This window comes from Desulfocicer niacini, assembly GCF_054657595.1.
Genome location: NZ_BAAHYK010000024.1, coordinates 57,672 through 98,141 on the forward strand (window position 1 = coordinate 57,672; position 40,470 = coordinate 98,141).

The 40,470-nt window shown below is 49.5% G+C and carries 28 protein-coding genes and 1 tRNA gene (1 of these 29 cut by a window edge); 11 read left to right on the forward strand and 18 right to left on the reverse strand.

Annotated features, from left to right (window positions below; all coding sequences use genetic code 11):
* On the forward strand, positions 1-840 hold the 3' portion of the coding sequence (locus ACYQ2M_RS14160) for a class I SAM-dependent methyltransferase (protein ID WP_459917010.1). The gene continues 366 nt to the left of window position 1, outside the view; only the last 840 of its 1,206 coding nucleotides appear in the window; its start codon lies off the left edge, out of view; it ends in the stop codon at positions 838-840.
* Positions 841-1,034: 194 nt separating this feature from the next.
* Here the strand turns inward: ACYQ2M_RS14160 and ACYQ2M_RS14165 are convergent, their stop codons facing one another.
* From ACYQ2M_RS14165 to ACYQ2M_RS14175, 3 genes are all read right to left on the reverse strand, one after another.
* The gene (locus tag ACYQ2M_RS14165; protein ID WP_459917011.1) at positions 1,035-3,212 is read right to left on the reverse strand and encodes an acetate--CoA ligase family protein; all 2,178 of its coding nucleotides are present in this window, start codon (positions 3,210-3,212) and stop codon (positions 1,035-1,037) included.
* Between the two features lie 310 nt (positions 3,213-3,522).
* Positions 3,523-4,500: a hypothetical protein gene (locus tag ACYQ2M_RS14170; RefSeq protein WP_459917012.1), complete on the reverse strand. Its 978-nt coding sequence runs from the start codon at positions 4,498-4,500 to the stop codon at positions 3,523-3,525.
* A gap of 111 nt (positions 4,501-4,611) precedes the next feature.
* Positions 4,612-6,108 carry a sensor domain-containing diguanylate cyclase gene (locus tag ACYQ2M_RS14175; RefSeq protein ID WP_459917013.1) on the reverse strand — a complete coding sequence of 499 codons (1,497 nt, stop codon included), beginning with the start codon at positions 6,106-6,108 and terminating at the stop codon, positions 4,612-4,614.
* 267 nt (positions 6,109-6,375) lie between these two features.
* Here ACYQ2M_RS14175 and ACYQ2M_RS14180 point away from each other — a divergent pair, with 267 nt between their 5' ends.
* The 5 genes from ACYQ2M_RS14180 to ACYQ2M_RS14200 all read left to right on the forward strand — a co-directional run bounded on the left by ACYQ2M_RS14180 (position 6,376) and on the right by ACYQ2M_RS14200 (position 13,542).
* Positions 6,376-7,812 carry an SDR family oxidoreductase gene (locus ACYQ2M_RS14180; RefSeq protein WP_459917014.1) on the forward strand — a complete coding sequence of 479 codons (1,437 nt, stop codon included), beginning with the start codon at positions 6,376-6,378 and terminating at the stop codon, positions 7,810-7,812.
* Between the two features lie 456 nt (positions 7,813-8,268).
* Positions 8,269-8,925, forward strand: coding sequence for a lysophospholipid acyltransferase family protein (locus tag ACYQ2M_RS14185; RefSeq protein ID WP_459917015.1), 657 nt, complete (start codon positions 8,269-8,271; stop codon positions 8,923-8,925).
* A gap of 148 nt (positions 8,926-9,073) precedes the next feature.
* On the forward strand, positions 9,074-11,464 hold the full coding sequence (locus ACYQ2M_RS14190) for an ATP-binding protein (protein ID WP_459917016.1): 2,391 nt from the start codon (positions 9,074-9,076) through the stop codon (positions 11,462-11,464).
* Positions 11,465-11,479: 15 nt separating this feature from the next.
* Positions 11,480-11,932, forward strand: coding sequence for a response regulator (locus ACYQ2M_RS14195; RefSeq protein ID WP_459917017.1), 453 nt, complete (start codon positions 11,480-11,482; stop codon positions 11,930-11,932).
* Positions 11,929-13,542 (forward strand): response regulator, encoded by a 1,614-nt coding sequence (locus ACYQ2M_RS14200; RefSeq protein WP_459917018.1) that lies wholly within the window; start codon positions 11,929-11,931, stop codon positions 13,540-13,542. Before ACYQ2M_RS14195 ends, ACYQ2M_RS14200 begins: the two co-directional genes overlap by 4 nt.
* A gap of 113 nt (positions 13,543-13,655) precedes the next feature.
* Here ACYQ2M_RS14200 and ACYQ2M_RS14205 read toward each other — a convergent pair whose 3' ends face one another.
* The 5 genes from ACYQ2M_RS14205 to prfB form a co-directional block, all read right to left on the reverse strand.
* Positions 13,656-14,957: a lipocalin-like domain-containing protein gene (locus ACYQ2M_RS14205; protein ID WP_459917019.1), complete on the reverse strand. Its 1,302-nt coding sequence runs from the start codon at positions 14,955-14,957 to the stop codon at positions 13,656-13,658.
* Positions 14,958-15,065: 108 nt separating this feature from the next.
* On the reverse strand, positions 15,066-17,615 hold the full coding sequence (locus ACYQ2M_RS14210) for an FtsX-like permease family protein (protein WP_459917020.1): 2,550 nt from the start codon (positions 17,613-17,615) through the stop codon (positions 15,066-15,068).
* On the reverse strand, positions 17,612-18,451 hold the full coding sequence (locus ACYQ2M_RS14215) for an ABC transporter ATP-binding protein (protein WP_459917021.1): 840 nt from the start codon (positions 18,449-18,451) through the stop codon (positions 17,612-17,614). The genes ACYQ2M_RS14210 and ACYQ2M_RS14215 overlap by 4 nt, the downstream gene beginning before the upstream one ends.
* Before the next feature lie 184 nt (positions 18,452-18,635).
* On the reverse strand, positions 18,636-19,184 hold the full coding sequence (locus ACYQ2M_RS14220) for an HD domain-containing protein (protein WP_459917022.1): 549 nt from the start codon (positions 19,182-19,184) through the stop codon (positions 18,636-18,638).
* Positions 19,181-20,279, reverse strand: a protein-coding gene (gene prfB / locus ACYQ2M_RS14225; RefSeq protein ID WP_459917023.1) for a peptide chain release factor 2 whose coding sequence is annotated in 2 segments (ribosomal slippage) — positions 19,181-20,209 and positions 20,211-20,279 — 1,098 coding nt in all. Because the reading frame shifts where the segments join, the coding sequence is not laid out codon by codon here. Before prfB ends, ACYQ2M_RS14220 begins: the two co-directional genes overlap by 4 nt.
* 354 nt (positions 20,280-20,633) lie before the next feature.
* Here prfB and ACYQ2M_RS14230 point away from each other — a divergent pair.
* Positions 20,634-21,368 carry a small multi-drug export protein gene (locus tag ACYQ2M_RS14230; RefSeq protein ID WP_459917024.1) on the forward strand — a complete coding sequence of 245 codons (735 nt, stop codon included), beginning with the start codon at positions 20,634-20,636 and terminating at the stop codon, positions 21,366-21,368.
* A gap of 17 nt (positions 21,369-21,385) precedes the next feature.
* Here the strand turns inward: ACYQ2M_RS14230 and lnt are convergent, their stop codons facing one another.
* The 7 genes from lnt to htpG form a co-directional block, all read right to left on the reverse strand.
* Positions 21,386-23,005: an apolipoprotein N-acyltransferase gene (gene lnt, locus ACYQ2M_RS14235; protein ID WP_459917025.1), complete on the reverse strand. Its 1,620-nt coding sequence runs from the start codon at positions 23,003-23,005 to the stop codon at positions 21,386-21,388.
* A 20-nt stretch (positions 23,006-23,025) separates the two neighbouring features.
* Positions 23,026-24,573 carry a sensor histidine kinase gene (locus tag ACYQ2M_RS14240; protein ID WP_459917026.1) on the reverse strand — a complete coding sequence of 516 codons (1,548 nt, stop codon included), beginning with the start codon at positions 24,571-24,573 and terminating at the stop codon, positions 23,026-23,028.
* Positions 24,574-24,801: 228 nt separating this feature from the next.
* A tRNA-Val gene (locus ACYQ2M_RS14245) sits at positions 24,802-24,877 on the reverse strand.
* Positions 24,878-25,027: 150 nt separating this feature from the next.
* Complete coding sequence (locus ACYQ2M_RS14250) at positions 25,028-26,269, reverse strand: hypothetical protein (RefSeq protein ID WP_459917027.1); 1,242 nt, start codon at positions 26,267-26,269, stop codon at positions 25,028-25,030.
* 22 nt (positions 26,270-26,291) lie between these two features.
* Positions 26,292-27,275 carry a polyprenyl synthetase family protein gene (locus tag ACYQ2M_RS14255; protein WP_459917028.1) on the reverse strand — a complete coding sequence of 328 codons (984 nt, stop codon included), beginning with the start codon at positions 27,273-27,275 and terminating at the stop codon, positions 26,292-26,294.
* A complete protein-coding gene (gene rimO, locus ACYQ2M_RS14260; RefSeq protein WP_459917029.1) occupies positions 27,272-28,609 on the reverse strand; it encodes a 30S ribosomal protein S12 methylthiotransferase RimO in 1,338 nt (445 codons plus the stop codon). Before rimO ends, ACYQ2M_RS14255 begins: the two co-directional genes overlap by 4 nt.
* Positions 28,606-30,531 carry a molecular chaperone HtpG gene (gene htpG, locus ACYQ2M_RS14265; protein WP_459917030.1) on the reverse strand — a complete coding sequence of 642 codons (1,926 nt, stop codon included), beginning with the start codon at positions 30,529-30,531 and terminating at the stop codon, positions 28,606-28,608. The genes rimO and htpG overlap by 4 nt, the downstream gene beginning before the upstream one ends.
* Positions 30,532-30,989: 458 nt before the next feature.
* Here htpG and ACYQ2M_RS14270 point away from each other — a divergent pair, with 458 nt between their 5' ends.
* The 4 genes from ACYQ2M_RS14270 to tkt all read left to right on the forward strand — a co-directional run bounded on the left by ACYQ2M_RS14270 (position 30,990) and on the right by tkt (position 36,900).
* A complete protein-coding gene (locus tag ACYQ2M_RS14270; RefSeq protein WP_459917031.1) occupies positions 30,990-31,247 on the forward strand; it encodes a DUF1638 domain-containing protein in 258 nt (85 codons plus the stop codon).
* A 75-nt stretch (positions 31,248-31,322) separates the two neighbouring features.
* Complete coding sequence (locus ACYQ2M_RS14275; RefSeq protein ID WP_459917032.1) at positions 31,323-33,839, forward strand: PAS domain-containing hybrid sensor histidine kinase/response regulator; 2,517 nt, start codon at positions 31,323-31,325, stop codon at positions 33,837-33,839.
* Positions 33,840-33,921: 82 nt separating this feature from the next.
* A complete protein-coding gene (locus ACYQ2M_RS14280) occupies positions 33,922-34,791 on the forward strand; it encodes a radical SAM protein (RefSeq protein ID WP_459917033.1) in 870 nt (289 codons plus the stop codon).
* Positions 34,792-34,887: 96 nt separating this feature from the next.
* Positions 34,888-36,900, forward strand: a complete 2,013-nt coding sequence (gene tkt / locus ACYQ2M_RS14285; protein ID WP_459917034.1) for a transketolase — start codon at positions 34,888-34,890, stop codon at positions 36,898-36,900.
* 654 nt (positions 36,901-37,554) lie between these two features.
* Here the strand turns inward: tkt and pyrE are convergent.
* The 3 genes from pyrE to ACYQ2M_RS14300 form a co-directional block, all read right to left on the reverse strand.
* On the reverse strand, positions 37,555-38,226 hold the full coding sequence (gene pyrE / locus ACYQ2M_RS14290) for an orotate phosphoribosyltransferase (RefSeq protein WP_459917035.1): 672 nt from the start codon (positions 38,224-38,226) through the stop codon (positions 37,555-37,557).
* Positions 38,227-38,324: 98 nt separating this feature from the next.
* Complete coding sequence (locus ACYQ2M_RS14295) at positions 38,325-39,164, reverse strand: dihydroorotate dehydrogenase electron transfer subunit (RefSeq protein ID WP_459917036.1); 840 nt, start codon at positions 39,162-39,164, stop codon at positions 38,325-38,327.
* Between the two features lie 51 nt (positions 39,165-39,215).
* Positions 39,216-40,115 (reverse strand): dihydroorotate dehydrogenase, encoded by a 900-nt coding sequence (locus ACYQ2M_RS14300; RefSeq protein WP_459917037.1) that lies wholly within the window; start codon positions 40,113-40,115, stop codon positions 39,216-39,218.
* Positions 40,116-40,470 lie beyond the last annotated feature (355 nt).

Genomic DNA, 40,470 nt, shown 5'->3' on the forward strand with positions numbered 1-40,470 from the left:
GACATAACAGATCATCACATCACCGCAGATTTGAACCACCCCATGGCTGGTATCCCCATGACTCTGTCCATGACCGTGCAGGGGAAGTCTCTGAAATCCGACGAAAGGGGGGGGGCCTGCACGGATTGGCTGGAGCTTGCACTGACAGGGCCGGGCATGCAGGCCCGGCAAAATGGCATTGCCACCGATTTCTTTTCTGGCAATGCCTTTGGACGTCGTAACGAGCATCCCGATGGGCAGTTTTATGCCATGGATCGGTTTGTGCATCACATTGACAGTAAGGCCCGGGAAAACCTGTCTCGGTTTTATGGTAGCGTTGTGAAACCGGGGGATGCGGTGCTGGATCTCATGGCCGGGTGGACCTCCCATTTTCCCCCGGGCCTTGAATTGTCAGCTCTTTACGGCCTTGGACTCAACGAAAATGAGCTGAAAGAAAATCCACTACTGTCCGATTACGGGGTTCAGGATTTGAACCTAGATCCGTCTCTGAAGTTCCAAGACAGTTCCTTTGATGTTGTGGTCTGCTCTTTGTCCGTGGAATATCTTACAGATCCCCTTGCCGTGTTTCAAGAGGTCGGGCGGGTTTTGAAACCGGGGGGAAAATTTGTGGTGACCTTTTCCAACCGCTGGTTTCCGGAAAAGGCCATTCATGTCTGGGAATATCTTCATGATTTTGAACGTATGGGCCTGGTCACCGAATATTTTCAGAAAACCAATGGCTTTAAATCCCTTTCAACCTTTTCCATGCGGGGCTATCCAAGGCCATTTGGCGATAAATATTTCCCTCAACTGCGTCTGTCAGACCCCATATATGTCGTCACGGGGAAAATTGTGAAATAATGTTGGTGGGCGTTTATCTCTCTTTGATGCCGTCGGGCGTTAACCCGGCGGCCATTGGTCAAAAGTTCCGTGCTCAGCACCATGGGCTGAGCGCTTGTACCGGCAATGGGGGGGCCCGGGCTGGCAGCACCCCATGGCTTTTCATACCCGGAACGAGCTGTTGATTCTTTCCCTCAACCAGGATCTGTGCTCACTTATTTCATGATCCGCGCATCCAGGGCTAAGAGTCCTTTTTGATAGACCCGTACCGGATTGAGGTCCAGTTCCTTGATGTCCGGATTTTCCATGACAAGACAAGACAGGTTCATGATGAGATCCACCACGGCATCCACATCACAGGGGGCCATTCCCCGGGCGCCTGTCAGCAGGGGATAACCCTTCAGTTCCATGAGCATCTCCCGGGCATGGATCGGGGTAAGGGGGGCCACCCGGAAGGCCGTGTCCTTCATGATTTCTGCAAAAATCCCCCCCATACCCACCATGAGGGTGGGACCGAACACCGGATCATCCATGGCTCCCACAATGAGCTCCACCCCCTCTTTTGCCTGGTGACAGACCAGCATGCCTTCAATGACGGCATGGGGATGGGCGGCTTTGATCCGGGATTTCATGGTCTCATATTCTGTTTTTAACGACGGGGCATTTTTAATGTTGACACTGACACCACCGCTGTCACTTTTGTGGATGACATCTTTTGAAACGACTTTAAGAACCACGGGATATCCCATGGCATCAGCAGCCGCTATCAGCGCGTCCACGTCGTTGCTGAAATGGTGGACAGGGTAGGGGATCTGGTATTTTTCAATGAGCTCCACAGCCTGGGGTTCCAGGAGAAAATCACTGCTTGTGCTATGGGGCTTGGGAGGGGTGCCTGGGATACCAGAGAGAGCATCCATTTGTGCATCCGGAAATGATTTACCGGCGGATTGGAGATCATCATCGCATGTTGCATGATCACCAGGAGATATCGCTGCAGCGGATTGGCAGATCTGTTTATCAGCTGCTTTTCTTTGGAACCTACCATATACCATGGCCGCAGAAATGGCTTTCACGGCTCGTTCCGGCGTTGAGAAAACCGGTACCCCGGCCCGGTTCATGCGGGGTCGATCCATGGCTTCATCTTGGGCACCGCCCATGTAAGAGACGGCAATGCTGGCCTTGATCTGTTTTTTGAGTTCAATGATCATATCCCCGCCCCCTTCAATGGGATCGCCGAAATTGATGAGAAACACGTCGGCCACATCATGCCTGTCTGCCACAAGGGCCACTTCTCGGAATTCATGGGCCCAGATGGCGGCAAGATCAATGGGGTTGGTGTAGGAACCAAGGGGCGACAGATTCAATGCCTTCACCTCATCCACAAAGGCCTGGGGAAGGGGGGGCACCTCAATTCCCAGGGTTTCTGCTTCATCCACGGCAATCACCCCGATGCCACCGGAGGAGGACAGAATCAGCAGGCGGTTGCCCTGGGGGATCTTCATGGTGGACAGCAGTTTGCCATAATCATAAAGATCCTGGAGAGTGTCAACGGGGATGGCACCATACTGACGGCAGGCTGCCTGGAATACCTTGTGGGCTCCGGCAAGGGAGGCGGTGTGGGAGGCCACAGATTTTTCGCCGGCACTGGATCTGCCTGATTTCAAGATGATAACAGGTTTTCTGGGGACCACCCGCTCCAGGGCCTTTAAAAAAACTCGGCCGTTTTTGACGCCTTCAAGGTAGAGGCCCATGGCTTTGACGTTATCATCGGTGGCCAGGAACTCCATGAAATCGGCTTCGCAGATATCCACTTGGTTGCCCAGATTGATGGCGGCGCTGATGCCAAGTTGTTCCCGGTCCGCCCACTCGGCAAGGCCGTTGGTCAGAGAGCCGCTCTGGGAGATGGTGGCAAAGGGGCCTTTATGTTTTACCACCGGGAAAAACTGTGCATTGAGACGGTTGGGCATGTAGATAAACCCCTCGATGTTGGGACCGATGATACGCACGTTGTTTTCCTTTGCAACTGCCATGAGGTCCTGCTGCAGGTCGTCCCGGCCCACCTCCCTGTACCCGGCCGTGGTCAGTACCACCCCGGGGACACCCTTTTGGCCGGCTTCTCGGATGACACCGGGCACGATCTTTACCGGCACCAGAATCACTGCCACGTCGGGCACTTCAGGAAGCTCCAGAAGGGAAGGGTAGGCGTTAAGTCCAAGAATCTTGCCGCCTTTGGGATTAATGGGGTAGATATTGCCCTCAAACCCGCCTTTTATGATACAGTCCAAAGTCATGAACCCATATTTTGAAGGGTCGGCAGAGGCCCCCACCACGGCAATGGATCGGGCTTCAAACATCTGTCGTATGGTCTTTATGGTGCTGCTGTCGTTTTTCATGGGTGCGCTTCCTGAATTGAAGGGTTTTATGTGAAATAAGGTTCTATCTTCTGCAATCATGGGATTTGCTTTAGCTTGTGGCTGTACTTAGTGTTATATCTGTGTTTTTATCTGAAAATGCGATATCAGAGCCCCCAACGATCACCCGGTCCGGATTGGGTACCGTTGGGGGCGGCATCATGCCATTTTCATGTTTCGTTGTGTCCGACAGGACATGTGGGTTATATGAAAATCTCGCAAATCTCACCGTTTTTCAACCTTTCTTGTGGGCGAACCGGAGACACGGAACACAGAAGCCCCGTGGCAATTTTTAAAAAAAAAGAATAACCCAGACAACTGTTATTACCCTTGCCGACATGCTGAACAAAGTTGTCAGGGCGCAGATGACTGTGCCGTTCTTAAGTCCGAAGATGGCCGTGTACCGGGGAAGGGTGCGTCGAACCCGGGTAAAGGGAATCATTAAAAGGCTTCCTGCCATCAACGATAAGATGGCCTGGTAATCGGTGACCACCTGCTGGTTCAACAAATTGGACATGTAGGTGATGCCCACCGTGGGACTGAACACATAGGCGCTCAGGGGACCCACCACGGCCGCCGGCAGATTTAAAAGGGAGGTCATGGGAACAATCAGGGTTTCAAGCCACGTTAGCATACCCGTGTTCATGAGAATTTGAATGATCATGGTCACGGATGCGAGCAGGGTAATCATGCGCATGAACATTTTTTTTCTGGCATTCCAGGTGTCTTTCAGGAGTTGTCCCAACCTTCTGGAAACACAGTCTGGGTCATCGGGGGCACAGGTCATGGATTTAAAGGCATCGTCGGTGCGGGTTTCTCCGGCCAGGGTGAACCTTCCCGCCAGTACAACAAACCCGAGTTTGAGAAATCCGGTGAGCCAAAAGGCGGCAATATAAATGAGACACAACCGCATGCCGAGCAGCGGCAGAATAATGGGCAGCTGAAAGGTGAGAACTTCCTTGAAATGAAAGGGAACGGTATTGAGAACCCCGGTGAGAATAAGCTCCCTGTCGGTGAGTTTTCCATCGGCGTGGAACTGGGCCGCCATGGAATGTGCCGCGATCATGGAACCAATGGCGGAAAGAAAACTCACCGCACTCTCCGAGGGCAGGTTGGCAAGCCTGGCAACAGGTTTGCCAATGGGTTTAAGGTAGGTCATCAGCCCCATCTGCATGAACAGTTCGATGCCAAAGAGGCTTATGAACATGATGGATCCCATGCGGGAAATCAGATCTGCGGTGGCATTTAAAGAGAGGATGAGAATGTCCATGAAATGGTTATAATTGACAAAGGGGAGCCCGTCAATGCAAACCTTCAACCGGGTCAGATTGCAGGCTAAACAAACCCACACGCTCTAAGTTGGGCATGGGCCTGAACCTCATTAAGTCAGTTCAGTGCAATTGCGGCCATTGTTCTTGGCCGCATACAATGCCATATCAACTCGCACTATGACATCGGATAAGTTTTCGTCTTCCCCCAGCTGTGTAACCCCGAAACTGGCGGTGACGCAGATGCTTTGCTCATTGTGAATCACATTTTTGTCTATTTCAATGTTTTTGCGGATTTTGTCCGCCACAATATAGGCCTGGTTAAGATTACAGTCGGTAAGCAGTATCAAAAATTCCTCACCTCCCCACCGACAGAGAATGTCACAGTCCCGGATATGGCGTTTTGCCGTCCGGGAGACGGCCTTGAGGATGAGGTCACCGGTGGTATGGCCATATGTGTCGTTCACAGCTTTGAAATGATCAATGTCAAACATGATGACAGACATGCTTACGCTCCGGCGTTTTGCCTGTTTGACGGCCTGGTTAAACAACATATCAAATACCTGGCGATTGGTGGCACCGGTGAGTTTGTCTGTGCTTGCCATCTCTTCCAGACGTCGCTGATACCCTCCGATGGTGAGGTGGGCCAGCAGCAGAACAATGGCTGTGACAACAAGGCTGACGGTAAGATTAATCATAAGGGTGTTTAAAATGCGTGATTCGGCGGGATCATTGTTCTGCATCACCAGGAGATACCATTCAAACTGGGGAACCAGGCGGCTGTTCACATATATGGTTTTTCCCCCTTCTGTATAGGTTAATGAATTGCTGGGTGAGGTTAGAATCCGGGTGGCATGTTTTGACAGCCCCGGTATCTTGCGGATATTATTAGGACCGTTGTAACTTAAGCCGTGGAGGGATACCTGGCCTTCCGCGTTAATGAAGTAGATGGTGCGCCCATATCTCATCTGGTAGCTGTCGATCAAGTCTCGCACGGCATTGACGGCAAGGCCCACCCCGGTGGTACCGATGTAGCGGCCAGCATAATCAAATACCCGGTAGTTGATGAAGATCACCATGGAATTTTTGTCGGCGGTGTCGGTGTCCACGTTGACCTCGTAGGGCTCCAGCATTTTTTGTACCCGGAAATACCAGGCATCCTGTGGATCGGTGTCACTGACTGTTTTCAGGATGCCGGATGTGTGATAATATTTTCTGGTTTTTTCCGACACAAAAAAACAGGTGACTGTGCCATACTGGAGCTGGATTTCTTTCAGATATCGAATGATGGCGCTGTCGTCCTTTTCTCCGGCCATGGTCCAGTCCCGCAGAAAAGTATCCTGGGCCATGAGTGAAGAGATGAACACAGGACGCAGCAGATCCCGTTGAATTTCTGAATAGATATTGTCGCTGGTCAGCGGCAGAGTGGTCTCGGCAAGTTGCTCGGATAGAGAATCATGGGCCACATAATAACTGATCAGACAGGTGGTCACAAATCCCGACAGCAGTAGAACTGTCAGTATAGCCACAAACCGTATTTTGCTGTTTTTCACAAAAACCTCTTTTAACTCAATGTAGTAAACATCTGGCTTGGTCACAGTATGGGGCACCCGCCACCTTTGCTTGACCCTGCCCCAACATCCCCCATGGGGCGTATTTTCTTTCCTGGAAGAGCCGTGCCCATTGTATTTGAATCATCCATAAACGCAAGGATGAAACGCAAAGGTAATGTTGTTTGGGCATGATCATAACATTGAATTAATGTCGTGGCCGCGGATCGGCGGGGTCAGGCGTGTGTTCTTGAAAGATGAAATTCGGCCCATTTTTTTCAACGTTGAATAGATACGTTCAACTTTAAAATAACAGGAGATACTCCCATGCCAACCCCCAAAATACTGATAACCGGTGCCACCGGATATGTGGGCCGTCGTTTAAAGGACGTACTGATTCAAGAAAACCCTGGAGATATCCGTCTTCTGGTGCGCAATAGAAAAAAAATTTCCCCGGCTGTGCGTGATATGGTGGAAATCGTAGAGGGAGACACCTTTAACCCGGCAGTCCTGGATACGGCTTTAAAGGGCATTGCGGTTGCTTATTACCTGATCCATTCCATGGGCAAGGGGGCTGATTTTGAAAGTCAGGATCGCACCCGTGCGGTAAATTTTCGCCAGGCCTGTATCCGCCAGGGGGTGCGGCGTATCATTTATCTTGGAGGGCTCGGGGCAAAAGCCACGGCCAGTCGCCATCTGTTAAGCCGCATGGAGACAGGCAAAATCCTCAGTGAAAAGGAAGATCAGGTGGAAACCGTCTGGTTCCGGGCCGGGATCATCATCGGTGCGGGCAGTGCCAGCTTTGAAATTATCCGTAACCTTATCCAGAAACTGCCGGTGATGATTACCCCCCGGTGGGTCAACACCTTGACCCAGCCCGTTGGCATTGATGATGTCATTGCCTACCTGGTGGCCGCGGTACACCTTGAACACACCGGTAACCTTATGGTTGATATCGGCACAGATGCCATGAATTTCAAGGAGATGATGATCCAGGCCGCCGCCGTCATGGGTTTGAAGCGCCATTTGATTCCGGTGCCGGTCCTGACCCCTTCCCTCTCCTCCTGGTGGCTTATTTTCTTCACCCCCATTCCCTTTGCCATGGCAGCAGCCCTGGTGGAAGGGTTGAAATCGGAAACCATTTTGTTGAACCGCAATGCAGAAAAATATTTCCCGGATATTGTGCCCATGACCTTTGAAAAATGCGTGGCCGGAGCCATAAACGAGATGGAGCATGATCATATCATCAGCCGCTGGTGTGACAGCAGCGGTGGCAACCAGTGTGACCTCAACGGGCAGGATCTTGTCCACGGTCCCATCCTGTGGGATCGGAGAACCTTTTCCACGGGCAATCTCTCCCGGGCTCAGCTTTTTGCCTCGGTGTGTTCCCTGGGTGGGGATGAGGGGTGGTTTGCCTATGATTTATTGTGGAAATTAAGGGGAGCCATGGACAAACTCATGGGGGGATACGGGCTGAACAGGGGCAGACGTCTTAAGGGCTCATTGCGGGTGGGGGATGCCGTTGATTTCTGGAAGGTGGCGGACATCAAGCCTGGAAAACGTCTGCTGCTGCTTGCCCAGATGAAGGTGCCGGGAAAAGCGTGGCTGGAATTTGATATCCGGGACGACAGTCTTGTACAAACCGCCCATTTTTACCCCAAGGGGCTTCTGGGGCGGGTTTACTGGTTTGTCATGTTTCCCTTTCACATGTTGATTTTTAAAGCCCTTGGGGAACAGATCCTGGAGCATGCTGCGGACTTTTAGCGTCAACGCCCCCTCTTGAATTACAAGATTCGGGCTTGCTCACAACATGGCCTGCTTTAGGGCTTGCCTTCTTTTTAAAAGCTGATATTGTAATTGAGCTTCAAGTTTTTTGTGCCGATTTTGCGAGAACGGTGTCAGCCTTGTGTTATTGGCGTTATCGACCAAAACCGGGGCGAACCCGAAACTTGACCGATAATGCCCAAAACGCAAGCTTGGCTCCTCCCATGACAATATAAAAACACTTGAACATAGAATTATACCTGATATTGTATTGGATATATTATTTTTCTATAAACTGATTCCGTTTTTTCACACTGAAGGCGGTCTCAGATCTGTATTCTGGGAATTCTTTGTGGCGTTCCAGGATTTCTGACACCCGGGGAGACGTCCATGGCATAAGCCTGAACCCGCCTGTCTTTACTGCAGAAAAAATGGATTGCCCTGTAAAAGGAAAATATGCTGAAAAAATTAAAGTGGATTATCTACACCTCTCCGTTCATCGCTTTTGTCTATTATTTTATACGCATATACAGCTTTACGTTCCGCTTTCATGTGGACAATGAAAAACAGTGGCAGCAGCTCCTGGACCAGGGAACCCCCATTCTTTTATGTGGATGGCACCAGCAGTTTTTTTCCGCCATTCGTTATTTTAAAACCTATTCAAAATTTAATCCCGGGCTGATGATCAGCCGCAGCAAAGACGGAGATCTCATTTCTGGAGTGGCCAACCGAACCGGCTGGCATACCCCCAGGGGATCATCTTCCCGGGGGGGGAAACAGGCCATGGATGCCATGATTGATCATCTCAACACCCACGGGTTCGGCGCCCATATCCTTGACGGCCCCCGGGGTCCCATGGGAATCGTCAAGCCCGGGGTTATCAAGATGGCCCATTACACAGGTGTAAAACTGGTGCCCTTCTATATTAAGGGGGATAACGCCTGGTATTTCAAATCCTGGGATCGTTTCATGCTTCCCCGGCCCTTTTCACGGGTTACGCTGACCTTTGGAAGCCCCCTTACGTTTTTACCAAAATCTGTTGATGCTGACTCGTTTGAATCGCAGCGCCAGAGCCTTGAAAAAACTATGCTGCCGGGGCTTGTGATTGTTTAATAGTTACACGTTTCCGGGAATCCGCTGCGGGGGGGGGGCATAGCCGCCACGGGTGGACGGTATTTTGTGATCTGGGTTTGCCCACAACAACGCTTAAAAAACCGTCAGATTTGCCGGTTTTTTCTCATAAATTGATCAAGGGAATTTGATGATACCTTTTACCGGAAGAAAAAGGCACACCGCAATTACTGGCATCTTTTTTGTTGCCCTTTTTTTTGTCCATTTAGTTTCACCACAGGGATGGGCGGTTGAGGAAGACCTTCTTCCCCGTCATGTGTTATTGCTGCACTCCTATAATTCGGACATGACCTGGGTCAAAAATATCGAAAAAGGTGTTTTTGAAGAACTTACCCCTGACCGCAACAACCTGATCGTGCACATTGAATACATGGATTCCAAGCGGCATCATGATTCTTTGCATTACCAACTTCTGGAACGTTCCCTGGCCCACAAGTCCCAGGATTTTCATTTATCCCTGATCCTGTGCAGCGATAACAACGCTTTTGATTTTCTCATGCAGCGACGGCAGACGCTTTTTCCCGGGGTGCCGATTGCCTTTTGTGGTGTCAATGATTACAAACCGGAGATGCTTCAGGGGCATGCCGATATCACCGGTGTGGCCGAAATTATATCTCCTGTGAGCACGGTGGAACTCATGGTACGCCTCCATCCCGGTTTAAAGCATGTTTACGTCATCAACGATTATCTCACCACCGGCCGTGCCTGGCGCAGGAACATTGAAGCCGCCTTCGATTCTCTTTTTCCAACCCTTACCATTGAATATAACGACAATCTTTCCATAGGCGAACTTCAGGAAAAAATCAGGGGTTTGGGTGGAGATACTGCCATTCTGCTGGGAGATTTTTTTGCCGATCGGCTGGGCAATTATCTGAGCTATGAAGGGGTGGGGGCAAAGTTGACGTCGATAAGTCCTGTCCCCGTGTACTGTCTGCTTGACTTTAACCTGCGGGACGGTGCGGTGGGAGGAAATGTCATCAGTGGTTACTCCCAGGGACAGGAGATGGCACGCCTGGGAAAACAGATATTGGCCGGGGTGCCGGTTTCAACCCTTCCCGTTATTCAGACCGGTGTAAATAAATGCCGGGTTGATTTTTTTCAACTTGAACGATTCAAGGTCTCCACGGATCTGCTTCCCCCTGATGCCGTGGTATTGAATCGTCCTTTCTCCTTTTATGAAAATTATAAAGCGCTTATATGGGGTACACTGGGGGCCTTTCTTTGTCTTCTCCTGATATCGGTTATGCTTTTCATTAATATCCATTTGCGTATACGTACAGAAAAGGAATTGAAAGCATCTGAAATTCGTTTCCGTAATATTTTTAACAATGCCACGGTGGGGATTTTTCAGATTACCCTTCAGGGAAAGATAATGGCCGCCAATCCTGCCCTGGTAAAAATGCTTGGGTTTGATGATCAGGCCTCGGTGATAGCTCATTACCATGATGTCGGTAAGCAGCTTTATGAAAATTCAGACGACAGAGCGCAGATCATTGAACGTCTTGCCCGGGAAGGATCCCTTCAAAATCTTGAGGTCCCTTTAAATCTCAGGGACGGGACTCGGATATGGGTGTCCCTTAACATCCATATGGTGACGGATGAAAATGGGCAGATCATCTACCATGAGGGTACCATCAACGATATTTCCCAGCGGAAACTGCAAGAGAAAAAGATGCTGGAGCAGGAGGACGAACTACGAGATCACCGTGACAGATTAAAGGAACTTGTTGAGGAAAGAACCGAGCAGCTTGCCCGGGTAAATGCCGATCTGGAAATGAAAAATGAAGAACTGGAGCAGATTGTATATGTGGCATCCCATGATCTGAGATCTCCCTTGGTGAACATAGATGGGTACAGCAGAGAACTTAACTATAGCATGACAGAACTGCGACAGGAGTTGGAAAAAATTCTGGGCCATGATCTTCCCCCGACGGTTATCTGCATTCTGGAAGATGATATTCAAGAAGCCCTGCGCTTTATTCGTACCAGTGCTGCCAAGATGGATAAACTGCTCATGGGGTTGCTTCATCTTTCCCGTTCGGGCAGGGGCGTGCTTTCCATGGACAATATTGATATGAATCTCATGATATCCCAGGTTGTGGATGCCATTGAATATCAGATTAAGGCGTCCCATGTGAAGGTGATCATAAACGATCTTCCCCCATGCCGGGGAGACGGAATGCAGATAAATCAAGTGTTTTCCAATATAATTGGTAATGCATTGAAGTACCTTGATCCCGGAAGGGATGGGGTGATTGAGATCAGCGGTAAAATTGAAGACAGCCAGGCCACCTATTGCGTAGCGGATAACGGTATTGGCATGGACCCGAGATTTGTGCATAAAATCTTTGAAATTTTTCATCGACTGGACCCGGCCCACAGCCAGGGGGATGGATTGGGCTTGGCCATTGTAAAACGGATTTTGGATCGTCTGGAGGGCAGTATCCGCGTGGAATCTAATTTGGGTGAATACTCTCGTTTTTATATCTCTTTTCCCCAGGCAACAAATGTACTTTCCTAAATTATGGAGAAATAAATGGAAAAAAATGTCGTGATTCTCCTGGCAGAAGATGATGAGGGCCATGCAGGGCTAATCAAAAAGAATTTGTCCCGGGCTGGCATTGTTAATGAAATATTTCATTTCAAGGACGGGCAGAAGGTTTTGAATTTTTTGTTCTGCCAGGGAAAAGAGCCCCATCGAAAGCCCAATACCCCCTATGTTTTGCTTCTTGACATCCGCATGCCCCGGGTGGACGGACTTGAAGTGCTTGCCCGGGTAAAACAGGACCCGGAGCTGCGTAAAATGCCCATCATAATGGTCACCACCACGGACGATCCCAGGGAGGTGGCCCTGTGCCACGAGTTGGGCTGCAGCAACTATGTTACAAAACCCATTGACTATGATAAATTCGTGAATGCTGTGCGCAGCTTGGGCCTTTTTCTTGCTGTGGTGAAGGTGCCTGAGATCAATGGAGTTATGGAAAAATGAAACAGCTTGTGGAAGATAAATCTCCCAGGTTTTTAATGGATTACGATCCGGAGATGCGGGTTCTGGTGGTGGAGGATGATGAGGGGTTGAACCGTCTTGCCCAGAAGGCTCTTAAACGGGTGGGCTTTGAAACAACGGGGGTTTACACCGGGGCTGCCGCCCTTGCATCCATTCTGAAAGATCCGGAAACCATACTCCTGGTGGATCAGTTTCTTCCCGACATGACAGGAACCCAGCTGATAAGATCCCTGCAGGAACACAATATCCGTGTGCCCTTTGTGGCCATGACCGGCCAGGGCAGTGAGAAAACAGCCGTGGAGATGATGAAGATGGGTGCCCGTGATTACCTGGTCAAAGGTTTTGATCTGTCCGAGGTGCTGCCCAATATTTTCTTAAGGGTGTTTCGGGAACTGGAAACCGAAAGACGCCTTGCCCTTGCCGAGATGGAGACCCAGCATCTCCAGGAGCAGTTTGCCCAGGCCCAGAAACTTGAATCCATAGGTCGCCTGGCCGGAGGGGTGGCCCATGATCTGAACAATCTGCTCTCCCCCATCCTGGGATATGGAGAGATGCTGCTGGAGGACACCCCTGAAGCTGATCCCCGCCGGGAATTTTTAAAGGAAATTGTGAGTGCCGGCAGTAGGGCAAGGGATATGGTGGGCCAGCTGCTGGCCTTCAGCCGCAAGCAGACCCTTGAATTTAAACCCGTTGATCTCAACGATCTTTTAAAGCGTTTTGAAAAACTGTTGCGTCGTACCATCAGGGAGGATGTGACCATAAAGTTCAACCTTGCCCCGGGCCTGCCCTTGATCAAGGGAGACGTGGGGCAGCTGGAACAGGTGGTGATGAATCTTGCCGTTAATGCCCAAGATGCCATGCCCCATGGGGGAAGCCTTGCCATGTCAATCGTTGAAATTGAGCTGGATGACACCGATGCTGAAGTTTTTGAGGGAGGAATTGCGGGGCCCCACGTCATGCTGACAGTGAAGGACACGGGCACGGGTATGACAGATACCACCCTGCAGCATCTGTATGAACCCTTTTACACCACCAAGGAGCCAGGTAAAGGTACAGGATTGGGGCTGGCAACGGTGTATGGTATTGTCAAGCAGCACGACGGCACCATTCAGGTGGAAAGTGCGCCCACAGGAACCGTTTTCAGGATTTATTTTCCGGTGGGTTCCGATGTCCGCAAAGGGGATCAACCTGAAGCAGTGTGTAATACCGGGGCTGGGGAACAACGGGGTGAGACGATTTTATTGGTGGAAGACAATGAGTCGGTCCGGGATCTCACTGTCATTATACTGAAACGTGAGGGTTATGATATTCTGGTGGCGGAGAACGGCAATGATGCCCTGGCCCGGCTGGAGGGTCACCATGGTAATGTGAGTCTGATGCTCACAGATGTGGTCATGCCTGAAATGAACGGTAAGGAGCTGTTTAACCAGGTGTCTGCGCTTTATCCTGAAATCAAGGTCATTTACATGTCCGGTTACACCGATGAGGTCATTGCCCATCATGGCATCATGGACGAGGGGGTTCATTTTATTCAAAAGCCATTCAGTGTGAACGATCTCAGCGCCAAGCTCCGGGAAGTGCTTGATCAGTGATGACTTACTTCAGGGATTCGGCTGTTTTTAATCTACCGTTTTCCCGGGGCGGCATCCATGGAGTGCAGCAACCTGGGCTTGATAAATGGTAAATCAATAAAATTCGACTGAGTTTATTCCTTCAAATACCCGGTTAACTCCACATAACCGTCACCGGAAATCTGTTTTCCGGAAACCGCCACCGCCCCTTCCCAGTAGATGAAATCTCCGGTGTGCTCCTGGGCTTTGATGCGGGGCGTAACCTTGAGCGCCAGGTTTAATGGTGATATGAAGATTTTCCAGCCCGACGGATAGATCCCCTGGGTGGCGGGGCTTTGCCAGGTGCCCGTTGACGTGAGGGTGAAATCTTCGGGACCAAGGATATCATAACGGCCGTCGGCATGGGAGATGCACCCGAAAGAGAAGCCGTTGGGCCGGTTATCGGCCCTTCGAATCTGGCAGACCATTATATCTTTGCCGTCATCGAGCTGCAGGGCAAACCAGTCCCAGCCTTTTTCGTTGCTGTCAAGGGCGCTGGTGCTCCATTCATGGTCAAACCAGGTTCGCCCGGAAACGGTGAACTCCCCCGCAGGGGTAAGGATGGTTCCCTGGGTGGGGCTTCGGGGTAAAGAGTAATAATAGGAGGCGTTTCCCGGCTGGGTGCTTTTTTGGCTCAAACCTGATTTTCCCTGCATCACCGGCGGTTTTCCGGGGCTGAGAATGAAATCCACAGAAAAATCGGCACCCCTGGCCGTGAGGTGGGTTTTATGATCTCCTGTCTTTTTGACAGACCAGTTTTCTATCCATACCCGGTGGGGGGTGGCACCGGCAATACCAATGCTTTCCCTGTCCATGCGGTGGTCTGAATGAAAGGTTGCAGCCTCGATGTCTGTGACGGCAAAATGGGCAAAATAGAGCTGCCGGGTACGCCATGGGGATGCACCTATCATAGGGGCGCAGGCAAGGGCTCTACGAAAAAAGGTCAGCTGATAGCCGAACCCTCTGCCCGAGGGGTCGGCAAGATTGCCGGTGTAGTACCACCATTCGGTCTGAAAATCATCGTGGGGACCATGATCAGCGGGAAACACCAGGGGCAGCTCCCGGTCTGCTCTTTTAAAACAGGGCAGGGCCATGGAAGAAGAGAGGGCCTGACCGATGTCAATGCTCTCTTTCCCGGCAGGGGTATCACATCCAGAAAACAGGATGGCGGCAATAAGCAAGTTGAAAAGAGCGAATACGCCAGCGATACGTCTTCCCTTTAACCGGAAATCGAATCGCCTGATTCTGTATATCGGCTGCTTTACACGGGTTAAAATCATATTCGTACAGGAGTGATTCTGAACGTGCAGTTCCGGGGTGTAACTCCCCGGGATTACCGGTGTGTTAATCACTTTAACTGGGATGATGCGGAGACGTGAGACGTTGGTTTTTTTCATCCGGTCTTCCTTTTCTCTGTGCCGGGCCTGATTTCAGGGCTTGCCAATAAGATTGGCAGCCTGATCCCAGCCCAAAGTGGTCGATGTTGAGATCAATCCTGTGTCTGTCTATTCCATGCGAAGGGCAGTGGGAATATCATTTTTCCCCGCCTTTATCGCTGGCAGAACACCGGCTGCCATGGCAGTGGCAAGGGACATGATCACCGCCTGAAAAAGCCCCCATGGCTGCAGGATCATTCCGTAGGTCCATCCAAAGGCGCGTTGGTTGATCACATCAATGAGCACCCAGGATAGGAAAAGACCAAAGGGCAGGGCAAAGATGCCTGCCATGATTCCTGAGTATCCGCACTCCATCATCAGCAATTTTTCCACCTGGGTCGATTCCGCCCCGCAGGCCCGGAGAATGGCCATCTCTCTGGTACGTTCCAGCAGAATGGCCATGACCGCATTGACGATGCCTGTAAGCGCCACAATGGCCGTCAGGAGCTGCAGGGCAATGGTGATGAGAAAGGTATTGTCAAACACTTCAAGGACGCTGTCTTTTATGATTTTACCCGAACGAACCTCCAGCGGACCATGGGATGGTGCCATGGTCTGGATTGCTTCAATCATCGGTCCGATCTTCTGGTCCGGATCTAAAAACAGCTGCATGGAGGTAATATCATCAAATCCCCAGCAGGCTTTCAGGGTTTCCGGATGAACGATGATGCGCCCTCCTCCCATGAAAAAATCCCGGAAAATACCGCCAACGGAAAATTTCTGTGCCCCTTGCAGGGTATTGAGGATCACCGTGGTTTTCTTACCCGGAACAACCCCGTGCCGGGCGGCAAAAATTTCTGATATCTGGATCTGTCCCTGCTTTAAAAGCGTGTCCATGGATTGTGCCGGGGCTGCCGTCCATACCCACTCCTTGTCTGAAAAATCGGTGTCGTAGGCAAACACATGGGTTTCGCCTTTCTCCCCGGATAAAATGGTGTGCATGGCATAGACGCTGACGTTTTTTATCCCGGGCAGGGCCTTTATCAGCTCTACCATTTCGGGTGGGATGGCAGGAGCTGTCTTATCCGCCGATCGCACATGGATATCACCGCCGATGTTTCCGTCAATCCAGCTGACTACAGACTGACGGAAGCTTGCCGTCATGGTGTCGATGCCGATGTACACCGATGTCACCACCATTAAACAGGCAATGAGCACACTGGTGCGGCTCAGGGAACGTACAATGTTTTTAAGAGCCATGCGGGAGAGGAGGCCGGATATCGGTGCCGGGGCGTGAAGGAGCAGGGCTGTGGCCATGCGGGTGAGTAGGGGTACCATGAATGCAGCACCGGTGAACATCATGAAGATGCCGGTGTAGTCCAGGGCAGGCCCCTTGTGGGGAAACAGAAAGAGAAACAGCGAAAGTCCAATGAGCACAAGGCCTGCCAGGCTGAAAAGGCCTGCATTTTTTTGAACTCTGGTTTCCGATGCCGAAGCAAGGGAGAGGCTTACAGGGGGGGTACGGCTTGCCGTAAGGGCGGGCAGGGCAGTTGCCGCAAGACACGATAGCATACCGGCAGAAAATCCTTTCAAAAGGGTTGGCCAGGCAATGTGGGTCTGGTTGACGGTGAGCACAAAGTACATGTCCGACACCGTGGCGCACACGGCGTGAACGGCCCCTTTTCCCAGAAGTATACCGGCAATGATACCTAAAAGAGAGCCTGCAATGCCGTAAATAAGAACCTCAAGACTCACCATCATGAAAATATCTCTTCTGGTGGCCCCCAGGGATCTCAGGGTGCCGTTGAGACGTCGGCGCTGGGTGACGGAAAAGGAGACGGTGTTGTAGACCAGAAACATGCCCATGAAAAGTGCCATCATGCTGAAGGCGGTGAGGCTGGTCTCAAAGGCGCTGGAGAGGTTGCGAAGGGCTTGGCTGCTCCGGGCGGTACTTAAAAGCATGACGCCCGGGGGGAGGATGCGTTTTATCTGCTGTATCGATTCTTCTGAGTCAAGTATCAGATCAATGTGGGATATCTGCTCTCCCATGGCCAGAATCTCTTGGGCTGTGGCAATGTCTGTCACTAGGATACCCGTTAGGGCCGCATTTTCCATGGGCGATGTACTGTTAAGAAGACCTGCAATGAAAAGTTTCTCTTTTTTTTCTCCCCACGAAAGGGTTAGAAAATTACCAATGGAAAGGCCGTGTTCACGGGCGAGGGATCTGGAGATAAGCACCCCGGTGCCGGACATGAGGGTTTCGGGCAGATTTTTCTGTCCGGCGCTTTCATGCGGTGACAAAGACAGTGTACGAAAGGCCTTTTCCGAAAAGGGATCAATCCCCAGAAGCTGCATCTGTTTTCCCTGGAGTTCTTCCACATGGGTGTATCTTGATATGACCGGTGCACAGTGCTTTATACCCAGGGAGACCTTCAGCTGTGTGAATAACGAGTGGTGAAGGGTCAGGTGGCTGCTCGCGATGCGATGGGTGCTTTTACCGGTGACAAGACCTGTGGAGAGCTCAAACGATCGGCCGACACTGGTTTTGGCAATGTCAATGGCCACCACCCCGGAAACCCCCACGGCAATGCCCAGTATCAGAAGCAGGGTTCGTGCCCTGTGGTGCAGACTGTGCTTCAGGGCGGTTTTGATGAGAATGCCGGGTATCAGGGCACTCATGTCGGTTCATCTCCGCTGGAGTGGACCGCTGAGTCGGTGACGGTTAAAAGGGGGGAAGTGGTGGCTGAAGAGGTGGAGAGATGACGGTTTTCAAAGGTGAATACCTGGTGGGCAAACCCCACGGCTTCGGGGCTGTGGGTGACCATGATTAGGGTTTTGTTCTGCTCTTTTACAAGTCTTACGATGAGTTCCAGCACTGTTCTGCCCGTGGCCATGTCCAGGTTCCCCGTGGGTTCATCGGCAAGGATTACCTCCGGGTCATTGACCAGGGCCCGGACAATGGCCACCCGTTGCTGTTCACCGCCGGACAACTGATCCGGAAAGGCGTGTCTTCGATGGTAAAGTCCGGTTTGCTCCAGCAGAAAAAGAGCGCGCTCCCTGAACACCCGGGGGGAGGCATTGTCGAGCTCTGCGATGAGGCAGGCATTTTCAAGCACGGTGAGAACGGGAATCAGATTGAAGAATTGAAAGATGATGCCGATTTTTTTTCTTCGAAGGAGGGTCCGTTCCCGGTCGGACATATCGGTGATCAGGGTTTGGTCAAGTTGAATGGTGCCGCTGTCCGGTGTATCTATGCCGCCTGCGAGATTGAGAAGGGAGCTTTTTCCCACTCCGCTTTTTCCCACAATGACCGAAATCGTTCCCGAGGGGAACAGAGCATCAAGATTTTCAAAAATAACATGCCGGGCACCACTTTCGCTGTAGGATTTGGTAACCTTTGAAAAACGAATATCCATCTGGACTCCCTGGGGGCTTTTTAAAATGAACATGCCGCAGCACAAGCCCGCAACGGCCACAGTTGGGGGCGGTATAATGCCATTTTTCTTATGGCCCATGTGTTCCAGGGTCTTATACGGGTGGTATCAGATTTGTATTATTATAACTTTTGTTTAAATTTGCCTTTAACACAGGTTCTTGACAAAATCACAATAACACAAACCTGACACCACGCGGATTAACCATCGAACCCGGAAAATGGCAATGCGCCTGACCTACAGGGCCATAAGAACGTCATGGAAATCAGAGCTGAAACTTGATGGCCCAGGCTGAAAAACGATTTCCATGGCCGGGGGCTATTTTTGACAGTGAGGCGACGATGGTTTCCACGGTTGCTTCATGGTTGGCCTTGTCTGGGTTTTTGGAGTAAAATTTGTCCGCCACGCAGATAATCTCCTCTTCCAAGGTAATAGGTACCATCTCCCGGTGGGGAAGGGGCAGACGGGCTCTGGTGATGTTGTTCAGGGTGATGCCGGCACCGGTGTGACGTTCCGACACCAGCCCATGACGGGGAAAGCCCATCTCGTCCAGAAGCAGCCGTCCCAGGAACCCATGGCAGACATAGGGATGGGAGCCCCGGCAGTGGATGGAAGGGGCATGGGTCATGAAAATTCCGATGTCATGGAGAAGGGCCGCCTCCTGAATAAAGGTGATGTCCGGTTGGAAATGCTGTACCTTCTCTGCTATTTCAAGGCTTTTTTCTGCAACCAGTTCCCCATGGCGCATGAAGAGATCATACAGCCGGGTACCGGGACGGTAATGGGTCTGTATGATCTTGTCCGTGTTTATCATACCTTGCCTGAAAGCAGAACGCCTTCAATGATCTCGTCCAGGTCTCCATCCATTACCCGGTCCACATCCCCCACCTCAAAGTTGGTTCGGTGGTCTTTGACCATGCGATAGGGATGCATGACATAGGAGCGGATCTGGCTGCCCCAGGCAATGTCATCCTTGCCGTCATGGAGATCCTGCATTTTGCGGCTCTGTTTTTCTTTTTCGATCTGGTATAATCTTGATTTCAGCACTTTCATGGCAATTTCCTTGTTTCGGTGCTGGGAAGATTCCTGTTGACACTGGGTAACCACCCCCGAGGGCAGATGGGTGATACGGACGGCGCTGCTGGTCTTGTTGACGTGCTGTCCGCCGGCACCACTTGCCCGGTAGACGTCAATGCGCAGATCACCTTCATCAATTTCAATGGTAATATCATCCTTTAATTCGGGGTAGACAAACACCGAGGCAAAGGAGGTGTGGCGCTTGCCGCTGGCGTTGAACGGCGAGATGCGCACCAGGCGGTGAACCCCGGACTCCACCTTCATGAACCCATAACAGTTGTTGCCGGATACACTTAAAGTAGCTCCCTTAAGGCCCGCCTCGTCACCGTCCTGATAGTCAATAATCTGGAGTTTGTAGCCTTTTTTGGCGATCCACCGGGTGTACATGCGAAATAATTTTTCGGCCCAGTCCTGGGAATCTGTGCCGCCGGCACCGGCATTTATGGAGACAATGGCATTTTTGGAATCATCCACATCATCGAGCATGATTTCTATGGAAAAGGATCGAATTCGTTTGTCCAGATTCTGGAGCTGAACGTCCACCTCCTGTTCTACGTCCTTGTCTCCCTCTTCCCTGGCAAGTTCCAGCAGGGTTTCGGCATCTTCGATTTCTGTATAAATCGATTGCCATGCGTCAATGAGATCGGATATCCTTGTCCGTTCCTTGAGCATCTCGGTGGCTTTGTCGTTGTCGTTCCAGAAATCTTCCCGGGCAATGAAACTTTCCAGTTCTCTTAATCTGTTCTCCTTTACAGGGAGGTCAAAGATACTCCTTGAGTTGTTCTGCTTTTTCATAGAAGGAAGAAAGGGTCTGTTTCGGTTCTAAGGCCATGGGATGCTCCTGTGGGATATTTTCCCTTTATTTGGTTTATAATTAAATTGACGTCAGGCCCTATTCTAAGGGATTCAGCCGTTTATCATCTGCGTGTATTTACCATAAAAAGGGGACTCATTGCAACAATACAGATACGCTTCCGGGTACATTGGAGCCTCGCCTGTTAGTGCGTATTTTTATCGGCCCCATCCCAAGTGGGCCGAAGTTGTGAACAGGCCCTGGAAAAATATATGGGATTTCATCTTTTCCGGTAATCCTGTTATCAACAGTTCTATTTTTTTGGGATATGGCTTTTGCTTGACTTTCCACCTGTTTTTGATTATTTCATCAGCATCGTTGGTGTACCATTTTGTGGTGTACGATGTTGCGATTCAAATTACAGTGCGGGTGAATGCTCGGAAAAGGCAGATAAATCCTTTGAAAACACCTCCCATAAAGCTTGCTCCCCCAAAAGGGAAAATATACAAAACCCCCGAGGGTAGAATTCTGTGGACGGGGGTAGTTCTTCTGGCAATGCTCATGGGGCTGATTGCCTGGATCAGTGTGACGGATTCCTCCAAGGCCGGAAATCTTTTGCTGGCGTTTCTGGCCCATATTTGCGGAGGCAGGGCCGCTGGTATAGGTATCTGTTTTATGGCAGGATTCAACCTTGCCTGGACATTGTGGTATAACTTTTACCTTGAAATACTCATCGTCTGTTTTGCCTATGCTGTCTTTATCCTTTCCATGACCAACCATATCAAATTTAAATGGGTGATGAATGTCTCCATTGCCCTGAAGGCCAAAGCTGAAAAGCATAAAGAAAAAATAGAAAAATATGGCTGGATCGGTCTGTTTATCTTCGTTATGGTACCTCTTCCGGTGACGGGACCGGTCACAGGCTCCATTGTAGGCTATCTGCTTAATGTCCATGTCGGACGCAATTTCAGTGCCGTTTTTCTTGGAACCTTTACTGCTATTTTATTCTGGGTTGTCTTTTTTGATTTTTTGGAGCAGCATGTGCATGTGATTCAATATGTCATCGTGGGCATTATTTTAATTGTTGCCATTTCCCATTTCAAGATCATCAAACGCTGGTTAAGTTGAGCCTGTCCTCTACCTGATTAATCGTCGAACCGGGAAAATGGGAATGCGCCCCTTGACCCTTTTCCCATCCAGGGGAAGAACAAGAGCAAGCTGGCAAGCAGGCACAGCCCGGCGAATACATCCCCGTGGCGGGTATAAAAACTCATTGATGTAAGACAGGCTACCTGGCGGGTCAGCGTAGTTGTTTCGAAAAGAGAGGTGGCCCCGGTAATGCTTCCTCCGGGATCAATGAATCCGCTGATGCCGGTGTTGGCGGCCCTTGCAACGCTCCTTCTGTTTTCCACGGCCCGGAACACCGCCATGGAAAAATGCTGCAGGGGTGCAGATGTGTGGCCGAACCAGGCGTCATTGGTCATGGTTACCAGCAGATCAGCCCCATTTTTCACCACAGCTGATGCCAGTTCCGGAAAAATAATTTCAAAACAGATGAGTATGCCTGCCTGATTTTCTTTAAATGCCAGGGGGGGGGCATTTTCCATGCCCGCTGAGAAATCTCCTGCCTGGGATGTCAATTTATCCAAAAAGGTTAAGTATTTTCCCAGGGGTACATATTCTCCAAAGGGTACCAGGTGAATTTTGTCATAGACAGAGCTGATCTCGGCATGGGGGGTCAGCATGTAAGCCCGGTTGAAAAATTGAAAGTCATCCTCCCCACGAAGTGAGAACGCTGGACTTCCGATGATACACCATGCCCTGGTCTGTCGGACACAGGCATCCACCCCATCAGACATGTTTTTTTCCCAGGTATAATAGAAAGGCAATGCGGTTTCCGGCCATATGATGAGATCCGGTGTGTGGGCTTCTGCGGCCATCAGGGAGAGACGGCAATACACATCAATGGTTTCTTTCTTGTAGGCTTCATCCCATTTGTCTGCCTGGGAAATATTGCCCTGGATTACGGAAATCGTGCGTTGAGGTGCCAGGGCCATGCTTTTTTTCATGCTGGAAATACGCGCATTTCCGTAGGCAATCATGCCCCCCAGAATCAGGATGACCAGCATGGGCCAGGTAATCACTAATGCTTTTTGGAGACCTTTATTGCCAGGTAAATGGTTTTTCGCTTTTATTTGATGCCATGTCATGGCCAGGGTGGCATTCACCAGCACAATAACAAACGAAATTCCATAAACACCGGTGATATCGGCCATCTGAATCAGGGATGTGTGCATATATTGGGAATACCCTGTAAGCCCCCATGGAAAACCGGTGAACAGCCGTGCCCGTATAAATTCAAGCCCCACCCACAAAAAGGCCGCTCCCACGGGCATGAAAGGTGCAAAGTTGTTTTCACGGGATTTCCACGAGAGAATCAGGCAAAACATCGCCGGATAAAGGGACAGGTAGGATACCAGCAGAAAAAGGACGGGGAATGCAAGCAATATCGGAAGGTTCCCATACGTGCGAAGGGTGGGAAGTATCCAGTATATCAGGGAAAAAAAATGGGCCATGCCCATGGTCAGGCCTGTTTTAAAGGTATTGTGGGGGCGGGCATCTTTTATGGAAACCAGCAGAGGTACCAGGGCTGTCCAGGCAAGCCATGAGCATTGGGTGCCAGGAAAGGAAAGAGACAGGAGTATACCACTTGCCAATGCTGGAAAAAAATTTATGAGTGCATGAATAGTTTTTAATGGGTTCATAAGAGCTGAGAAGGGTGTTTTTACGATGTCTGCCGATCCCATTGGAGTACAGAGGAGCAATTGGACACGGGCAGTGTGATGGTAAATATGGCACCACCGGTGGATGCATTGCCTGCGTCCAGGGTTCCTCCATGTTCTTGAATGGTTTCAGAGCAGATGGTTAACCCCACGCCCATGCCCAATTTTTTTTTGGTTGTGAAAAATGGGGTGAATAAATTGGGCATGACTTCTTGTGTGATGCCGGGGCCGTTGTCCTGGAACTGAATCACAAGGCTATCATTATGCATGCTGGTATGGATGTCGATTTCAGGTACCCTGGGCTTTCCTGAACCTGCAGGGATATCCTGGGTTATGGCTTCCAGGGAGTTGTTTATGAAATTAATGAATACATGGCTCAGCAGCTGGGGAGACGCAAATATATATGGCAGATCCGGGGCAAGATTTAATTTTATAATACCCCCTTTTTTTGCCACCTGTGTATGAAAAAGAGACAAAGTGTCTTCAATGATCTTGTTAATATAAATATGGCTCTTTTCAAGGCCGCTGGGGCGGTTGAGATCCATGAGGTTTTTCACGGTTTTTTTAATGGATTGAAGTCCGTTTTCAATGGCGTTGATTTCTTCCAGGGTTTCCGTGTCATTGTTTTCGTTGTCCTTCATGAGATCCACCAGGGAGAAGATTCCCTGGAGCGGTGAATTAATTTCATGGGCAACCGTGGTGGCCAGCTGGCCGGCGGCGGCAAACCGTTCTGTCTTTACCAGGCGCTTATTCATTTCGGTGAGTTCATGGGTGCGTAGTTTCACCGCTTCTTCCAATTCATCGCGCAGGATGGTGATCTCTTGAAGACGCCGGGTCATGTGGTTGAAATTTTGGGCTAGAATGCCCAGTTCATCATTGGAATCCACCTTTATCATGGTTTTCAGATCCCCCTGTCCCACCCGTTGTGTACCGTCGGTGAGCTGCTTGAGGGGACGGGTCAGACGGTGAGTCATAACCATTAAAACCCCTGCCATTACAAGTGCGCCTAGAAATCCGAGAATCAGGATCATGGGAGTGATGCGCTGGGCTGCACCTAAAAATTCCTTATGGGGGTCTGTGGCGATGATATACCATTGCCATGGCTCAAAATAGCCGTAAAAAGCAAGGTTGTATCCTGAATTAGTCCGGTAGGTGATGGTGCCCCTGTGAGATGTTAACTGCTGGAACCATATTGTCCCTGCAACATTGTGCCCTACCAGGGAATGATCAGGGTTGAAAACAATGGTACCCTGTTTATTCACGGCAAAAATATAGCCCTGTTTTCCCACGCCAATGGTGCTGATATCTTTTTCTGCGTCCATTTTGGCTTTCAGAATGCTGGCAGGAATTGCTTCCAGTCCATATTTTTTCAGGTTTTCGTTTTGTAATGCAGCTATGTGAATGGCTTCTGACAGGCGGGTTTCAAGCCAGGTGGTTGCCAGATGTGTCAGGGCCTTGACACTGAAATGGGAGTAGATGACACCCATTAAGATGATCAGAATGAGTCCCGTGGGTAAAGTGGTGAGGAGGATCTTATAATAAATTTTCATGCTGCGTTTTCCCTTTTCCCATGTGATGGAACAGCCGAACCTCTCAAGTGTTACCAATCAGTAAAGACATACCGTTGCGGGCGTGTCAATCATTATTACAGTGCCTTGGGGTGTTCGGGGCGGGGGATAAATGTTCACAGGGGGTTATCTGCGGTGTCCGTTAAGAAAGGGAGGGGGAATACAAAAAAAAGGCCAGCAGATACGTTCTGCTGACCTTTTATTTTTTTATGGTAGGCACGAGCAGGCTCGAACTGCTGACTTCTACCGTGTCGAGGTAGCGCTCTACCAACTGAGCTACGCGCCTTTATAAGAAAGCTTAACTACCACCATCCCCGGTGCATGTCAAGAAAGAATTTCGGTGGTTGGGCTTTTTTATGCGAAGGTATCATCAGCAGAATCTCCAACGGGAACCAGGTCCAGTCCCGGAGTGCTGGCGCCCCTTTTGTCATACCTGTTATTCGGAAATAAAGGCCCCTTGTATATCCTTTGTTTCCACTGGTTGTGCACCGTTCCTGGGTATGAACTTGATGGTCAGGGACTTGTCTGTGATGTCTGAAAGACTTAAGTTAAAAGAACCAAACGTCTGCATCATCAAAGCATCTGCAAGTTTTTTACCATTTCCCTGGTAGATGATGTCCACCACGGCATTGTCGGAACTCAATTCTTTGGTCTGGATATCCTTGATGCCGGACATGGTGTTTAGAATTTTTCTGAGCATGATAAAGCTTGAGAGATAATCGTCCCCCTCAATGCGGGTTTCAATGGCCTGGGGGCCCGATGCTTTGCCGGACCATGCCGCATCCAGTCTGCCCAGGAGTGTTTCCGCCGCCTGGGTACCTGACATTGTAAGGCTGTCCGATATGCCGGTTTGGCTGAAATCACTTTTAACCACGGCATCGGTGGTAAAAGAGGTGATCCGTTCTCCGGAGCTTACCTGGAAAGCCTCCAGGGCCACTGTGGATTTATATGCTTTTTCTGCACCCATGACATTGGATGCTTCTTCGGCCCTTGCTTTGGCCATTATCATGATCTCTGCGTTGAGTTTTAATGCCACTTTTAATGCGGCATCGGCATCATGGATAAAGTTAAACACAACCTCAAAAGACTGAATTTCTTGATCTGTGGGAGGCTCCATGGGGAGATAGTTGTTTTTCACAAGGACTTTTTTAAAGGCTTCCTGGGCAAAGGAGTGGAAAGGCATGGGGTTTTTCCCCCACCAGTAACGGGGCAGGATTTCATCGGGTACCTGTTCCGACATGAAAATCAAAATCCGGGGAAGGGTCTTGTCTTTATTCTGGATCCGGTATTTTGAAAAAAGGGCTTCCAGGGTCTGGGCGTTGAGAGTAGATTCCACGGCAACTATATAATGGCTGCCCTTCTCCATTTCGCCAAGCAGTTTGTAGGTGATGACATGGTCCTGGGCGGCACCTGTCAGCACATCGGACAGCAGGGGGAGGCTGGAGGATATTTCCGATGGGGTGAGCATGGAAAGAATGCCCTGGGACACGGCGGTATCAAGGGCGTCTTCAATGGCGGTTTTCTTTGCTTTGGAGATGTCCCCACCGACAATGGCATGTTTTCCAAGGGAAATCACAGTAAGGTTTCCCTGTTCCTGGGCTGCGGCATGGCTGCAGATACAGGCCAGTAAGAACATCAGAGCTACCGCTGTCATGGCAGCTGATTTAAATGGGTTCATTTCTCCTCCTGTGCCTTTGGGGCTATACATTTCTGGCGATGGCGTATTCTGCGATCATTATCATTGTGTCCATGGCCTGGCAGGGTGCAAAGTTTTTAAGGCTTTGTTTTGCCATGGACACATGGTGGGCGGCTTGTTCCTGTGTATATTCAATTCCCCTGTAGTGATGAAGACGTTCCTGAAGTTTTTGGAAATCATCTGCATTAAAGTTGGGGGCTGTAATGATACTGAACATCCAGGAGCGATCCTGGGGCGATGCATTTTCCAGGGCCTTGATCAGGGGCAGGGTTAATTTCCCCTCCCGGATATCGGCACCGGGGTTTTTACCAAGGGTGGCTGCCTTGGCCGTGTAATCCAATAGATCATCGGCCATCTGAAAGGCCATCCCCAGGTGATATCCGAAGTTGTCCAGGGCGATTTCCTTGTCTTTTTCGGCATGGGCCAGAATGGCACCGCTTCTGCAGGCGCCCTGGAGCAAAACTGCGGTTTTTCGCTTGATAACGGTCATGTACTGTGCTTCGGTCAGCTCGACATTGCCCCTTTGTTCCATCTGTTCAATTTCTCCCTGGGACATATCTTCAGTGATGCCGGCCATAACGGAAATGAGGGCCGGAATGCCGGTTGATGCCGCAAGGGACAGGGACCGGGCCAGGAGAAAATCCCCGGTCAGGACCACCTTGGGGCGACTCCATTGGGTGTGAGCCGCCGGTTTCCCCCGCCTTAAATCAGCCTCGTCCACCACATCGTCGTGGAGCAGAGTGGCGGCATGGAGATATTCAAAAATGGTGGAAAAGGAGATGGCATCAGCTCCCTGGTAATTACACAGGCGTGTGCTTAAAATCATTAACAGGGGTCTGATACGTTTCCCGCCGCTGAACAGGAGATGTCCGGCAATGTCCTTCACCAGGGACAGGTGGGGACTCAGGTTATCATGAAGCGCCGCCTCTATCTTTACTAGATCCTTTTCCACCAGTGATATCAGTCTGCGCTTCAATTCATCTTTCATGCCGTTTCTCCTGCCAAGTCATATTCATGGGTTTCTGTAATCTTTACATCAGTAAAGGTACCGATTTCAAGCCCTGAGCCATAAATAAATGTAATGCCGTCCACTTCAGGGGCTTGGAAGCGTGTCCTGCCAAGGTAAATACCCTCATCGGGATTTTCTTCCACAAGCACCTGAACCGTCTGGCCCAGATATTTTTGATTGTTGGTCTCTGAAATTTCAGATTGCCGGTTCATGATGATATCATGGCGTTCTTCCCTGAGAATTTCCGGCACATGGTTGTTTAGCCGGTGGGAGATCAGATCCTCTGAATCAGAATAGGGAAATACCCCCAGATGATCAAACCTGATATCTTCAATAAATTTCAACAGGGTCTGGAATTCTTCCTCCGTTTCTCCGGGAAACCCGGTGATGAGGGTGGTCCTTAACACGGCATGGGGGTCCATGGTGCGGATGGTCTCAAAAAGACGGTAAAGATCCTCCATGGTGTAATTGCGCCCCATGCGCTTGAGGGTTCGGGAGTCAGCATGCTGTATGGGAATATCGTAGTAACTGCAGATATTATCATTTTCGGCAATGGCCTTAATGACCCGCTCTTCAATGGATGAGGGATGGGTGTATAACAGGCGTATCCAGGCGGGATGGCTGGACTGAACCGTCGCAGCTTCTTTTGAAATCTTTTCCAGCAGGTGGCTTAAATGCACCGGAGGTGAAAGCTCCAGCCCGTAATCCGTGGTGTTTTCTCCCACCAGAATGATTTCATTGGCCCCCTGGGAGATAAGGGTAGTGGCCTCTTTTATCACGCTGTCCACCGTGCGGCTTCTCTGTATCCCCCGGAGGCGGGGGATGATGCAGTAGGTGCACTTGCGGTTACATCCTTCGGATACCTTGACATAGGCCGTGTAATCCAGAGTGAGTTTCCGGGGCAAAGGAAGGCCCTGAAGTTCCCGGGCACAGGGGTTAGGTAACAGGGTGATGACGGTTCCGGTATTGTCCTCAACGGCCTCCACAATGCTGTCGCAGGCCCCGGTGCCAAGAAATGCATCCACTTCGGGAAGGGCATCTGTCAGGGTATCCTCGCGGAAGCGTTCGGGCAGACACCCGGTGACCACCAGACGTCTGCAGGATCCTTCTTTTTTGTACCGGGCCAAGTCAAGGATGGTGTCAACGGCCTCTGCCGAGGCCGCTGCGATAAACCCGCAGGTGTTTATAATTATCACCTCTGCCCCGGAAGGGTCATGGGTGATATCATGGCCCCGGGATGCCAGCCGACCCAGCATGACTTCACTGTCCACCTGGTTTCGGCAGCATCCCAGGGTTTCAAGATAGATGATCATAAAGCCTTGGCCATCATGTCGCCCAGCTGTTTGCTGAACCGGGCCGGGTTGTCTATTTTTCCACCTTCACTGATGATGGCAATGTCTAATAGCAGCTCACTGTAGCTCTGGAGGGCTGGGTTACTGGTGTCGGTTTCAAAGATTTCCTTGATTTTGGCGATGACCGGATGCTTAACATTAAGCTCAAGGGATCTTTTCTGCTGCGGCGCATCTTGACCCGAAGCCTTCATGATTTTTTCCATGTAGGCGCTCATGCCGAAATCATCACCGGACAGGCATGCCACGGAATCTTTCAGACGTTTGGATATCTGAACATCTTTGACCTTGTCATCGAGTTTTTCCTTGATGAAATTAAAAAGAGGCGTGTAAGCGTCTTTTTCCTTTTCATCCACCTTGTCCAGATCCAGATCCCCTTTTTCTGCACTTTTAAGTTTTTTCTCCTTGTATTCAAACAGAGACTGGGTGACCCATTCATCCACGGGGTCCACCATGAGAATAACCTCATAATCCTTGGCCTTTAGGGCTTCCAGAAGCGGGCTATTGATCAGGGCATTCATGTTTTCGCCGGTGATATAATAAATTTCCTTTTGATCTTCGGGCATGTTTTCAATGTACTGATCAAGGGAAATATATTTACCATCGGACTTGGTGGTCTTATAACGCAGCAGTGCGGCAATGCGGTCTTTGTTTTCAAAGTCTGTGGGAATACCTGCTTTTATGGCCTGGCCGAATTCCTCATAGAAGGATTCGTATTTTTCATTGTCCATGTCCTCCAGCAGGCTGAAGGTTTTTTTTACCAGGTTTTTGCGGATATTCCTGACCAGCCGGTCTTCCTGGAGAATTTCACGGCTGACGTTGAGGTTCAGGTCCGGGGCATCCACCACGCCGTGGATAAAGCTTAAGTATTCGGGCAGCAGTTCCTTGCAGTCGTCCATGATGAACACCCGTTTGCAGTAAAGCTGCATGCCGTGCTTTCTTTCGGGACGGAACATGTCAAAGGGAGCCTTGGAGGGCAGAAACAAAAGGGCATCATACTCGGTGATGCCTTCAAATTTCTTGTGCAGGGTGGCAAGGGGTTTGTCCCAGTTGTGGCTGATGTGTTTGTAAAATTCTTCGTATTCTGTTTCGGTGACATCTTCGGGGTTTTTGGCCCAAATGGCCTTCATGGAGTTCAGGGTTTCGTCTGCCCTGACTTTTTTGAAAGTATCTCCCACAGGCTTGCCATCACTGTCTTTAATGATCTGGTCTTCTGGTAGAGGCTCTGTTTTCTCAACATTCATGATGACGGGGTAGGTGACAAAATCAGAGTGTTTTTTAATGATGTGGCGGATGGTGTATTCTTCTGTGAAATCCTGGTCCCCTTCTCCGACTTCCTTTAGTTCAAGGGTGATGGTGGTACCCCTGTCGGCCTTGTCCGTTTCTTCAATGGAATAGCTTCCCTTGCCATCGGATTCCCATTTGACACCTTTTTCGCTGCCGGCGGCCCGGGTTTCCAGGGTGATTTTATCTGCGGCAATAAAGGCACTGTAAAAGCCCACACCAAACTGGCCGATGAGCTCCGGGGACAGGACATTCTCGTCCTTGGATTTTTCCAGGGCTGCCATGAATGCTGCCGTGCCGCTTCTGGCAATGGTTCCAATGTTTTCATTGACCTCGTCATATGTCATGCCGATGCCGTTGTCAGTGATTGTAAAAGTCTTTTTTTCAGGATCAGTGGAAATCCTGATATGAAAATCATTGTCGCCCTCAAACAGCTCCGGCTGGGTCTGCTCTTTGAATCTTGCCTTGTCAATGGCATCGGAGGCATTGGAAACCAGCTCCCTGATAAAAATTTCCTTGTTGGAATAAAGGGAGTTGATGATCAGGTGCAACAGCTGCTGCACTTCGGTTTTAAATTCACACGTTTCTTTCTGTGTAGCCATGGTCTCTCCTGTGTCGATGATAAAATGTTTTGATTTTTTATCTCTGATTTTCATGTTACTATCTATGAAAAACGCAGAAAAAAATATTTTTTATTCCGGTGTATCCGGACAAATAAATTGGTTGTTCCGTCCAGACGGTTGTTTGTTGCCGTTGACATCGTCCGTTCGGATTTCATTTTGCCTTAAAAAATTGGTGCAAAATCAGGATTGTCAAGTTTATGATGGAATTTTGCCCTTTTGCTGGCCGGTTTTCCCAACTGTGGTTCAATTGTTGGGTTTCTTATAAGGGCATATGGGTTGTATTTTAAGGAGAATAGATACAATGCTTTCTGATATTCAGTAACAGGTTCTTGCAAAACTCATTGAAGGTGATCGTGCTTGGAACCTCAGGCCCTGATATTCCTATTAATACCCCCCCCCTGAAATCATCCATGCCATCCGACGATCCGTGGAGGATTTTGAAAAATGCTGACAGAAAATTTTTATGGGGTGGAAATTTACCGTGCCTTGCGCAGGCAGGGGTTTTTTTTCTTCTGGCAGACTGGGCAGTTCACTGGCAGGATATTTTCAAGAAAAAACTGGGTCTGTGCGGTGATACGGCAAAACTTTTCATGCAGGATATGCACACCCGGCTGGTGTATTTTGATACCGGTGTGGTCAAGCCCCCCCCTTCAACGTCTTGGAGTCATGTCGGAGTTTTCCGGCCTACCCTTTGATATTTTACCTGTTTCTTTAAAAGTGCTGCAGAAAAAAATAAGGCGTGCACTGTGTGAATTTGATGGAGAAATTGTATGACGGACAAACCGATTCCTTTGCCGCCGGTATTCTATGAAATGGCCTTTGATTTTCTCCGTGAAGTGATGCAGAAAAGTGAAGATCCCCAGGCCATGGCAACCCTGATTGCTCAAAAATATCGGGAACTCACCGGGGCACAGACAGTCCTTTTTTTTCAGAACCTGGCCTTGTTTGGCGGGTCGTCGTTCCGGGTCTTAACCGTTGAGCCCTGGCGGCGCAGGTGTCTGGCTGAGACAGAGGCCATCATGGAAACCGTGCACAGGATATCCCTTGACACAAAGATCGATGTCATCAAACCCTTTGAGGACACCTGTAACGAAAGCCTTGTGTCCATAGCGATGCCTTTGTTAAACAGCCGGGGAGAAAACCTTGGTGTTGTCATGATACTCAATTTTCCGGATGATCCCCGCCATTTGTCCCTGATTCTTGACAGTATCAAATTCCTTACCGGTTATATCAGTCCGGTTTTTCATAATGCCCTCACCCATGAGTTCCAGGAAAACCTTATCGCGGAGAAGACCAGGGCACTGGAACAAGAGATTCAACAGCGTAAGGAAATGCAGCAGATTACGGATCGTCAGAAAATTTTGCTGGAAACCATCATAAATGCAATTCCAAACATTATCTGCCTGAAAGATGGTGAAGGCCGCTGGATCAAGGTAAATGACTATGGAATTGATTTTTTCCAACTTTCCAGCATGGACTACAACGGCAAAACCACGGGAGAACTTGCCGGGTTAAATCCTTTTTATAGAGAAACATTTCTTAACGCAGAGTTCACAGATCAAAGAGCCTGGGAACTTAAAAACAATTTCCAGAAAGAAGAAATAATTCCCCGGCCGGACGGTTTTTTTCGGATTTTTGATATTTTGAAAATTCCCCTGTTTAATCCCGATGGCAGTCGGCACGCGCTGGTTGTTGTCGGGCGGGACATCACAGAGAAAAAACAGGCGGAGCAAGTTTTAAAACAGGCAAAGGAGGAATGGGAGAAAACCTTTGATGCCATTGCCGATATCATCACCATCATAGATGATGACTTTAAAGTTGTCCGGGCCAACAAGGCTGCGGTGGCCTTTTTTATGGCTAAACACAAGGAAAGAGCCCGTACGATGCCCGCTGAAAAAGACGATAATGCCATCATTGGTATGTATTGTCATGATCTTTTTCGTGGAATTTCAACGGTTTGTCCTGAACGTCCGAAATTTCTTTCAACAGGGGATATGTGCAGCCATGACAAGATAGTGGAACATAAAGATCTGGGCAAAATATTTCATGTCTCCTCATGTCCTATACTGGATAAAGACAACAAGACAAGCCTGCTTGTTCATGTGGCCAAGGATATAACCGAGCATAAGAGACTTGAAGAAGAACTGTTTCAGGCTCACAAGATGGAGGCCATCGGCACCCTGGCTGGCGGTATTGCCCATGACTTTAACAATATCCTTTCGGCCATCATTGGTTTTTCTGAGCTTGCCGTTATGGAGCTTCCCCAGGATTCCGCTGCCGTGGAAAGCATACAAGAGGTGTTAAAGGCCAGTAGACGTGCCGCCGACCTGGTGAAACAGATCCTTGCCTTCAGCCGAAAATCAGACCTCCACATCACCCCTCTCCTGCCCCAGGTCATCGTCAAGGATGCCTTGAAAATGTTGAGATCCTCCTTGCCCACAAGTATTGAAATTCGGGAAAATATCCATGAGAACTGCGGTAAAATCATGGCGGACCCCACCACTATTCATCAAATTGTTGTAAATTTATGCACCAATGCCCTGCATGCCATGGAACATGAAAAAGGGATTTTAACTGTTAATTTACAGCCGGAATATCTTCATGCCCGGGAGATCCATGGAGAGAACAATATGTTGTCAGGTTCTTTTGTTGTTATCAAAATCAGCGACACAGGCCATGGCATTGACCCTGCAATAATGGATCGTATTTTTGAACCCTATTTTACCACCAAGCCCGTGGATAAAGGAACAGGGCTTGGCCTTGCCGTTGTCCATGGTATTGTTGAGGATTGCAATGGTTGTATCAGGGTGGAAAGTAAACCGGGGCAGGGTACAACTTTTTGTGTTTACTTTCCGGCCCTGGGCGATAATGTAGCCATGGTGTCCGAAGAGGACTTGCCTGAAGCTGGACCAACGGACGGGCAGCGGATTCTATTGGTGGATGATGAGGCCATGATTATCAAGCTAAACAAAACCATACTGGAACGGCTGGGATACAAGGTGAGCACTGCCACCAACAGTCTTGATGGATTGGAACGGATTTTTATGGATCCCCATGGTTTTGACCTGGTTATTACGGATCAGACCATGCCCGCCATGACCGGGGTGGAACTGGCCCAACGTATTTTAGATATCAGACCCGATTTGCCCATTATTCTCTGCACCGGATATAGCGCCATACTGTCCGAAGAAGACGCCTTGGCGGTGGGCATAAAGAAATACCTTAAAAAACCTGTCAATAGAGCTGAGCTTTCCAAAGCAGTGCAGGATGTGCTTGAGCAAGTGTGATAATTTTTATCAAGGTATTGTTTTTTCAGCCAGTTTCATGTACAAAAAGCTTCATGATTGGAAAATGGAGAAGGGATAGATCATGCATTACGAAGGACAAATAATAAGGTCCCCCAGTGAGGCAAACAGTATTTTGCTGCAGGCAACAGTGGGATGTTCCCACCGTAAATGCACCTTTTGCGGAGCCTATCCCGGACAACGCTTTACAATCAAAAAAGATGAAATTCTTTTTGAAGACATTGATTTTGCATCTAAGCATTGCCGGAATCAGAACCGACTTTTTATCTGTGATGGAGATGCGTTGATCATGCCCCAACGCCGATTGGTTCCCATTTTAGAAGCCATTGGGAAAAAATTGCCCTGGGTGGAGCGGGTGGGCGTCTATGCCAACACCAAAAGCATCTGCATGAAAACAGAAAAAGAGCTTCGAGAACTTAGACAGCTGGGGCTTAAAATTGCTTACATGGGGTTGGAAACCGGAGATGATGTCACCCTGAAAAAAGCTAACAAAGGAGCAGACTCCCAACGGATGATTGATATGGGAAAAAAGATCCGGAAGGCGGGAATCAAGCTATCCATAACCGTGTTGCTTGGACTTGCAGGCAGTGAACGGTCAGATATTCACGCCCGGGAAACCGGTCGAGTGCTTTCTGCCATAGATCCTGAGTACGTGGGGGCTTTGAGTCTCATGCTGGTGCCGGGAACTCCCCTGCACAAAGATCATGAAGAAGGCAAATTTGATCTTATTTCCCCGGAACAAATGCTGATGGAGCTTGGCACCATGATTGCTACCAGCCATCTTACCAATGGCCTGTTTCACGGCAACCATGCCTCCAATTATGTTCCCATCCGGGCTCGATTGCCCCGGGACAGGGAAAAAACCCTGGAACTCATTACCCGGGCATTGAAGGGAAAAGTGTCTTTAAAGCCGGAATATATGCGAGCACTTTAATAAAAAAATATAAAAGGGGTCCAAAAACCCTGGAAAACCAACGTAAAGCGGCAATGGGAGATTCCCCTTGCCTTTTTTATCACACAGGAGAGAAAAATGGCGGCTGCCACCCAAGACCTTGATCAGCAATGTATTAACACCATCAGAACCCTTGCCATGGATGCTATCCAAAAGGCAAACTCCGGACACCCCGGTGCCCCCATGGGCCTTGCCCCCACAGCCCATGTGCTCTGGAGCCGGTTTCTGAAACACAATCCCAAAAATCCTTCCTGGATTGACCGGGATCGATTTGTCCTTTCCGGGGGGCATGCATCCATGCTTCTTTACAGCATGCTTTATCTCAATGGATATGGCCTGGAACTGGATGATTTGAAAAATTTCAGACAGTGGGAAAGTAAAACCCCGGGGCATCCCGAGTATGGACACACCGCAGGCGTTGAAACCACAACCGGCCCTCTGGGCCAGGGCATTGCCAATGCCGTGGGTATGGCTATGGCCGAACGGCACATGGCGGCTCGTTTTAACAAGACAGATGCCGAGCTGATCAACCATTTTACCTATGTGATGTGCGGGGATGGGGATCTTATGGAAGGTGTTGCTATGGAAGCGGCTTCCCTGGCAGGTCATCTGGGGCTTGGACGTCTGATCCTCCTTTATGATGATAATTCCATTTCCATTGAGGGCAGTACAGATATTGCCTTCACCGAAGATGTCAAGGCCAAGTTTGAGGCCATGAACTGGCATGTGGTGCACGTGGCCGACGGCAATGATACAGAAGCCATTGCCCGGGCCATTGAGGCCGGTAAGGCGGAAACACAAAAGCCTACCATGATCAAGGTTACCACCCACATTGCCTATGGCAGCCCCAATAAGCAGGATACCGCCGGTGCCCATGGGTCTCCATTGGGTGCCGAAGAGATTCGTCTGGTCAAGGCCTTTTACGGCGTGCCCGAGGATAAGGATTTTTATGTGCCAGAGGAGGTGCTCACCGCCTGTCGCAGATCCATTGAGCTTGGTGCTGAAAAAGAGGATGCGTGGCAAGAGATTTTTGACGGGTATAGAAAGTCATATCCTGAACTGGCCGATGGCTTTGTGGATGCCATCAGCGGTTTTCTCACAGCTGGCTGGGAGAAAGATATTCCACAGTTTAAGGTAGGTGATGATCCCATGGCCACACGGGCCGCATCGGGTAAGGTCCTTAATGCAATTGCCAAGAATCTGCCCGTACTCATGGGAGGCTCTGCTGACCTTGCCCCTTCCAACAAAACCTTTCTGGATGGTTTTGATGTGTTTCAAAAAGATGCCTATGGCGGTAGAAATATCAGGTTCGGTGTGCGGGAGCATGCCATGGCCTCCATTATGTCCGGCATGTATCTCCATAGTGGCGTCCGGCCCTATGGTGGAACTTTTCTGGTGTTTGCCGATTATTTAAGGCCTGCTGTACGGGTGGCATCTCTCATGAAACTGCCACTGATCTATGTGCTTACCCATGACAGCGTGGCCGTGGGAGAAGATGGCCCCACCCATCAGCCGGTGGAACATCTGGCCTCCTTACGGGCCATTCCCGGCCTTCAGGTGATTCGACCCGCCGATGCCAGAGAGACCGCCGAAGCCTGGATGAAGGCATTGATGACCGATGATGCCCCCACCGCCCTGCTTTTAAGCCGTCAGAAGCTGCCCATTCTGGATCGCGTGGGGTGTGATGGAGATCTGCGCTATGGGGCCTATGTGCTTAAAGATATGGACAAGGACAAGGACATTGATCTTATTCTCATCGGTACCGGTTCCGAGGTGCATATCTGCGTGGATGCCGCAGAACAGCTGTCAGAAAAGGGCATCAACTCTCGGGTGATCAGCATGCCCAGTTGGGAGCTGTTTGAAAAAGCTCCGGCACCCTACAAGGAGCGAATTTTGCCCAGCGATGTCAAGGCCCGAATTGCCGTGGAAGCTGGGATTTCCATGGGTTGGGAGCGTTATGTGGGCGATGGTGGCCAGACCATTGGTATTGACCGGTTCGGTGCATCTGCTCCCGGTGGCAAGGTGCTGGCTGAGTTTGGTTTCACCGCAGAAAATATTGTTAAAAACGCCCTGGAGCTTTTGAACCCATAAGAGCGTACATGGGGGCTTACTTCTGTTCGTCTTTCTGGATCGAAAAAACATAAGCAGTCTTTTCGCTAGAAGCTATGAACAGTGAGCACAGAAAAAATAAAAAGAAACCGGACGGAATTCATTGTTCGTTCGGTTTTTTTGTCAGGGTCGCGTTGTGTGAATCAATTTCAGTTTGCTCAAGTATGAGATCAAATATTTAATTTGTAGAATTAAAAGCATAGCCATAATAGAAACATAAAAATGGCAAAAAGAATAATATAAAAAAGTTTTTTTATCCGTTTTCGAGCTTTGCTTCTTTCATCCATTAAAATCCAGTGATAACCCATTTCTTTGTGTTCCTTTTTTAAAGGTAGAATATGTCTCGAGCATATATGGAGTGCTGTTAACAAAAAAATCTGGTGTTGTCAATGGTTTTTGGGGGGGGATGTGGAATAATTGTAAATGCAGCCGTTGTCGTGCTGATCATAACGAGTTTTTTTTAGAACATCTATAACTTTTTGGAATTGTTAATATTATAGGTCTTGAAAATAAATTTAACCTCTTTGAGAGCATCAATCCAAGCTAATTTTAAGAGAGTGGTTTACGTTAAAACCATGGTCTTTACCAAATTCGGTGGATGGCCATGGTTTATATGTGCTTGATGTAACTATGGTGCTAATTTGCGCCATATTTTTCCAAATAGACATTGATTTTTGTCAGCATGGTGTCATCAATGAGGACACGACCATTGATCTCTTTGTTGTGAAGAAGGCTTTTGATCTCTTCCAGGGTGACAATGGCAAACACCGGAACAGCCAGGATATCTGCCACCTCCGTCAGTGCGTTTTGATCCCCTTTCCCTTTTTCTTGGCGGTTTACACTGATGACAATACCTTCCACCCTGGGATTGCTGTTGTTTTTTAAAACTTCAATGGACTCTCTGATAGCCTTGCCCGATGTGATGACATCATCCACAAGTATCAGGCGGGTTTCCGCCGTCAAACCCATGCCCACCAATGTGCTTTTGTCCGCATAGGTTTTGGCCTCTTTGCGGTTAAACAGGTATCCTTTGTCAATGCCCCTTGCAGCCAGGCCCATGGCGGTGGTGATGCAAAGGGGGATACCTTTATATGCAGGTCCATAGATGCCGTCAAAGTTGTCGCCAAAGTGGGCGGTGATGGCATGGGCATAATAGGTGCCCAGGCGGGCTATCTTTTCTCCTGTATCAAACATGCCGGTGTTGATGAAGTAAGGCGCCACCCGCCCGCTCTTAAGGGTGAATTCACCAAATTTTAATGCATCACATGCCACAAGAAATTCTATAAAATCGCTTTTGTATTTTTCCATTTTTCCATCCGTATTATCTGGTGTTCCTCGGCTGTCCCGATGTTTGTCTGCCGGGAGTGCCTGGGGTTATTGTCGTTTGCACAGGGGCTGGTCGGAATTTATCCAGGCAGATTTTCACCGCAGCGCCAGGACGCATAGCTAGCCAATGGGACTTCTGCGCCTGATTTCAAAAGGGCTGTCCTGTTGAAATCTCTCATTTTTTTAAGTTGTTCCGAGTTGAAAACAGGGCCGTCAATGCACACTCGCTCCGATCCGCACACACATGCCCCGCAGGCCCCGAATCCGCATCTCATATACCGTTCCAGGGAAACTTGACAGGAAATTTTTTCTTTTTCGCAGATATCAAAAATCCGCTTCATCATGATTTCAGGGCCGCAGGCATAGACCATATCAAAGCGGGTTTTTGATATGGCCTGTTCAAGAAGTTCGGTGACAAAGCCTTTGTGCCCAAAACTGCCGTCATCGGTGCAGTATTGACCGTTCATGTATTCAAAACGCTCTTTGAACAAAAGAAGAGCCTTTGATCGCGCCCCCTGGATGAGGGTAGTTCTGTCATTGTCCAGCACGTCCATCAACGGGGCCACCGGGGCTGTGCCGCATCCCCCGGCCACCACACATACCAGGCCTTTTATTTTTGTGTTAAAACCATTGCCAAAGGGCCCCCGGATACCCAGCAGGTCGCCCGGGTTCATGGCCGCCGCTTTTCTGGAAAAGCGGCCCTTGGCTTCCACGGTGATTCCAAATTCTCCGGGGCCATGGTAGGAGATGGTATATGGTTTTTCATCTATGCCGGGAATCCAGAGCATGACAAACTGGCCCGGCTGAAATTCAATGCTTCCATTAAAAAAAAGGGTGACATGGTCCGGGGTTTCACGCTTTGTCCGAGCCACCTTCAGCATCATCGGTTTTTTTTCCACCGGGATATTTATTTTTTCCATAATTTATATTCGTCCTTTTTTCTGGTGAGAATTACCGCCTCTTTTTGATGGTCAGTGGGCAGCACCCCGGATATCTTCCAGGGTACACCCATGGTCGGCCAGCCACAGATCCATTTCATCGGTGACCTTCTGGAATACATCAATCCCCCGGTGGGTTACGGCGGTGCCCATGCCGATGAGGGTGGCACCTGCCATGATCATCTCTATGGCATCTGCCCCGCTGGAAATGCCCCCCAAGCCGATGATGGGAAGGGATGTGGCCTCAAAAATTTCATAGACACATCGAACGGCAACAGGTCTTATCATTGGGCCGGAAAGGCCGCCTTTTTTAAAGGCCAGAATGGGGGTTCGGCTCTCTATATCAATGAGCATGCCGGGGCCCAGGGTGTTGATGGCACAGATGGCATCTGCCCCGGCATTTTCGCATGCCTTTGCAATGTCACCGATGTTTAAGGCCTGGGGGGTCAGCTTGGCAATCAGGGGAATATTGTTCGCAACCTCTTTGACGGCTTTGACCACATCAAAGGAGGCTGTTGTACTGGTACCAAACAGCATGCCGTGTTTTTCCGAATTGGGGCAGGAAATGTTGAGCTCAATGAAGTCAGGTTTTTTTTCTGCCACGTAACGGGCCACCTGCTGGAATTCATATGTCGACGCACCATAAACGCTTGCAATGATGGGAAAGGATCTCCTTGAAAGGGCTTCCCATTCCTTTTCCATATGAAGATGCCCGGGGGAGGGCAGGCCCACGGCGTTAATCATTCCATGACCAAGGTCAATGACTGTGGGGTTGTTGTGCCCGTCCCGGGGTTCCGGGCCGATGGATTTCATGGTCACCAGGCCGCAGCCTGATGCATGGACCCTTTGTAAGATATCAAAATTGTTTCCAAGTATTCCCGATGCCAGAACCGTGGGGTTGATTAAGTGTTTCCCCAGAAAATCCACGTGCATAGTTATTATATCCTGTGGCAAAAAGTTCAAAGTTGCCTGTTTATATCATTATCCATGCAAAAGAACAATTGGTGCCGGGCCTACCCTCATAACCCTCTGAAATATTATTGGGGGGCTTGCTCATAAGATGGGCCAGCGATCACATAGCTTGACCCCTCCCCAACATGGCCCATCTTATGAACAATCTCAATTTTTGCCATCATCAGCAGTAAGAATTTTCAGTTTAAAAGGGAGAAAAGGGAAAAAGTATATTTTTTCAAAAATTAATTTTATAATTATTTTAGGTTGTTATTTTTTTTATGAAAAATAAATAAAAAAAGTGTTTGACAAGGAGGTCCTTTGCATGTAGTTTCAC

Excerpts from the sequence above, each read along its gene's own strand:
- ACYQ2M_RS14165 (WP_459917011.1), bottom strand. The coding sequence starts at position 3,212 with ATGAAAAACGACAGCAGCACCATAAAGACCATACGACAGATGTTTGAA.
- ACYQ2M_RS14170 (WP_459917012.1), bottom strand. The coding sequence starts at position 4,500 with ATGGACATTCTCATCCTCTCTTTAAATGCCACCGCAGATCTGATTTCC.
- ACYQ2M_RS14180 (WP_459917014.1), top strand. The coding sequence starts at position 6,376 with ATGCCAACCCCCAAAATACTGATAACCGGTGCCACCGGATATGTGGGC.
- ACYQ2M_RS14185 (WP_459917015.1), top strand. The coding sequence starts at position 8,269 with ATGCTGAAAAAATTAAAGTGGATTATCTACACCTCTCCGTTCATCGCT.
- ACYQ2M_RS14190 (WP_459917016.1), top strand. The coding sequence starts at position 9,074 with ATGATACCTTTTACCGGAAGAAAAAGGCACACCGCAATTACTGGCATC.
- ACYQ2M_RS14195 (WP_459917017.1), top strand. The coding sequence starts at position 11,480 with ATGGAAAAAAATGTCGTGATTCTCCTGGCAGAAGATGATGAGGGCCAT.
- ACYQ2M_RS14200 (WP_459917018.1), top strand. The coding sequence starts at position 11,929 with ATGAAACAGCTTGTGGAAGATAAATCTCCCAGGTTTTTAATGGATTAC.
- ACYQ2M_RS14205 (WP_459917019.1), bottom strand. The coding sequence starts at position 14,957 with ATGAAAAAAACCAACGTCTCACGTCTCCGCATCATCCCAGTTAAAGTG.
- ACYQ2M_RS14210 (WP_459917020.1), bottom strand. The coding sequence starts at position 17,615 with ATGAGTGCCCTGATACCCGGCATTCTCATCAAAACCGCCCTGAAGCAC.
- ACYQ2M_RS14215 (WP_459917021.1), bottom strand. The coding sequence starts at position 18,451 with ATGGGCCATAAGAAAAATGGCATTATACCGCCCCCAACTGTGGCCGTT.
- ACYQ2M_RS14220 (WP_459917022.1), bottom strand. The coding sequence starts at position 19,184 with ATGATAAACACGGACAAGATCATACAGACCCATTACCGTCCCGGTACC.
- lnt (WP_459917025.1), bottom strand. The coding sequence starts at position 23,005 with ATGAACCCATTAAAAACTATTCATGCACTCATAAATTTTTTTCCAGCA.
- ACYQ2M_RS14240 (WP_459917026.1), bottom strand. The coding sequence starts at position 24,573 with ATGAAAATTTATTATAAGATCCTCCTCACCACTTTACCCACGGGACTC.
- ACYQ2M_RS14250 (WP_459917027.1), bottom strand. The coding sequence starts at position 26,269 with ATGAACCCATTTAAATCAGCTGCCATGACAGCGGTAGCTCTGATGTTC.
- ACYQ2M_RS14255 (WP_459917028.1), bottom strand. The coding sequence starts at position 27,275 with ATGAAAGATGAATTGAAGCGCAGACTGATATCACTGGTGGAAAAGGAT.
- rimO (WP_459917029.1), bottom strand. The coding sequence starts at position 28,609 with ATGATCATCTATCTTGAAACCCTGGGATGCTGCCGAAACCAGGTGGAC.
- htpG (WP_459917030.1), bottom strand. The coding sequence starts at position 30,531 with ATGGCTACACAGAAAGAAACGTGTGAATTTAAAACCGAAGTGCAGCAG.
- ACYQ2M_RS14275 (WP_459917032.1), top strand. The coding sequence starts at position 31,323 with ATGACGGACAAACCGATTCCTTTGCCGCCGGTATTCTATGAAATGGCC.
- ACYQ2M_RS14280 (WP_459917033.1), top strand. The coding sequence starts at position 33,922 with ATGCATTACGAAGGACAAATAATAAGGTCCCCCAGTGAGGCAAACAGT.
- tkt (WP_459917034.1), top strand. The coding sequence starts at position 34,888 with ATGGCGGCTGCCACCCAAGACCTTGATCAGCAATGTATTAACACCATC.
- pyrE (WP_459917035.1), bottom strand. The coding sequence starts at position 38,226 with ATGGAAAAATACAAAAGCGATTTTATAGAATTTCTTGTGGCATGTGAT.
- ACYQ2M_RS14295 (WP_459917036.1), bottom strand. The coding sequence starts at position 39,164 with ATGGAAAAAATAAATATCCCGGTGGAAAAAAAACCGATGATGCTGAAG.
- ACYQ2M_RS14300 (WP_459917037.1), bottom strand. The coding sequence starts at position 40,115 with ATGCACGTGGATTTTCTGGGGAAACACTTAATCAACCCCACGGTTCTG.